This is a genomic window from Bradyrhizobium sp. CCGUVB4N, assembly GCF_024199945.1.
Classification (GTDB): Bacteria; Pseudomonadota; Alphaproteobacteria; order Rhizobiales; family Xanthobacteraceae; genus Bradyrhizobium.
The window spans coordinates 8,632,015-8,687,127 of sequence record NZ_JANADP010000001.1; the positions used below are offsets into that span (position 1 = coordinate 8,632,015).

Genomic DNA, 55,113 nt, shown 5'->3' on the forward strand with positions numbered 1-55,113 from the left:
CGCCTGGAAAGTGGCGACGATCGAACGATCCGGATTGAAATCATGCGCCCAGGCGGCGCGGCCGCGCAGCGTCAGAACACCGTTCTGGACTGCGAAGGATTTGTCGCTGCGCAGGCCAAGCTCGCTGCGCGTGTCAGTCACGCTCCTCGCGGCATAGCTCAGCGCAAAGGCAGACGAACCGGAGACGACCTGCTCGGCATAGGCCGGCAGATCGAACGTCGTGAACTGCGCGGCAGCATAGGGCGTGAGGCCGATGCCCCCGATCCAGGGCGCAACGAAGCGATAGCCACCTTCGAGGCGACCGGAATACGCGTTGGCGTCGAACGCGGCCCGCAGGCGATCGGCGCCGGCGATGGTCACTGTGCGATCGGTGGTGATGTTCTGCCAGCCATAAGCGAGCGCAGCAGAGATGTAGGCCGGACCATTGGTGTGACGCAGATAGGCGCCGACCTGAAACAGGTCGGAGCGGCCCGAGCCGAGACCGTTTGCGACGCTGAAATTGGTCCCGCCGCCGGCCAGCGCAAAGCCGGCGAGCGTATCTGCCGAGAACCGGTAATCGGCCCCGGCGGCGGTCCCAAACACGTGGCTGGTCGAGTCGTTCGAACCGGTCGCCGCATTGCCCATCGTGGATTGCGAGCCGCCAAAGCCCGCGGCCCATACACTCCAGCGCGGTGCGAATGCCTGCGGCGGCGCCTTCGTGACCATGGCAAATGCATCGGTGCGCCTGCGTGCTGCATAGGCGCTGGCCCGATCCTCCTCGGCAAAACCGGCCGCACCGCTCGCCGCCCCCGGTCCGCCATCCCGTTGCGAAATCGGATCGGTCAGCAAGCCCACGAACTGGCTCATGGCGTTGAAGCTGGTCTGCTGTGAGCCGGTTCCGGGTTCGCCGGAAACTTGCGTCAGGCCGGCCGGCGTCAGCGTACCGTAGACCGCGGCGATCCCGCCATTGGCGTTGAAGAAATTCGTCAGCGCGTTGCCGACGCGCTGCTGGTTGCCGTTGAGGTCGGACGGAATGGCAAAGTTCAGGGCCAGATCGAGATAGACGTCGTTGGTATCATAGCTCAGACCCACGCTTCTGATGTTGCCCGGCAGGCCGGCTGTAACCAGCGAGCCAAACGTGCCGTTGACCCCGCCACTCGCGGTCAGGATTGTGTAGCGCCTGGAGATGTAACTGCCGCTTGCGAAAACGGCATCTACGGTCGCACCGCCGAGCGTCGCCGTGCCGGTGACAGCCGCGAACGAGGCCGCCGAAGGAGTGACCTGAACCAGATAGACCGCGCCGGAGTGGAAGGCGAGATTGCCGCTCACAGTCATCGCCGTCCCCGCGTTGCCGTTGCCCGGTGCGAAGATGGCTCCGTTCTCGATAACGGCAGATCCGACCGTGCCGCTGCCGCTGAGTGCCGCTCCCGATTGGACGGTGGTCAGGCTGGATGATGCAATCGATCCGTCGACCTGCAACGTTCCGCCGCTGACGATGGTCGCGCCACTGTAAGTATTGCTGCCGGAGAGCAGCAAGAGGCCGGTGCCGGCCTTGGTCAATGCAATCGATCCCGCGCCGTCCTGGATCGTTCCGGAAAAGACCGTTGAGGTGGTATCGCCGCCCGCCGTCAGCGTGGCCGCGCCGCCGCTGTTGGTGACGGTGCCGGCACCGGCGAGCGAGCCGATCGCGTTGGAGAAACCGGCGAGATCGAGCAGCGCACCGCTTGCGACCGTGACCGAGGAGTTATTGCCAAAAGCGCTGGTCGAGCCGGCTTGCAGAGTGCCGGCGTCCACGGTGGTTGGACCAGTATAGGTGTTGACGCCGGAGAGGATCAGCGTTCCGGCGTAGCCGCCCGCCTCGTTGACGACGACGTCGCCCGAGCCGGAGAGCACGCCCGTCAGGTTGACAGTGCTGCCAGTGATGACGTTGTAGATGGGATCGCCAGTCGCGGCGATGTTGTTGGCAATCGTGTAGCTGCCATTGAAAGTAACTGTGACACCGGTCGCGCCGCCATTGAGCGTCAAGGTGCCGGTACCGAGCGCCTGGGCGTTGCCAACAACCAATGTCGAGCCCTCGTTGATGGTAGTGCCGCCGCTATAGGTGTTGGCACTCGACAGAGTTAGCGTGCCGCCATTGCTCTTGGTGATCGCGACGCTGCCGCCCTGGTCGGCCACATTCGTACCGCCGCCCGGATTAGTGCCGCCGGAGCCGGTGTAATCGGCGATGCCATTGGCAATGGACTGGGTGCCGGAACCGAAGTCGAGAATGCTGGCGGTGCCGCTCGTGCCCTGGAAGAAGATGCCGGAGCCGAAGGCCGAACCGTTGGTCCCGCCATTGTAGCCTGCCCCGCCCGAGGCGCTGCCTGCCGTCTGCGACAGGTCGCCCTGAACGGTGACCGATCCGCCGCTCTGCACGAAGATCGCCCCACCGGCGCCGAGGCCGCCGCCGCCGGCGTTGTATCCGCTGACGCCATTGCCGGCGCCGAAGCCGCCGACGCCGGCCGCAGTCATGCCGCTACCACCGCCTCCTCCGAAGCCGCCGACACCACCGACCGAAGTCGACGTGCCGTTAGCGGAGCCGCCGCCGCCACCATAACCGCCTGAGCCGCCCGTTGTTGCTCCGCCGGCATTGGCACCGCCCCCGCCACCGCCAAATCCGCCCGCGCCCCCGACGACGGGTCCTCCGTTCGACGAGGCCCCGCCACCGCCGCTGGCAAAACCTCCGGCACCGCCGGTCGCCGGCCCATTGGCGACATTGTTACCAACACCGCCATTGGGTCCGCCGCCGTTACCCGTGCCCGGAGCGTCCGAGCCGACGAACAGTCCGCCGCCGCCAGTCGGAGTAAGAGGGTAGGACTTGCCGCCCATGCCGCCGCCGCCGCTCATTTCTCCGATATTGTCCACAACGCTGCCACCCTTGGCCTGCGTGTTCGAGACGGCGACATTCGACAGCGTCAGCGCGCCGTTGCTGGAGACGAACGCCGCGCCGCCGAGACCGGCGCCAGCACCGGAGCCTAAACCGGCTCCGCCCTGCGCCACTGCGTTGGCGATGGTCAGGTTCTTCAAGGTGACCGAATAGGTCGAGCCGGTGGTGCCAGCATCGCCGATGAAGAACGGGCGATAGGTGCCGGCGCCGCTGATGGTCGGGTTGTTGCCGTTGCCGTCGATGGCGATGTTCTTGGTGATGACCGGCAGTTCGCTCTGGAGCGTGATCGTGCCACCGACCTGGAATTGGATCGTGTCGCCACTCGCGGCGCTGATGATGGCGGCGCGCAAGCTGCCGGCGCCGCTGTCGGCTGTGGAAGTCACCATCAGCGTCGCCGCACGCCCCGCCTGGGGCAAGCCAAGCGCCATCGCCCAAACTGCAAGGCCGACAAGCGCCACGGGCCGGCCAACGGCATACGGCGAGATCGTCCGCCCAATCAATAGGCAAAGCGGGAGACGGAATCTCGTTGTCATGAAGGGCCTCGGACGCGAACTGGCCGCAAGCGACCGCGCGGCAAGGTTGGGATTTCATCGGCTCGTAGCAGACCGGCGATTTCCGCGATGTGCCCAGTGTCTCAGCCGCTGATTTCGGCATGCACTGATGCATAGATGGCACAGCGATGCTGATTCCACGTGGCGTCCGCCGACACCGATCGGCGACTGTGCTTGTCGTTGCTTGCGCGCCGAATTCAGGGTGTTTACATGATGAAATGATGTTGCTGTGCTGCCGATCCGCGAAATTCGGGTCCCATGCGGTTCTGCCTCATCGCGCGATGATGGGGACGGCACGGCCTTGAACGAGAACATGCTGGCGGACACCCCGGGGCGCGGGGCATTTGCGCTTGCACAATTGCGCGCGATGACGGCCGACATCTGCGACGTGATTCCGCTCACGGCGGATGACGATTTCCATGTCACCAGCTTGACGATGATGACCCGCAATGCGTTGCTGGTCGATACGCGTTCGACCGATCTGGAATACGACCGGACGCCCGCACACGTCGCCCGCGGCGCGATGGACCATTTCCAGATTACGCTCTGCGTCAAAGGCGAGATGCGGTTTAGCTCGGGTCCGCGCGGGGTGACGTTGGGGCCGGGCGACATCTGCCTGCTCGACATGGCGCAGCCGAACCGAACGGTGTTTCGCGGCGGCGCCGACCGCACCCATGTGATTGCGATCATCCTGCAGCGTGCCATGCTCGCGCCGCGGCTCGCACATCCGGATTCCGCGACGGCCATCTTGCTGCCGTCAGATCACCCGCATGCGCGCCTGCTCGCCAACCATTTTGCGGCGCTTGAACTGCCCCCCGAACCCGAGGCCGGCAATGCCGAGACCACGGTCGAGGCAATCGCCGATCTCATGGCCGCGGCCGCCGGCGGTACGGCCGACATCGTCGCCGGCGTCGAACGGGCCGAGCGGCATCTGTATCTCGCGATGATCAAACGCCACATCGCGCATGGTCTCGATACCGACGCACTCTCCACCGCGGAGCTTTGCCGCCATTTCCAGATCTCGCGGGCAACCCTCTACCGGCTGTTCGAGGCCGATGGCGGGCTGGCACATTACATCAGGGAGCAGCGGCTCAATCTGGCCTTCCGGCAACTGATCTCGCCGTCCGCACAGGACGGGCGGCTGATCGACCTCGCCATCGGGATGCGTTTCAGCAGCGACTCGACGTTCATACGGGCGTTCCGCCGAAAATTCGGACTGACGCCGGGCGAGCTCAGGGAGCAGGCGGACCAATGGCTGCGCGAAACCGGAGCCGTTCCGGCCATCGACACGGTGCTTCACCAACTGGCCCGGCGTCGGACATCGCGGCCGTGAGCGACGCCAACGTCCGGGTTTGTCGCCTGCGCTTCGACCGGATATGACTCCGGTCACGGCCGAAGTTCGGCCATCCGAGAGTGCGGCCGTGCCTGGTGACATCAAGCTCGTCCTGTTCGATATGGACAACGTCCTCTGCGACTACGACAGGGGAAAGCGCGTCGCGCGCCTGGCGAAGCTTGCCGGATCGACCGACGAATTCGTTCACCAGGCGATCTGGGACAGCGGCTTCGAACTGCTCGGAGACTCCGGCGCGCTCGATGCCGTCGATTATCTGCGGGGCTTCGGCGAACGGATCGGCTATCCGCTGTCGCTCGACGAATGGGTGGAGGCGCGACGCTGTTCGATGCGGGCCGATCGCGCGATGCTGGAGATTGTCGGGCAGCTCCGCCGAACCGTCGATATTGCGATCCTGACCAACAATACCACGCTGGTCGCCGATCACATCGATACGTTGCTGCCGGAATTGCGGCCGCTGTTCGGCTCCAAAATCTACACATCGGCCGAGTTCAAGACGGCGAAGCCCGACCCGCAGTGCTACCGTCTGTGTCTGTCGGAGCTCAAGGTGAGGCCGGAAACCGTCCTGTTCGTCGACGATCTGGCGGCGAATGTTGCCGGCGCGCGCGAGGCTGGCCTCCTGGCCCATCATCACACATCGCCGGAGACGTTCAGGCAGGCCCTTTCAGGCTATGGCCTGCTTCGCGAACGGTGAACGCATGCGACGTCAGGCGAGATCGACACCGCGCCGCTCCGGGATCAGCGTAAGCAGCGCCACGATGTCGATGAGATAGAGCAGCGCAAGACCCGCGATTGCGGTCGGGAAGCCGTACGCGGCACTGACGATGCCGACGACCAGCGGTCCGAAGCCGGCCACCGCCCGACCGATGTTGAAGAACACGTTTTGTGCCGTCGCGCGCGCCGCGGTCGGATAAAGCTCGCTCATCAGCGCGCCGTAGCCGCCGAGCATGCCGTTGACGAAGAAGCCCATCACGGCGCCGCCGACCAGCAGCGCACCGGCGGTCGTCAGCTGCGAATAGACCACCACCATGACGGCTGCGCCCAGCATGTAGGTCAGAAACGCCACACGGCGGCCGAAACGATCGGCCGCATGACCGAACAGGAAGATGCCGAGCGCCATGCCGGCGATGGTAACGGCCGTCCAGAGCGCCGATTGGGTCAGGCCATAGCCGAACCGCGTCGAGAGATAGTTCGGCAGCCAGATCATGATGCCGTAATAGCCAAAATTCTGCACCGAGCAGAGAATGATCATTCCGATGCCGATCCGGGTCGTCCCCGCATCAGCCACGAGCGCGCGAAGTGACGAACCGGTCTTCATTGCCTTCGCCTTGTGCGCGATGAAGACGTCCGGCTCGTGCAGCTTGCGCCGGATCACGTAAGCGACCACTGCCGGAAACACGCCGAGCGCAAACATCCCGCGCCAGCCAATGATCGGCAACAGCACCGGCGTCACCAGCGCCGCCGTAAGCACGCCGAACTGCCAGCCGAGCCCGACATAGGACGTGGCCCGGGCGCGCTTGCTCGCGGGCCAGGTCTCGGCCACCAGCGCCATGCCGATGCCGAATTCGCCACCGAGGCCGATGCCGGCAATGGCCCGGTAGGCCAGCAGGTCCCAATAGCCCTGCGCCAGCGCACACAGGCCGGTGAAGACCGCGAACAGGACGATGCTCCAGGTCAGAACCCGCACGCGGCCAAGCCGGTCCGACAGCATGCCGAAGACCATGCCGCCGACGACCGCGCCGACCAGGGTCCCCGTGACCAGCGAGGCCGCCTGCGGCTGGGTAAGATGAAGGTCTTTCGAAATCGCCGTCAGCATGAAGCCGAGGATTAGGAGGTCGAACCCGTCCATGGCGTAGCCGAGCGCTGATCCCCACAGCGCCCGGCGCGCTGCCGCATCGCGGTCCGTCGCACGGTCCGTATCGACCGCGCCGAGAGTCACATCCTGTAGCTGGCTCATGTGTCCCCCCCCTACGCCAGCCAGTCCGTTGGGATCAAGGCCTCCGAGGACCTATGCACCGCGCAACTCAGGCCAGATGACACGCCACGAAGTGTCCGCCCGCGCCTTCCTTCAGTTCCGGCGCACTTTCCGCACAGCGCGGCTGGGCGATCGGGCAACGGGTGTGAAAGTGACAGCCCGACGGCGGCTTCATCGGGCTCGGCACGTCGCCCTTGAGGCGGATGCGGTTGCGCTTGAGCTTGGGATCCGGCACCGGTACGGCGGAAAGCAGCGCCTTGGTGTAAGGATGCTGCGGATTGCGATAGAGGTCGCTCGCCTTCGCCAGCTCGACGATGCGGCCGAGATACATCACGGCGACGCGGTCGGAAATGTGCTCGACCACCGAGAGGTCGTGCGCGACAAAGAGATAGGTGAGGTTCAACTCGGCCTGGAGATCTTCCAGCAGGTTGATGACCTGCGCCTGGATCGAGACGTCGAGCGCTGACACCGGCTCATCGCAGACGATCAGCTTGGGTTCGACCGCGAGCGCCCGCGCGATCACGATGCGCTGGCGTTGACCGCCGGAGAACTCATGCGGATAGCGCCGCATGTGCTCGGCCTTGAGGCCGACCTTGACCAGCAGGCCCGCGACGCGCTCTTCGCGCTCCCTGGCGTTCGATGCGAGATTGTGGATGGTGAAAGCTTCGCCGAGAATGGAGCCGACCGTCATGCGCGGGTTGAGCGAGGCGAACGGATCCTGGAAGACCAGCTGCATGTTCCGCCGCATCGCGCGCAGATCGTTGCCGCCGAGCTTGCCGATGTCCTGGCCGTCGAACATGACTTCGCCGTCGGTCGGCTCGATCAGGCGCAGCACGCAGCGCCCGGTCGTCGACTTGCCGCAACCGGATTCGCCGACGAGACCGAGCGTCTCGCCCCGATTGACCGAGAACGACACGCCGTCGACCGCATAGACGGTACCGACCTGGCGAGACAACAGGCCGCCGAGCACGGGGAAATATTTCTTCAGGCCGCTGACGCGGAGCAGAGGCTCGCTCATGCCGCGCCTCCCAACCGCGTATCTCCGAGATGGCAGGCCATGCGGTGGCCGGGCGCGATCTCGCGCAGCAGCGGCTCCTTCTCGGTGCAGACGTCCATGGCAAACTTGCAGCGCGGCGCAAAACGGCAACCGACCGGCGGGTTGATCAGGATCGGCACCGAGCCACCGATCGCCTCGAGTCGCGTCTTGTGCTCGCTGTCGAGATCGATGCGCGGGATCGAGCGGATTAGGCCCTGCGTATAGGGATGGCGCGGATCGGCGAAGAGCGCGTCGACATCGGCCTCCTCCACCACCTTGCCGGCATACATCACGACGACGCGCTGTGCCGTCTCGGCGACGACGCCCATGGCATGGGTGATCAGCATCACCGCCATGCCGAAGCGCTCCTTCATGTCCTGGAGCAGGTCGAGGATCTGCGCCTGGATGGTGACGTCGAGCGCAGTGGTCGGCTCGTCGGCGATGATCAGCTTGGGCTTGCAGGCCAGCGCCATCGCGATCATCACGCGCTGGCGCATGCCGCCGGAGAACTGGTGCGGATAATTGTGCACGCGGCCTTCGGCATTGGGGATCTGCACGAGCTTCAGCATCTCGATGGTGCGATCGAGCGCCTGTTTCCTGGTGACGTTCTCGTGGCGACGCAGGCTCTCGGCGATCTGCTCGCCGACCGTCAGCACCGGATTGAGCGAGGTCATCGGCTCCTGGAAGATGAAGCCGATCTCCTTGGCGCGGATCTCGTCGAGCTGGTTGCTCGTCAGCGGCACCAGATCGCGGCCCTCGAAGATGATTTCGCCCGCCGCAATGCGGCCCGGCGGCATCGCGATCAGCTTCAGAATCGACATTGCGGTGACGGTCTTGCCGCAGCCGGACTCGCCGACGACGCAGAGCGTCTCGCCCTTGTTGATGGTGATGTCGACGCCGTCGACGGCCTGCAGGATGCCGTCGTCGGTGGAGAAGTGGGTCTTGAGACCCTTGATCTCGAGCAGCGGCGCCATCAGATCACCCGTCGCGCATCGAGCGCGTCACGCAGACCGTCGCCGATGAAATTGATCGCGACCACCGCGATGAAGATCGCGCCGCCCGGGAACAAGGCCCAGTGCGGGCCGATGTCGAGGAAGTCCTTGGCATCATACAGCAGCCGGCCCCAGGTCGGGGTATCCGGCGGAAAGCCGAGACCCAGGAAGGACAGCGTCGATTCCGCGATGATCGCGGCGGCAACGTCGATGGTGCCGGCGATGATCACCGGACCGAGCGCATTGGGCAGGATGTGCTTCACCACCTGCCGCACCGGGCTCGCACCGAGCGCGCGCGCGGCCTCGACGAACTCCTTCTCGCGGATCGACAGGAACTGCGCGCGCACGAGGCGCGCCACCGGCATCCAGCGCAAGCCGCCGATGACGAGGACGATCAGGATGAAGATGCCGCCTTCGGGACCGAACATCTGCTTCAACCCGTCGCGGAAGAGATAGATCAGCAGCAGGAGCAGCGGCAGTTGGGGCAGCGACAGAAAGAGGTCGGTGAGCCACATCAGACCATGCCCGAGCGCGCCGCGGGACATGCCGGCGAGCGCACCGATCAGCGTGCCGATGAACACCGAGACCAGCATCGCGGCCAATCCGACCGCAAGCGAGATACGCCCGCCATAGATCATCCGCGCCAGAATGTCCTGGCCGAGGTCGTCGGTGCCGAAGGGATGCGCGAGCGACGGCCCTTGCATGCCCGCCACGATATCGATGTCGTTGATCTTGATCCGCCAGATGAAGGGGCCGACCACAACAGCAAGAATCAGGACGAGCAGCAGGATCGCGCTGACGACGGCGAGCTTGTGGCGGCTGTAGCGCCGCCACGTCTCGCGCCAGGGCGAGTAGACGCCCCGCTCAGCGGAGGGAGATGCGAGGGTCAAGCCAGCCATACAGCACATCCGCGATGAGATTGAAGAGCACCACCAGACAGGCGAACACAAAGGTCACGGCCATCACGACCGGGGTGTCATTGGAGAGAATGGAGGAGATCAGCAGCGAGCCGATGCCGGGAATGCGAAAGATCTGCTCGGTGACGATGGCGCCACCGAACACCGCGGGCATCTGCAGTGCGATCAGCGTGACGACCGGAATCATGGCGTTGCGCATCACATGCTTGACGATGACCTTGGCCTGCCCGAGCCCCTTGGCCCGCGCCGTGGTGACGTAATCGAGCCGGATCACGTCGAGCATCGCCGAGCGCACGAAGCGCGTCATCGACGCCGCCTGGAACAGGCCGAGCACGGCGACCGGCATGATCGCCTGCCGGATCATCTCGAGCACGTAGTGGATGCCCGTGGCCTTGATGTCGGTGGTGTAGACGAAGGGCAGCCAGTCCAGCGTGACCGAGAAGATCAGGATGAACAGGATGCCCGTGAAGAAGGTCGGCAGCGAAAAACCGACGAAGGCGAGCGTGTTCGCGATCTGGTCGAACAGCGAATAGGGCTTTGTCGCCGCATAGACGCCGACGGGAATCGCGATCAGCAACGCCAGGATCTGTGCCGAACCGATCACGTAGAGCGTGGCCGGCAGGCGCTGCAGGATGAGCGTGTCGACGTTCATCCGGCTGACGAAGGAGAAGCCCCAGTCGCCGTGCACCATGGCGGATAGCCAGTGCAGGTAGCGCAGATAGATCGGATCATCGAGCCCGAACCTGGCCCGAAGTGCAGCCTGCACTTCGGGTGGCACGTTCGGATTGGTCGCCAGTTCCGAGAAGGGATCCCCGGGCGCGAGCGCCAGGACGAAGAACAGCACCGCCGAGATGCCGAGCAAGCTCGGAATGGCGATCAGGAGGCGACGCAGGACATACTGGCTCATGGGGAAGAATCCCGTCTATGCCCTCGCGATCATGCCTCCCGGTACCAATCCTGGATGTTGTCGGTCCGATTGGCCCAGCCCGAGATGACCGGCTTCAGCGTGTTGGCGCAGGCGTCCACCGTAAGACGGTGCATCACCGGAATGAACACGGTGTCCTGCCACAACAGGTCGTTGCACTTGATATAGAGCGCCGCCCGTTTGACCAGGTCGATCTCGGTCTCGGCCGCGGCAATCGCCGCATCATAGTCCTTGTTGACATAGCGGGGATAATTCGGGCCCTGCCACTTGTTCTCTTTGGTTGCCACATTGGCCGAGATGTAGCGGCGCATATGCAAAGCCGGATCCGGCTGTGTCATCGGGATCTGGAACATCTCGATGTCGGCGTAAAACTTTGGATAGGTGTCGTTGTTGGCAACGTCCGACGAGAAGAACACCGAAGCAACGACCGACTTCAGCTCGACGTCGATGCCAGCCTTCTGGCAGGCCTGCTTGACGATGGCCTGAGTCTTCTGGCGCGGACCGTTGGTCGAGGTCTGGTACAGGAGCTTGAATTTCTTTCCATCCTTCTCACGGATGCCGTCTGCGCCGACCTTCCAGCCGGCGTCGTCCAGCATCTTCGACGCCTTCTCGATGTTGAACTCCCAGGAGGTGTTCTTGGAGACGAACTTCTCGGGACCGTTGAGGTAGTTGGCCGTGGTGCGTCCAGCGCGACCGTAGATCGCCTTCTTGACGGACTCGCGGTCCACCAGGAGAGCCAGCGCCTTGCGAACGTTCGGATCGGAAAAGATCGGATGCTTGGTCTTCATCGAGGACCGCTCGCCATCGACCTCCGTGTTCGGGTCGGTGAAATTGATAGCGATGAACTCGATGTCGCCACCTACGGCATAAACGGTCTTACCCTTGCCGCCCTTCTCCAGGCGCAGCAGCACGTCGTCCTCGACTTGCATGTTCCAGGCAAAATCGAACTCGCCGGTCTGGATCACCGCGCGTGCCGCAGAGACGGCATCGCCGCCGCCCTTCATGTCGATGGTGTCGAAATACGGACGGTTGGGCATGTGGTAGTCGGGGTTCAACGCACCACGGACGAGGTCGCCCGGCTTGAACTCGACGAATTTGTAGGGGCCGGTGCCCACCGGGGCCAGATTGGTCGGCGCCTCACGGGATTTCGATCCGATGTAGTCGCCAAACAGATGCTTCGGGATGACGCATCCGTACGCGCCGACGAAAGCATTGGCCCAGAACGGCGTCGGGTTCTTGAACAGGATACGAATGGTAAGGTCGTCCACCTTCTCGACCGTCATGTCGGCGTAGGTGCTGATAGAGACAGCCGCCGTGGCAGGATCGCTGGCATAGGTGAAGGTGAACACGAAATCGTCGGCTGTCAGCGGCTTGCCGTCATGCCATTTGACGCCGGGCTTGATCTTCCAGATGACCGACTTGCCGTCGGCGGCGAGGCCGCCATTTGCAGTTGACGGAATTTCGGCGGCGAGAATCGGGTTGAGATTGCCGTCCACGTCCCAGCTTGCAAGCGGCTCGTAGAACACGCGCGAGCCGTCCTGGTCCTTGGTGCCGGTCGCGAAATGCGGATTGAGCAAGGTCGGTCCCTGCCACCACAACAGCTTGAGCGGGCCGCCGCCGCCGCGCTTGGTCGGCGGATAGGGTGACGGGCTCTGCGCCATGGCGACGCCGCCGATGGCGAGGATCTGGTTGGCCATGGGAGCGGTGAGGCCGACGGCGGCCAGGCGCTGGATGAAGGCGCGGCGATCCATGCGCCCGTCCTTCACGTCACCGATCATCGAACGCAGTTCTTTATCCAGCATGGTTGTCCCCCGTCTGGTTCCCGTATGGATGCAGGCGGCCGCAGCCCGGCCGCCGAGTTTGGCTGGCGGTAGATGGCACACTGAATAGGCCGCGCGTCAACTGCGGCCGTGTGTGTGCAAACGGTGTTCTGGCTGTCTGTTGAGCAAAACTTCCTTCCGCAGCCCAACGGTTCGGCATTCCCGCGCCAAAATCCGCGGGAAACCAAGTTGCACTGCGGAAAATTTGTTCTTCAGATCAGACGAAGTATCGAGATGGAATTCTACGCCACGGACATATTGAGTGGCGGCGCGACGTGGTCCGGCAGCGGGCAGATATAAGGCGTTTTGGTCGTCCGCTTCGTGAGATCGGCCTTCGCGGCCTTGATCAGTTCCGGTTCGGTCATCGCCTTGATGCCAAGGCCGGCCATGGCCTTGGCCGCCTGCACCATCGCCTTGTGGGCATGCGGGCTCTTGCCCTGCGCGACCACCTGCCAGGTGTGGAACGGGGTGCCGATTGCAACCGTTGGTGCGTGTACCTGCACGGTCGGCACCACCCAGCTTACATCGCCGACGTCCGTCGAGCCAACCAAGGGGTTGCGCTTGGCGTCGAGCGGCACCAGGAAGTCGGCCAGCGGCCGATCGGTCGGCTCCATGCCGATCGCGTAATAGACCGACGCGATGTCCTTGTCGGTCAGCGTCGCGCGGATCTGGCTGGCAAAGCCATTGTCGGCATCGTCGAAATGCGGCGGTCCGAGCTCTTCCATGACCCGGTGCAGCGCCTGTTCCAGCGGCGTGTTGGGCAGGATGTTGGAGACAGCGGAGATGATCTTCATCTCGACCTTGGTCTCGGTCATCAAGGCCGCCCCCTCCGCGATCTTGCTGACGCGCCCGACCAGCTCGTTCATGCCGGGCAGATCACGGGCGCGAATGGAATAGCGCACGCGGGCATGGGCCTGCACCACGTTGGGCGCAATGCCGCCGGTGTCGAGCAGCGCGTAGTGCACGCGCGCATCGCTCGGCATGTGCTCGCGCATGTAGTTCACGCCGACATTCATCAGCTCCACCGCGTCGAGCGCGGAGCGGCCGAGATGGGGCGACGCCGCAGCATGCGAGGTGCGGCCGGTGAAGATGAAGTCCGCGCGGGTGTTGGCCAGCGACGGCGTCACCGCGACTTCCCAGAAACTATGCGGATGCCAGGTGATGGCGATATCGGCGTCCTCGAACGCGCCGGAGCGCACCATGAAGGCCTTGGCCGCGCCGCCCTCTTCCGCCGGGCAACCGTAATAGCGCACACGGCCGGGCACCTTGTTCTCGGCGAGCCAGTCCTTGACGGCGGTGGCGGCGAGGAGCGCTGCGGAACCGAGCAGATTGTGACCGCAGCCATGGCCGTGGCCGCCGGTCTCGACCGGACGATGCTCGGCGACACCAGCCTCCTGGCTCAGACCCGGCAGGGCGTCATATTCACCCATGAAGGCGATGACCGGACCGCCCTCGCCCCATTCGCCCATCACCGCGGTCGGAATGCCCGCCACTTTCTCGGTGATGCGGAAACCCTGGTGGCGCAACTCGGCGAGATGCTCGGCGGCGGAACGCGCCTCGGTGTAGCAGACCTCGGGCATACCCCAGACCTTGTCGCTCAGGTCGATGAAACGTCCCTTGATCGTGTCGATGCCACGCCAGATGTCGCTGCGATTGTCCATGGTTTGGTCCGTGATCTCTTGGTCAAACGAAGCGGCAATGGTTAGCAGCTTCATTGAACTCCGCCTAGCATCTCGCGGGACACCAGCCATGCGACCGATGCCGGATTGGGCAGTTGCCGCCCGGCTTTAGGTGAACAATGCCTGTCATCTTCGGAAATCGGCGGCGACATTTGGAATAGTTGCGGTCAAGCCTTTCAAGACGGCCTCCTCCGGCCTAAATTATGCTTGCTTCGCGCGTCGTTCCGCAGCCATGGCGGAGCGATGCTCTCAGCCAGGAGAACTCCATGCCCGCCCTGACCGAATGGAGAGTGCCGCCAGCCAATCAGCCGCGTGCGAGCGATTACGGCTTCGATCTCGATCGTGCGCTCGCCTCCGTCGTCGGCCTGCACGCCATCATTCCGCCGGACGCTTTCAGCGCCGAAACACTCGGCACCGAGCGCGCCGGCAACGGCGTCGTGATCGACGACGGGCTGGTGCTGACCATCGGCTATCTCATTACCGAGGCGGAATCCGTCTGGCTTCACCTCGGCGACGGGCGCGTGGTGGAGGGACATGTGCTCGGCTTCGATTCCGTCACCGGCTTCGGCCTGGTGCAGGCGCTCGGCCGGCTCGACATCGAGCCGCTGCCGCTCGGCTCCTCGGCGGACACCCGGCTCGGCGACCGCGTCGTGGTCGGCGGCGCCGGCGGGCGAACGCGATCGGTCGCGAGCCAGATCGTCGCCAAGCAGGAATTCGCGGGCTACTGGGAGTATCTGCTCGACGAGGCCTTGTTCACCTATCCGGCTCATCCGAACTGGGGCGGCACGGGACTGATCAACGAGCGCGGCGAGCTGATCGGCATCGGCTCGCTCCAGCTCGAGCGTGAACGCGACGGCAAGGCCGAGCATGTCAACATGATCGTGCCGATCGACCTGCTAAAGCCGATCCTCGACGACCTCCGCAAGTTCGGCCGTGTCAACAAGCCGGCACGTCCGTGGCTCGGACTCTTTTCGACCGAGATCGACAACCGCGTGGTGGTGATCGGAATCTCCGCCAACGGTCCCGCCGCGCGCGCCGAACTCAAGACCGGCGACGTCATTCTTGCCGTGGATGGCGAGAAGGTCACGAGCCAGACCGACTTCTACAAGAAGATGTGGGGCCTCGGTGCCGCCGGCGTCGACGTGCCTCTCACCGTGCATCATCAAGGCACCGCGCATCATGAGGGCGTCACCTTCGACGTCACGGTGACCTCGACCGATCGCTTCAAGCTCCTGAAAGCGCCGAAGCTGCACTGATCCAGACAGAGGAAGCAGCGATGACCGAGGCCGTCGTTGACGACATCGTGGCCGTGCTGCCGCCGTTGCTCAATGCACTGGAGGCGCTCGGCTACTTCGCCCGGCATTTGCATCCGCCGGCCTTCGGCTCGGTGATGAACGCCATCGGCGCACCGGACGATGCGCTTCGGTCGGCACGCGCAGCGATCGGAGCGTGGCCGGAGCAGTTCGCCGGACTGCGCGAGCGGCTCGATCGCGCCTGCGACGAGACGCTGTCCGCGTTTGCCGGCATCCGCGACGTCGAGCGCGGCAATGGTGATCTCGTCGCGGTGTTCCGCGCGCTACGCCATCTGCCGCGGGCACAAGAGGCGCTTTATCCGCTGTCTGCGCAGTTTCCACCGGTGAGCAATTTCTTCCTCAACACCGGCAATCGCGAGAATGGTGAGTTGCTGGCGCGGCTGGAGGTCGCCGCCGGCGAGGACACCGGCGTCTTCCATGATCACAACGAGCCCGGCAGCCGCGGCGGCTTCTCGGTCTACGTTCCCGAGTATTACACGCCCGATCGCAACTGGCCTCTGGTGATGGCGCTGCATGGCGGCAGCGGCAATGGCCGCGGCTTTCTGTGGAGCTGGCTGCGCGATGCCCGCAGCCTTGGCGCGATCCTGGTGGCACCGACCGCGACCGGACAGACCTGGGCGCTGATGGGAGACGACACCGACACGCCCAATCTGATGCGGATACTCGAAACCGTGCGCAGCCGCTGGCGGGTCGATGCCTCGCGGATGCTGCTGACCGGCATGAGCGACGGCGGCACATTCTGCTATGTCAGCGGGCTGGATGGCGCCTCGCCCTTCACTCATCTCGCACCGGTGTCGGCGACCTTCCATCCGCTGATGGCGGAGATGGCCGATGCCACGCGCCTGCAAGGCCTGCCGATCTTCATCACTCACGGCAAGCTCGACTGGATGTTTCCGGTGCAGACCGCACGGCAGACGCAAGCGGCACTCGCGGCCACCGGCGCCGATGTCACCTACCGCGAGATCGACGATCTCAGTCACACCTATCCGCGCGAGATCAACGCGGATCTGCTGCAATGGCTGAATGGCGGATGAATGGGTCGTCCTTACCCGCGCCGTAGTGCCGCGGAACCATCACTCCGGGCCGACGTTATCCGCCCACACCGGAGGTTCGCCATGCAGACTTTTTTCGGAATGATTTTGGGTGCGCTGCTGCTCGGCTGCGGCGTGTATGTCTATGATTCCATGCAGACGTCGTCCGTCGCCAATGGCGAGGTCGCGACTGCCAATCGCACCATCGTGAACTGGGATGTCGCGAAGGCCGACTGGAATGCGCTGCAGGACCGCGCGCACAAGGACTGGGTCCGGATTTCGTCGAAGTAATCTCGCCCGCAATGAACAAGGCGCCGTCGCGATCCGCGGCGGCGCCTTTGTGTTGGCTGCGATGAACGCTGCTGCGCGTCAGTTCATCTTGGCCTTGCGGGCGTCGGCGATGACCTGCTCGAACTCGGCCATGCTGAGCGCACCGGGTACGCGATATTTGCCGACAATGAAGGACGGCGTGCCGCGGAAGCCGAAGGCCTCGGCCTGCTCGTTGTTGCGCTTGAGGATCGCGTCGATGTCCTTGGCGCGCGCGGTGAGGTCGCCCTTGAGGCGGTCCATGTCGACGCCGGCGGCCGCGAGCAGCTCGTTGATGCGCGACTCGGTCAGGCGCGAGCTGACACCCATCATGGCGTCATGGGCCTTGTGGTACTTGTCCTGGTATTTCGCGGCGAGTGCGATCCGGGCGGCCGTCACGGAGACGGGCCCGAGGATCGGCCAGTCCTTCAGAACCAGCCTGACCTTGCCGTCGTCCTGGATGACCTGGCGCAGCTCGGGCTCGAGCTTGCGGCAATAGGGACAATTGTAGTCGGACCACTCGATGATGCTGATGTTGCCATCGGGATTGCCGGCGACGGGGACGTCGGGATCGCGCAACACCCTGGCTTCGGTCAGCACTTCGTCTTCGCTGCCAGCAGCCGCGCGCGCCAACGTCACCCCGCCAGCCGCGAAGACGCCCGCCCCGATCAACGTCAACGCGGCGCGTCGTGTCGGCCCAAAGCCCTTAGTCCTGAATCCAGTCATATCTCGTCCCGTTTCGGTCCTATCGCCGCAAATACGGCCAGGACCGGGAATTGTTACGGCTCATATAGGACGTTGTGGGTGGGATGTCATTGCCGCGTTATGACACGACAATGGCCGGCGCGCCCCGAGTGTCGGCGCGGGGCAGCATCGCCATCAGCGTTCCGGTCATGGTGGCAATCAGCGTGGTCTTGCCGTCGTGCTCGGCGAACGCCTTTGCCTCGCAGAAGGTCAACGTGCGGCCGGGCTTGATCACCTCGGCCTTGAACACGAAACGCTCGCCGCGGGCAGGGGCGAGCAGCGTGGTCTTGAACTCGACGGTGAGGATATCGGCCTCCGACGGCATCAGTGTGAAGGCGGCGACACCGCAGGAATTGTCGAGCCCGGCGGTGATGATCCCGGCATGGATGAAACCGTTCTGCTGCGTGAATTCAGGGGAATGCAGCATCGCCAGCTCGACCTCGCCCGGCGCGAGGCGGACGATCACGATGCCGAGCGTGCGCATCGCCGGCTGGCCCTCAAACATCGCAATGGCCGCCGCACGATAGCCGGGATTTTTCGGCTCGAACGCAGCCATGGCTCAGACCTCGGCCGGTTCGACGAGATATCTCAGTGTGATCTCGCGGATGGCATCCGCGAACGCCGCGGATTTGCGCTGGCTGCGATCCATGTGCACGGCGGTGATTTCGCAGAACGCAGCCATCTCGCCGGTCTCGGCATTCGTCATCTCGTGCCGGAAGCGGATTGACTTGTCGCGAACCTCCAGCAGATGGCTGCGTATCTCGACGATGTCGCCGGCGAGCAGCTCGCGCTTGTAGGTGATGTTCTGCTGCACCGCCGCCATGCCGCGGCCGGAGGAGCGGAGATAGCTCGGCGTCAGCCCGAGCCGGGCGAACCAATTCCAATTGGCCTCGTCGAATTTGCCGACGTACCACATGATGTTCATGTGACCGACGTGATCGCACTGCCATGGATAGACCGTGCCGCGATAGGTCGCCTCTTGCTCCATCGCCATTCCCTGCCCTGTCTGTCTTTTGATCTTGATACGGTAGCGTATCAGGCGTGGGACGCGTTAGCAATACGGCACCGTATCAAGAACCGGTGAGGCTTCCTTCATGAACGACGGCAAGGGCGATGTCTGGGTCGAGGCGGGGTTTACCGAGCTCGCCCGCGCTGGGGTCGAAGGGGTACGGGTCGAGGTGCTCGCCAAGAATTTGGGCGTCACCAAGGGCGGCTTCTACCGCCGCTTCGCCGACCGCGCCGCGCTGCTCGACGCCATGCTGGTGCACTGGCGCGAGGGACGCTCGGCATCAATCGCACAGCAGACCAGCCTGGACGGGCAAGCGCCCCGCGAGCGGTTGAGGGCGGTGATCCAGCTCTATTCCGAGCGGCTCAATCCGGAGGGCATGGCGATCGAACTCGCGATCCGGCAGTGGGCGCGCTCCGACGAGAGCGCCGCTGCGGCGGTGGCGAGTGTGGATGCAGCCCGGCTGAAGCACGTTGCCGAGCTCTATCGCGCGACCGGTCTCGAGCCCGAGGAGGCCGAGGCGCAGGCGTTCCTGTTCTATTGCTTCATCTTCGGCCAAAGCCTGTTGTTCGTCGAGCGCGGCCCGCGCAAGCGGTCGCAGCTCGTGGCGAAATCGGCCGAGAAATTGCTGGACTAGAGCATGATCCGGAAAAGTGTGAAGCGGCTTTCCGAAAAGATCATGCTCTAACAATAACCTAAGCAAGAGGCCGGAGCTTGGCTCCGGCCTCGGCGTCAGATTGAAGCTCAGGCGGCGCCCTTCAGCTTCTTGTTGCATTCGCTGTAATAGCCGCCGCCTTTCTCGATCCACTTCATGCCGCCATTGCCGTTGGTGGCCTTGTTGGCGTTGTACTGGTCGACGCAGGTATGGAGGCGAGCCTTGCCGGCGCTCTCCTTGGCGTATTTGGCATCGACCGCGTTCGGGAAGACGGCGTTGCCCACCGGCATGGTCGGCATGGTCGGCGCCGGGGCGGCGGCGGGAGCCGCCTCCTTCTTCGCGGCCGCCTTGGGCTCGGCAGCAGGCGCGGGCGCTGCCGGGGCCGCCGCTGTCGGTGCGGCAGCCGGCGTTGCATCGGCGCCGCACTGGGCCTTGCGGAAGTCATTCCACTTCATGGTGCCGAGCGAGCCGTCCTTCTTGGCGGCCTGGTATTTCGCACTGCACTCCTGCGAGGTCAGCGCCTGCGCCGGCGCACTCGCCATCAGCGCGGCAACGCTCGACGCCGCAATCGCACACAACAATTTGGCTTGAATGGTCATCCTTGGTCTCCCTCAGGGAAGCAAACGAGGATTGCTATCCTAGCGTGCCCCGGACTTCCGACAAGGAAGCGATGGGGCTCGGAGCCAAAATATAGTGATCGCACCGTTCAGGATTATTCATGTGGCGTTCAGCAAGGCAGGCCGACGTTCGCGCTCCTCCGCAACTCTCGCAAGAAGAGCCACACCATGACCCTCGCCACCCGCCTCGCCGTCGTCGCGATCGCCTCGCTGTTCGCCACCGGCACTGCCTTCGCGCAGACCGCTGCGCCGGCCGCAAAGACCGATGCCGCTGCCACCACCGACAAGAAGGCGCCGAAGGAGCACTCGGCCGAGTCGCTCGAATGCTCCAAGCAGGCGGACGCCAAGGGCCTGCATGGCAAGGAGCGCAAGAAATTCCGCTCCGAGTGCATCAAGACCGCGAAGGCCGGTGGCGCTGCTGCTCCTGCGCCTGCCGCCGACAAGAAGTAAATCCGTCACAATCCTCCCCTCGCCTTTGGCGGGAGGCGCACGCATTGCGGCATGACGAGCCTGCAATTGTGCGCCTCTCGCCGATTTGCGATAAGGCGGCGTGAAGCAAATCACCGCCTCCCTCCCGTTCGAATGGCCGAGCCGTGCCAAGGTTTTGAGCACCGCGGAGACGCTCGTCATCGGCGCCGCCGGGGGCCTGGCCTTTCTGGCCGCGGGCCTTCCGGGCGGATTGATCTCGGGATCGATGATTGCGGTCGGGATTGCCGCGATTGCCGGACGCCAGCTTTCGGTGCCGCCGCTCCTGACCCAGACTGTGCTGGTGCTGCTCGGCATTTCGCTGGGCTCCGTCGTTTCGCGCCATCTGATCCAGCAGGTCAGCGCCTACCCGCTCACCATCGGGCTGCTGGCGCTCGCGACATTCTGCTCGACCTTCGGCTCGAGCTATTACTTGCAGCGCGTCCACGGCTGGGACCGTACGTCGGCTTTCCTCGCCGGCAGCCCCGGTGCGCTGTCACAGATCACGATTTTGGCGGTTGAGCGCGGCGCCGACCTGCCAGGCATCGCGGTGGTGCAGACCATGCGCGTGATCATCCTCACCGCGGCGCTGCCGATGGTGCTGGCGATCGCGGGCGTCGCCCCCTCCGTCGCGCCATCGCTGACGACGGCCATTGCTTCGCCGCTCGATCTTCTGGAGCTGGTGGCCGCATCGCTGGCGGCGTCGCTCGTGCTGCGTCTGATCAAGTTTCCGGCAAGCTGGATGTTCGGCGCGATGATCGCCTCCAGCGTGCTGCATGGCGCGGGGTGGGTCGAGGGCGGCCTGCCGAACTGGGTGCGCGGTGTCGCGCTGGTCGGCATCGGCGCGCTGATCGGCAGCCGCTTTGCCCGGATGCGGATCAAGACGCTGGCCGGCCACATCAACGCCGCGCTCGGCTCGTTCGCCGTGGCGATCGCCGTCTCCTCGATCTTCGTCGGTATCGTGGCAATCACGACGCAGGTGAAGTTCTCCGACGTCGTCGTTGCCTTTGCGCCCGGCGCGATGGACGCCATGCTGGCGCTGGCACTGACGCTACACATCGATCCGATCTTCGTCGGCGCCCATCACCTTTCGCGCTTCGTGTTCGTCACCATCGCGACGCCGGGCATCGTGCATCTGTTCGGCCGCACGCAGGACGACGTCGACGATTAGCGTTCCGCTGGCGTCGCCTGCCCCGTCAGCGCCGCGACCTGCGCCTCGAGCTCCGCAATCCGCTGGTCCCTCGCCGCCAGCGCCGCCGCCACATCCGCGGCGTCGAACTTCTGCGGAATGTGCTGCGGGCAATTGGTGTCCCAGGCCGCGATCTTGAACACGATCACCTGCTCGGGCCGGGCGCGATAGCCTTTCGGCATCAGCGCGTCCGTCAGCGCATCGTCGTCCTCGACCACGCGCGCCTCGCCCCAGATCTTGACCCGGCGGCGATGGGCATAGTCCATCACGAAGATGTAGGCCTTGGGGTTCTCCGAGAGATTGCCCTGGGTCAGATATTGCTGATTGCCGGCATAGTCGGCGAAGGCGAGCGTCTGCTTGTCCAGCACCTTCAGAAACCCCTTCGGGCCGCCGCGATGCTGGATATAGGGCTGGCCGTCCGCCGAGGCCGTGGAGAAATAGAAGCTGTTGGCGTCGGCGAGAAATGCCTCGAGGTTTTCATCGACCTCGGTGCGCCAGCCGCGCTGCTCGACGCGGCCATAGGCTTCGCGCGAGCCCTTGCGCGCCTGGATCGCCTTCACCGCGGGGGTAAAGGCGACGTCGCTGGCATAGGTGTGGACTGCGGTCATCGGAATATCTCCTGAAAATTCCGGCGCATCTCTGCGTCTTTCGGGGATTAAAATGGACCTTCCGGCGATCAAAACAATCGGACCTATTGACACTTCATCGTTGCAATATATGCAATAATGCCCATGGATCGCCTGGAAGCCATGCACGTGTTCGTCACCGTCGCCGATCTGCGCGGCTTTGCGCCCGCGGCGCGCAAGCTACGGCTGTCGCCCTCGGCGGTGACACGACTGATTGCTGCGCTGGAAGAGCATCTCGGCGCGCGGCTGCTGCAGCGGACCACCCGGCAGGTGAGATTGACCGACGTCGGCACCCGCTATCTGGAACGCGCCCGTCGAATCCTCGCCGACGTCGAGGAGGCCGACGGCTCGGCGCGGGAGGAGCGCAACCGGCCGAGCGGAAAGCTGGTGGTGTCGGCCCCGGTCGGCTTCGGGCGGCTGCATGTCGGCCCCGTCATGACCACCTATCTCAAACGCTATCCCGAGGTCGCCTGCGAGCTCAGGCTCTCGGACAACCTCGTCAACCTCGTGGAGGACGCCGTCGATGCCGCCGTCCGTATCGGCCACCTCGCCGATTCCTCACTGGTTGCGCGCCAGGTCGGCGAGATGCGGCGGATCACGGTGGCCACGCCCGGTTATTTGAAGCGCCATGGCGAGCCGAAGACGCCGGAGGCGCTGACCGAGCATCAGACCATCCTGTTCGGTCCCGCGATAGCGTGGCGCTTCGCGCAGGACGGCCGCGATATCGAGGTGGCGCCGTCCCCGCGCTTCACCAGCAACAGCGCCGACGCCGCCCTGCAATATGCCGAGGCCGGCGGCGGCATCACGCGCGTGCTGGCCTATCAGGCCGCCGACGGCTTGAAGAGCGGGCGGCTGAAGATCCTGCTGGCGAAATACGAGCAGCCGGCCCTGCCGATCCACATCGTCTATCCGACCTCGCGCCTGCTCTCGGCCAAGGTGCGCGCGTTCATCGATCTCGTCGTGGAGACGGCGGATTGGCGATTTGGGTAGGTCTTACGCCTTCCTCGGCACCACGCGAAACGTCCCGCTGGCGCGCGCGATCACGACATCATCGGCCTTCGCCAGGCACTGCGCGAAGCAGATGGTCTTGCCGGTCTTGATCACGTCGCTCTCGATGGCAAGCCACTGGCCGATCCCCGCTTGGCCGACGAAATCAACCGTGAGCGAGACCGTCACGAACGAGGTGGTCCAGCCCGTCGCCTGCGCGCAGCTGTAGCCCATCGCATTGTCTGCAAGTGCTGCGATGAGGCCCCCGTGAATCATGCCACGGCCGTTGGTATGCGGCCGGTCCAGCCGAAGACCGAGGATGAAGGCCTTCTCGGTTTTCTTTGCGTAGATCGGTTTCCAGGGCTCCGTGAGCGGACCGCTGCGGAGATGCGGCTCGAAACCTGCGGGGATGGCGGTGTCGGTCATGCGTGTCTCGTATCCGTTGCAATGATTGTTGCCATTGAACGCGATGGACGTGACGGACGCATCAATTACAAAGTTTTAAACGAGATTTGCGCGGGTGTTTGAAATGGACGGGCCGCAAGGACGGTGCCGTAGGGTGGGCAAAGCGAAGCGTGCCCACGAGCTTTCGCAATTATAGGAAGACGTGGGCACGGCGCTTCGCGCCTTTGCCCACCCTACGGCACCTTCCTAAAACGGCAACCCCACGTAATTCTCCGACAGCGACGTCATCGCGGCCTGCGACTGCGTGACGTAGTCGAGCTCGGCAACCTGGATGCGTGCGCCGATGCTGCCGTTATCAGGGAATTTGTGCAGCATCGATGTCATCCACCAGGAGAAGCGCACGGCCTTCCAGACCCGCGCCAGCGCCCTGGCGGAATAGGCATCGATCCCCGCGCTCGATTTCTCGTCGTAGAATTCCCGGAGCGCGCCCGACAGGTAATGCGCATCGCTTGCCGCCAGGTTCAGCCCCTTGGCGCCGGTCGGCGGCACGATGTGGGCAGCATCGCCGCACAAAAACATCTTGCCGAAGCGCATCGGCTCGGCGACGAAGCTGCGCAGCGGCGCGATGCTCTTCTCGATCGAGGGGCCTGTCACAAGACTGTCGGCGGCCTCCTGGTCGAGCCGGCGCTTCAATTCGTCCCAGAAGCGATCGTCGGGCCACTCGTCGACATGGTCGTTGAGCGAGCACTGCAAATAATGTCGGCTGCGCTTCAGCGAGCGCATGGTGCAGAGTGCAAAGCCGCGGGCATGGTTGGAATAGATCAGCTCGTGGCTGACCGGCGGCGTCTCTGAAAGAATGCCGAGCCAGCCGAACGGATAGACCCGCTCGAACTCGGCGATCGCCGAGGCCGGGACGCTGGCGCGGCTGACGCCGTGAAAGCCGTCGCAGCCGGCGATGAAGTCGCAATCGAGCGTGTGGGTGATGCCGTCCTTGACCCAGGTTACGCGCGGGTGACTGCCGTCGAAATCGTGCGGCTGCACATCCTTGGCTTCGTAGACGGTGATGAGGCCTGCCGCTTTCCGCGCATTCATCAGGTCGAGCGTGACCTCGGTCTGGCCATAGATCATGACCGTCTTGCCGGTCGCGGCCTTCATGTCGATGCGATGACGGCGGCCATCGAAGGCGAGCTCGATACCCTCATGCACCAGGCCTTCGGCATGCGCCCGCGCGCCGGCGCCGATCTGGTCGAGCAGCCCGACCGTTCCCTCCTCCAGGAGACCGGCGCGGATGCGGCCCAGCACGTAATCCGGGCTCTGCCGCTCAAGAATGACATTGTCGATGCCGTATTGGTGCAGAAGTTGCCCAAGCAACAATCCTGCCGGCCCGGCCCCGATGATTGCGACTTTTGTCCGCAATACTTGCTCCTCCCGATCCTGTAGGCTTTCGTCGCGGCTCGCTTGTGGCGGTCGTCCGCGCGCGATAATTATATCATATAACGGTTGGGCAAAAGGGGAGTGCTCGTCGCCGCATCGCGACAAATCCATGCAACATGGCTGACATAGATGACGCGGCGGCACGCCGCGGCAGTTCCGGCTTGAACGCGCCAGCCAATTAGATAACATGTTAATTAATGAGGCCGGGCCAGCGAAGCCCGCCGTCGAAAAGAGGGAGACACGACCGATGAGGAAAGCCTGTCTGGCTTTGCTGCTGGCAGCAAGCGTGACGCCTGCGTTCGCGCAGGACAAGACTTTTGACCTGAAGGTCTCGCATTGGGTGCCGGCGTCGCATCCGCTGCAAAAATCTCTGGAAGACTGGGTGGCCGCGGTGAACAAGGATTCCGGCGGCACCATCACGGGCAAGGTGTTTCCGGCCCAGCAGCTCGGCAAGGCTTTTGACCATTACGACATGGCGCGCGACGGCATCGCTGACGTCACTTATGTCAATCCCGGCTACCAGCCCGGCCGCTTCCCGATCATCGGCGCCGGCGAATTGCCGTTCCTGATCTCGGATGCCAAGGGCGGCTCGGAGGGCCTGGACGCCTGGTATCGCAAATATGCCGCGAAGGAGATGAAGGACGTCAAATACTGCCTCGCCTTCGTCCACTCGCCCTCCTCCTTCCACTCCCGCACCAAGAAGATCGTGATGCCGGAGGACGTGAAGGGCATGAAGATCCGCCCGGCTCACGCCACCATGGCGAATTTCGTCACCGCGCTCGGCGGCACCAATGTGCAGTCCTCCGCGCCTGAAGTGCGCGACATCATCGAGCGCGGCGTCGCCGACGGCGTCACCTTCCCCTGGGGCTCGCTGGTGCTGTTCGGCATCGACAAGGTCACGAAGTACCATATGGAGGCGCCGCTCTACACCACGACCTTCGTGTTCGTGATGAACAAGGACAAGTACGACGCAATGTCCGACAAGCAGAAGGCCGCGATCGACAAGAACTGCTCGACCGAAATGGCCGGCGTGGTCGGCGAGCACTGGGGCAAGTTCGAGGATGCCGGCATCGACAAGGTGAAGGCGGAGGAAGGCCACGAGGTCTACAAGCTGACGCCGGACCAGACCGCCGCCTGGAAGAAGGCGTCCGAGCCGCTGGTCAAGACCTGGGGTGATGGCGCCAAGAAGGCCGGCATCGATCCCGACGCAGCGCTGGCGGATTTGAAGGCGTCGTTGAAGAAGTACAACGCGCTGGCGGAGTAGTTTTCACCGAAACAGAAGCGGCGGCGGGAATCGTTCCGCCGCCGCTTTCCTGCAAATTTGAGGACCCTCCACCCATGAAGCGCTGGATGGATCGCGTCATCGACTCGATCGAATGGATCGCCGCTGCCTTCGTCGGCATCGTCGCGCTCGACATCTTTCTGTCGGTGCTGCTGCGCAACACGCTGAACTATTCGATTCCCGACAGCTTCGACATCGGCCGCATGCTGCTCGGCATCCTCATTTTCTGGGGCATCGCCGCGACCTCCTATCGCGGGACCCACATCACGGTCGACCTGGTCTGGGGCAATGTCGGGCCGCGCTATCAGCGCTGGATCGACGTGTTCGCGACGCTGGTGCTGCTGTTCGTCGTCACCGTGCAGACCTGGACGCTGTTCGACAAGGTTCGCGGCACCTACAACGACAACGTCCAGACGTTCGACATGCACATGCCGACCTGGCCGTTCTTCGCGATCGCCTGGATCGGTGACGTTTCGGCTGTTCTGCTGATCGCGATCCGCACCTACCGGCTGATCTTCCATCCCGAAGAGATGCACGACCCCAAGCTCAAGGCGACGGAGTAATCATGAGCACCGATGCCGTCGCCGTTATCGGCTTCGTTTCCCTGTTCGCTCTGATGCTGCTGCGCGTGCCCGTCGGCATGGCGATGGGCCTCGTCGGCGTCTCCGGCTTCTCCTATCTGGTCGGCGCAACGCCGGCGTTGAAGCTGGTCGGCCAGACCTCGATGCGCACGGTGACCGACTACACCTTCGGCGTCATCCCGATGTTTCTGCTGATGGGCTCCTTCGTCAGCAATTCCGGCATGAGCCGCGAGTTGTTCCGCGCCGCCAACGGCTTTGTCGGGCACTTGCGCGGCGGCCTCGGCATTGCCACCGTCGGCGCCTGCGGCGGCTTTGCCGCGATCTGCGGCTCGTCGGTCGCGACCGCGGCGACGTTCTCGGCGGTCGCCTACCCGGAGATGCGCCGCTTCGGCTATCCGCAATCCTTTGCCACCGGCGTGATTGCGGCCGGCGGCACGCTGGGTGCGATGCTGCCGCCCTCCACCGTGCTTGCCGTCTACGGCATCATCACCGAGCAGGACATCGGAAAACTCTTCATCGCCGGCATCATTCCGGGCCTGCTGGCGATGACCATGTACATGATCACGATCTTTCTGATCGGCTATTTACGCCCCGACTTCCTGCCCAAGGGCAAGGTGCTGCCCTGGCGCGAGCGCTTCGCCGGCCTGAAGGACATCTGGGCGCCGGTGCTGCTGTTCGTGTTCGTGATCGGCGGCCTCTACGGCCTGCCGTTCCTGCCGCGCTTCACGCCGACGGAAGCCGGCGGCGTCGGCGCCACCGGTGCTTTCATCATCGGCGTCGTCACGGGCCGGCTCGATCGCGAGAAGATCCTGGCTTCGCTGCTCCAGGCAACGCGCACGGCGGCGGCCGTGTTCACCGTACTGATCGGTGCGCTGATCTTCGGCTATTTCCTCACGGTGACGCAGACGCCGCAGAAAGTGACGGAATTCCTCACCGGCCTGGGCTTGGGCCCCTACGGCGTGCTGGCGCTGATCATGGTGATGTATCTCGTGCTCGGCTGCCTGATGGATGCCATGGCGATGATCATCCTGACCGTACCGATCATCTTCCCGGTCATCACGCATCTCGGCTTCGATCCGATCTGGTTCGGCGTCATCATCGTCATGACCGTCGAACTCGGCCTGATCCATCCGCCGGTCGGCATGAACGTCTTTGTCATCAAGAGCGTGGTGAAGGACGTCTCCTTCTCCACCATCTTCAAGGGCGTGATTCCGTTCGTGGCGACCGACCTGGTGCGTCTGGTGATTTTGATCGCGTTCCCGCTGCTGGCGACCTGGCTGCCGACGCGCATGATGGCGCATTGAAGGGTGAAGCGATGACCACACCGACACTCGAGACAAGATACGCCTTCACCATCACCGCAAAAATCGGCGACGTCATCACCGCCGGCGAAACCGGCATCGGCGTCCGTCGCATCATCCCGATCATCGGTGGCGAGGTGACAGGTGCGATCACCGGCAAGGTGCTGCCCTTCGGCGCCGACTTCCAGACCATCCGCCCGAACGAGCTGATCGATCTCGAAGCCAAATACGCCTTCGAGACCGACGACGGCGCCATCGTCTATGTCGAGAACAAGGGCATGCGCTTCGGCCCGGTCGACCTCTTGCAAAAGCTCAAGCGCGGCGAGCCGGTCGATCCGAAACTGATCTACTTCCGGACCGTGCCGAAATTCGAGACGGGGCACGAGACGTACCGCTGGCTGATGGAGCACATCTTTGTGGGCTCAGCGGCGCGGCATGCGGACCGGGTGGTGATCGACGTCCACCAGGTGGTGTGAGCTACACACTCGGCCGTCGTCCCGGCGAACGCCGGGACCCATACCGCGTGATCTATCGATCGCGGACGGTAGGAGCGTCGGACGACGAATCTTCGCCAAATTTCTCCCTGGGACTATGGATTCCGGCTTTCGCCGGGACGACATCGAATGTGAAGGCCACGGCGCCGGCCCCATATTGACTCCCGCAGAATTCGTTATACAACATAACTATTCTGATAAGGACGCAAATGACACAGGGAAACGCCGAAACCGCTGCCGCGGGCGCCTCCGGGCTGCTTCAAATCGAGAGGGTGGACCGGGTTCTGACCGTGGGTCTGAACCGGCCGGCCAAGCGCAATGCGCTCAACGACGGCATCATCCTTGAAATCGGCGAATGTTTTGCGTCCCTGCCCGAGGACATCGGCGCGGTCGTCATTCACGGCATCGGCGATCATTTCTCCAGCGGCCTCGACCTCTCCGAACTTCAGGATCACGACGCCACGGGCGGGCTCCTCCACTCTCAAATGTGGCACCGGGTGTTCGACCGCATCCAGTACAGCCGCGTGCCCGTGATCGCGGCGCTCAAGGGTGCGGTGATCGGCGGCGGGCTCGAGCTTGCCTGCTCCGCCCACATTCGCGTCGCCGAGCCCACAGCCTATTTCGCGCTGCCTGAGGGCCAGCGCGGCATCTTCGTCGGCGGCGGCGGCTCGGTGCGCCTGCCACGGCTGATCGGCGTCGCGCGCATGATGGACATGATGCTGACGGGCCGCGTCTATAGCGCGACCGAGGGGGCGTCTTACGGCTTTGCGCAATATGTCACCGAGGCCGGCAGCGGCCTCACCAAGGCGCTGGAGCTCGCGACCAAGATCGCGTCGAACGCACCGCTGACGAATTTCGCCGTGCTCCAGGCATTGCCGATGATCGCGGAGGCCAATCCGCAGACCGGCCTGCTGATGGAATCACTGATGGCCACCGTCGCGCAGAGCGACAAGGAGGCCAAGCGCAGGATTCGCGAATTCCTCGAGCACAAGACCGCCAAGGTAAAGCCGAAATCATGAGTGCGAAGCCGTCCTCTTCCAGCACAGAGCGCGGCGAGAGCAATTCTCCGCTGCGGCCGATCTCGTTCGGCGATCCCGTCATCGACATCGATCGTCGCGCCGATGGCACGATCTATTTGCGGCCGAAGCAGCCGCTCGGCGACTATCCCATCCGCATCACCGACCGCCTGCATCACTGGGCGACGACGACGCCGAACCGCGTGTTCATGGCGGAGCGCGAAGGCGGCCACGGCTGGCGCAAGATCACCTATGCCGAGCTGCTCACGGCGAGCCGTCACATCGCCTCGGGCCTGATCCAGCGCGGCTTGTCGGCCGAGCGGCCGGTCGTCATCCTCTCCGGCAATTCGATCGATCATGCGCTGCTGGCGTTCGGCGCGTTCTATGCGGGCATTCCGTTCTGTCCGGTATCGCCAGCCTATTCGCTGGTGTCGAAGGATTACGGCAAGCTCTCTTACCTGATGAAGCTGCTGACGCCCGGCCTCGTCTTCGCCGAGGACGCCGACAAGTTCGCGGACGCCCTTGCCGCCAACGTGTCGCTCGGCACCGAGATCGCCGCATCCTATGGCAGCGTGCCCGGCCGCGACGTCACCTTGCTCGCCGACCTCATGGCAACGCCTGTTCGCAGCGACCTCGACGCGGTGCATCGCAAAATCGGCCCCGATACGATCGCAAAATTCCTGCTGACGTCGGGCTCGACCGGCAATCCCAAGGCCGTCATCAACACCCAGCGCATGATCTGCGCCAACCAGGTCATGCTGCGCGAGACGCTCGCCTTCCTCAAGGACGAGCCGCCCGTCATCATCGACTGGCTGCCCTGGAATCACACCTTTGGCGGCAACCACAATATCGGGCTGACGCTCTACAACGGCGGCTCTATGTATCTCGATGCCGGCAAGCCCATGCCCGGCGGCATCGAGGAGACCGTGCGCAACCTCCAGGAGATTTCGCCGACGGTCTATTTCAACGTGCCCAAGGGCTACGAGTCGCTGCTGCCTTATTTGCGCGACGACCAGGGCCTTCGTGCCAAGTTCTTCGACCGGCTGCATGCGATGTTCTTCTCGGGTGCGGCGCTGTCGCCCTTCGTCTGGAACAGTCTCGACGAACTCGCGGTGAAGGAAAAAGGCTATCGCGTGCCGATGCTGACCGGCCTCGGCGCAACCGAGACCGCGCCATTCTTCATGTCGGTTAATCCGCGCACCAGCCGCTCCGGCCATGTCGGCCTTCCCGTCTCGGGTAACGACGCCAAGCTGGTTCCGAACAACGGCAAGATGGAGGTTCGCGCCAAGGGCCCGAACGTGATGCCCGGCTACTGGCGCCAGCCCGACATCACCGCAAAATCCTTCGACGAGGAGGGATTTTACAAGATGGGCGACGCGCTCAAGCCCGCCGATCCCGATGATCTCAACGCCGGCTTCGATTTCGACGGCCGTGTCAGCGAGGATTTCAAGCTCGCGAGCGGCACCTGGGTCAGCGTCGGCCCGCTGCGTGCGCGCTTCGTCGCGGCCTGCGCGCCGCTGGTGCGCGACGTCGTTATCGCCGGCATCAACCGCGACGAGGTCTCCGCGCTGGTGCTGCTCGATCTCGACGGTTGCCGCCTGATCAACCCGACGCTGCCGGCCGATAGTCTCGCCGTCACCGCCCGGGATAGATTGGTGCGCGAAGCTTTTCGCGAGCGGCTCACGCGTTTCCTCTCTTCGGCCACCGGCTCCTCGACGCGGATCACGCGCGCGATCCTGCTGGACGCGCCGCTGTCGATCGACAAGGGCGAGGTCACCGACAAGGGCTCGATCAACCAGCGCGCGGTGCTCGAGCATCGCGGCGCGCTGATCGAGGAGCTCTACGCTGCCAATCCATCTGATCGTGTGATATCGGTCGGCTAAGAATTCATCGAAGGAGAACGCCATGTTGTTGAAGGATCAGGCAGCCGTCGTCACCGGCGGCGCATCGGGACTGGGCGCCGCCACCGCTCGCAAGCTGGCGGCACAGGGCGCCAAGGTCGCAGTGTGCGATCTCAACACCAAGCTCGCGGAGACCGTTGCCGCCGAGATCAAGGGCGTCGCCGTGACCTGCGACGTCTCCGACGCCGCCTCCGCTGAAGCCGCGATTGCACAGGCCGCCAAGGCCCACGGCCCGGCCCGCGTGCTGGTCAATTGCGCCGGCATCGGCGTGGCAAAGCGCGTCGTCGGCCGTGACGGCCCGATGGCGCTCGCCGATTTCGACAAGGTGATCAAGGTCAATCTGATCGGCACCTTCAACATGCTGCGCCTCGCCGCGACCGAGATGTCCAAGCTCGAGCCGCAGGCGAGCGGCGAACGCGGCGTCATCATCAACACGGCCTCGGTTGCCGCCTATGACGGCCAGATCGGCCAATCAGCCTATTCGGCCTCGAAAGGCGGTATCGTCGGCATGACGCTGCCGATCGCGCGCGAGCTGGCCCAGTTCGGTGTTCGCGTGCTGACGATCGCGCCCGGCCTGTTCCTGACGCCGCTGCTGGCCAACCTGCCGCAGGAAGCCCAGGACTCGCTCGCCGCCGCGATCCCCTTCCCGCGCCGGCTCGGCCATGCCGACGAGTTCGCCGCGCTCGCGCTGCACATGGTCGAGAACTCCTACCTCAACGGCGAAGTGGTGCGCCTCGACGGCTCGCTACGCATGGCGCCCAAGTGACTTCGTAGAGTAAGAGCCCCGCATGTTCGTGAACCGGCGCGACGTCCAGATCCAGTGGGGCGACTGCGACCCTGCCAACATCGTCTACTATCCGCGCTATTTCGCGATGTTCGACGATTCGACCTCGACCCTGTTCGAGGTCGCCGGGTTCTCAAAACAGGACCTGGTCCGCAAATACGGCCTGGTGGGCATCCCCATGGTCGACACGCGGTCCAAGTTCTACATCCCCTCGACCTATGGCGACTGGATCACCATCGAAACGAAGATCGAGAGCATCAAGCGCTCGAGCTTCGAGGTGAAGCACAATGTCTACAAGGGCGATGCGCTCGCCATCGAAGGTTTTGAGACCCGCGTCCTGGTCGGCCGCGATCCCGTTAACCCCGACAAGCTGAAATCGGCACCGTTTCCGCCGGAAATGGTAGCGAAATTCATAGGGAGTTAGATCCGGAGCTAAATCGCCGCATCACCAAAAGACGGGGCTGAAATAGCCCCGAATTTCTGCTTTCAAAGAAATACGAAAAGGGAGGAATCGATGAAACGCTTTTACCTGACCGCCGCCATCGCCGCGGCCGCGCTGGCGCTGCCGGCCCTGCCGGTGCTGGCCCAGACCAACGAAATCACCATCGGCATCAGCGTGACCACCACAGGTCCCGGTGCCGCCCTCGGCATCCCCGAACGCAACGCGCTGGAATTCGTGCCGAAGGAGATCGGCGGCGTGCCGCTGAAGGTGATCGTGCTCGACGACGGCGGCGACCCGACCACCGCGACCACCAATGCGCGCCGCTTCGTCACCGAATCCAAAGCCGACGTCATCATGGGCTCCTCGATCACGCCGTCGTCGATCGCGATCTCCAACGTGGCGAACGAAGCCGGCATCCCGCATTTCGGCCTTGCGCCGTTCCCGATCACGCCCGAGCGCGCCAAGTGGTCGGTGTCGATGCCGCAGCCGATTCCGATCATGGGCAAGGTGATCTACGAGCACATGAAGGCCCACAACGTGAAGACGGTCGGCTATATCGGCTACTCCGATTCCTACGGCGATCTCTGGTTCAACGATTTCAAGACCCAGGGCGTGCCGATGGGCATGACCATGGTCGACGAGGAGCGCTTTGCGCGTCCCGACACGTCGGTGACCGGACAGGTGCTCAAGCTCGTCGCGGCCAATCCGGACGCGATCCTGGTCGGCGCTTCCGGCACGGCCGCGGCGCTGCCGCAAACCGAGCTGCGTGAGCGCGGCTATCAGGGCCTGATCTACCAGACCCACGGCGCGGCCAGCATGGACTTCATCCGCATCGCCGGTAAGGCCGCCGAGGGCGTGCTGATGACGTCGGGCCCGGTGATGGATCCCGAAGACCAGCCCGACAGCGCCCTCACCAAGAAGCCGGGCCTGGCGCTCAACTCCGCCTATGAGGGCAAATACGGCCCGAACAGCCGCAGCCAGTTCGCCGGCCATTCCTACGACGCCTTCGAGGTCCTGAAGCGCGTCATCCCGACCGCGCTGAAGACGGCGAAGCCCGGTACGCCTGAGTTCCGCGAGGCCATTCGCCAGGCCTGGCTGACCGAGCGGGAAATCCCGGCAAGCCAGGGCGTCTACAACTTCACCGAAAAGGATCGCTACGGCCTCGACGACCGCTCGCGCATCCTGCTTACGGTCAAGGACGGCAAATACACGCTCGCGAAATAAGCAGCGACGAGTTTCCAATACGACGAGAGCCGGCCCGATGGGCCGGCTCTTTTGTTTTGCGTTACCGGCGCGACTGCATCAGGCCGCCTGCCGCAGCGGCGTCCAGGCGAACTCCGGATAGTAGGTGTCCATCATCCGGTCGACATAGGCGGTGAGGTTTTGAAATCCTTCCGCGCGCTCGCGCAGACGGGATTCGAAGAACGGCGTGAGAATTCCGGCGAGCGCGCCGAACGCCGTCGCGTCGACCCCGCTGGGCCTGTTGCCCATCAGATAGGATTTGTCGCCGAGCTGCACCGAGAGCGCAAACAACGAGCGCACCGCGAGCTCGACATCGTCATCGGGCCCATGACGGCCGAGGCCGGAGAGCAGGTAGTTCTCGGCGACGCGGAATTGCGCGTCCTCGCGCAGTTTCTCGCGGCTGTGCTCGGGCGCCCCGTCGAAGAAATGCGCAGGGCCCTTGGCGAAATTGGCAGCATCGACCCAGCGCGCGCCGACCAGCGACCAATAGACGTGGTGCTCGATCATGCGCTCGAACGCCCAGGCCTGGGCGCGTTCGTGCAGGGAAAGGCCGGCGTCGAAGTCGAAGCCGTAGCGGCGCTCGATATGGGCGCGGATGAAGGTGGAATCGGCCACCGCCTCGCCGCCGTCGTCGATGAAGGGCAGCTGCCCCTTCGGCGAAGCCGGGGGCATTGCGCGCTCCTTCCGGTAGGGCAGTCCCGCCATCTTGAGCTGCACCTCGGTCTTGGTGACGAAGGGGCTGATTTCCGGCAGGCCGAAGCCGGTGCCAAAGCCGTAAAGCGTTATCATTGGAGCTCTCCTGAACCTGCCGAAAGAGTTGACGGAACCTAGTGACGGGCTGCTGCCACCATGGTGGCAGCAGCCGTGATATCTTCTGCGAAACGGGCCCCCCGCCAGGCGCGGCTCATGACATGGCGGACCAGCGCGTCCGCAGCCTGGATCAGCGCACGTACCAACAGGGTCGCAAGCGCAACGCGGAGATCGACGACGGTGAGATCGAAAAGCGCAAGGCGGCCAGGGACTCTGGCATGCAACGAGGTCTGCGCCCGCCACAACGGACCGACCAGGCCGAGATGGATTGGAATGATCATGGACAAACCCTCTTCAGTCGATGTGTTGTCCCGGTATAGAACTCCCCTGCTGCCAACATCCTGTCAGCAGCCACGCGCCGTTTTCTGATCCGCCCCCGATGAGAGAATTGTCATGAGACGCGCCGACCGGCTGTTTCAGATCATCCAGGTGCTGAGACGCACCCGTAAGCCGCTGACGGCGGACGCAATTGCGGCCGAACTCGAGACGTCGAAGCGAACGATCTATCGCGACATCGCAACGCTGATGGGCCAGCGCGTGCCGATCCGCGGCGAGGCCGGCATGGGCTACATCCTGGAGAAAGGTTTCGACCTGCCCCCCTTGATGCTGACACCCGACGAGATCGAGGCGGCGGTGCTCGGTGCGCAATGGGTCGCGGGCCACGCCGATTCCACGCTGGCGCGCGCGGCCGAAGATTTGATGGCCAAGATCGCCGACACCGTGCCCGAGCGCCTGCGCCCCTTCGTGCTGGAGCCTGCGAGCCGCGCGCGCCCGAGCTGGAACAGGGAGCCTGACCGCCTGGACATGGCGCGCACGCGCACCCAGATTCACGAGGGCAAGAAGATCATGCTGCGCTATCGCGACGAGCAGGGCCGGCCCAGCGAGCGCATGATCTGGCCGATCTCGGTCGGCTATCTCGAAGCCGTGCGCCTGCTCGCGGCCTGGTGCGAGCTGCGCAGCGATTTCCGCAGCTTCCGCACCGACCGCGTGGTGGATGCGACCTATCTCGACGAAAGATATCCGGAGCGGCGCGACGTGCTGCGCGCGAAATGGCGGCAGAGCCTGGTCTGGGGCCCGCCCAAGGACACCTGACAAGGGACACGTGACGAGGATGGAAGAAATCGATCTGTCGAGCTGTTGCCAGAGCTGCGGCGCCTGCTGCGGCTATTCGCAGAACTGGCCGCGCTTCTCGATCGAGAGCGACGAGGAGCTTGCAGCGATTCCGGAGACGCTCATCAACGAGCGACAATCCGGCATGCGCTGCGAAGGCGATCGCTGTTCAGCGTTGCAGGGCGAGATCGGCAAGGCAACCGCGTGCGGCATCTACGCGATGCGGCCGGAGGTGTGTCGCACCTGCATGCCGGGCGACGCCGAATGCGCGATGGCGCGGCGGAAGTTCGGACTGCCTGTGATCGTGACCGCTTAAGCGGGGACGGCTTCGCTGATCTCGTCGTCGATCTCGTCGTCCAGCGGTGCGAGCACCGAGAGCGGCTTGGTCGACAGGCTGATCGGCTTGCGGCCGCCCGACAGCGACGGCGGCGATTTGGACGAGCCCTCGCGCGACAGCGCATAGAGCGTCGAGCCGACACGGCCGCCGTTCTCGATCAAGTCGCGCTCGCTGCAGCTGGCTGCGATCGCGACGGCCAGCGAATGAAGATGGCTGCGGCGATAGCAAAACAGCGCCAACCTGGCGCGCGCGTCAGGGGAAACACTCTCAACCAGCCTCGGCAGGCCACTCTCGCTGGCGCGGTACATCTCGCCAAGGAGCTCGTCGCGAACCGGGCAGAAATCGCTTTCATAAGCGTCGCGGCTTGAAAACATTGCAGTTCTCCCTCGTGTCCGGAAGATGCAGCGCAATTCTCTAATGAAAGGTTAACCACCCTGGGCGGTAGTCACCCGGGGTGCTTGCCGTTATGGCGCGAATCGGAGCGGCCCCCTGCCGGGCTGAATACGGGGTCGGCGGTGCCGTTGCGGCCATCCTTCGAGACGCCCGCCTCTGGCGGCTCCTCGGGATGAGGTTTGTTTCCACCGAAAAATTCCAACGCCTGATGGTGAGGCGGCGCGAGGCGCCGTCTCGAACCACGAGGCCGGGCAGCCGACCGCAGGCAGCCTCAGTTGGCCGCCATGAAGATGGAGAGGCCGAAGCCGGTCAGATGGTGCAGCGCCTGGTCGACGCCGATCAGGGTCCAGAACCAGGGGTGCTCCTGGTTGACGCCGAAATTGGCCGAGACCAGTCCCTTGGCGCGGTCGATCGTGATGTGAATGACGAAGTCGATGAGCGCCACGAACCAGAATTTCGGTGCGACGATCAGGATCAGCGGCAGCGCAACTGCAAGGTGAATCAGGCAGTGCACCAGAAGCGGCAAAGCCCAGCCGTGCTTCTGGTCCTTGCCGTGCGCCATCCATGCGGTCTGCAGCACGAAATCGGCGATGATGTGCTTGAAGGTGAGCAGCAACATCCAGCCAATGAGCGCTTCAACCGGAACCGCCGATGACAGAGGTGGAAACGACAAAGCTGACGCCCTCGTTGAATCGAAAAGAAAGAATGGAGCGTTCAGCGCAACTTCTTCTTGGACCCGTCAGATCATCGGGACCGCTGATTTATGACATCTCCCGCGACGGAATGCAGCCGGGGGGAACTGGAAAATCGCCAACTGTGGCTAAACGGTGATAGCATGACCAAACGACGCGGATCGGTCGGGTAAGGTTACCTTCGGCGCGGAATTTGCATTCTCTCGCTGGAGCGCTATCATCCTCAGGTAGAGGATTATCGTTCTTTTTTCAGATGCTTACGAATTTTCCGCGCGTGCCGCCGGCGATGCCCGTGCCGCCCGCCGTCCCAGAAATAAGGCCAGAGTGCTGCCATGAGTGCTGAAGGTCCGACCTCGTCGACCGAGCTCCCGCCGCCCCGGCGTCCCAAGGTGATCAAGACCAATCAGCAGCAGGTCGTGCTGTATGTCGTGCTGACCCTGCTGCTGTCGCTTGCCACCGTCTGGGCCGGACGCGCCTGGTTGCACAATTCGGAGACGCTGACCTTTGCCGTCGGCGCTCCCAACAGCGACGAAGCACTGTTCGCGACCAAGCTCGCCACACTGCTGAAGAACAACGCCTCCCGTTTCCGGATCAAGGTCGTCAACAACGCCGACGGCGCCAAGGCACTCGCGCAGTTCGATCGCAGGCAGGCCGATCTTGCCGTGCTGCGCACCGACGCCAAGGTGCCGCTGCGGGCGCGGACGCTCGCGATCCTCGAGCACGATCTCGTGCTGCTGCTCGGCCCCGGCAGCAAGAAGATCAAGTCGCTCGCCGAGCTCAAGAAGAAGAAGGTCGCCATTCTCGCCGAGAATGATTCGTCCCTCGCCTTCGTTCGCAGCATCCTCGACATTCCCGCCGACAGCCCCGACGCCGCGAAGATCCAGATGGCGCCGCAGGGTGCGACACTGGACAAGCTGTTCGCGCCGGCCAACGGCTTCAGTGCGGTGATTGCCGTCGTCCACGCCTCCAAAGCCGTGCGCGACAAGGCCTATGAGCAGGTCGCCAAGCGTGGCGGCTTCACGCTCAATGCAATCGACGAGGCCAAGGCCCTGGCACGCAAATTCCCCGGCATATCAGACGAGACGCTGACGGCAGGCACGCTGTCCGCCTCGCCCGAGATTCCCGACGACGATCTCGACACGATCGGCCTCGAATGGCTGCTGGTCGCTCAGTCCAAGATGTCGGCGACCACCGCCGGCGACATCGCGCGCATCGTCTACGAGAACAAGTCCGCGCTCGGGCTCGACAACGGCTTTGCGACCCATATCGAACCGGCTTCCGTCGAGAAAGATGCGTACGTGATGGCGCATCAGGGCGCCGCCGACTACATCAACGATGACACCAAGTCGTTCATGGATAAGTACAGCGACATGATGTATCTGGGCGCCGCCGCGCTCAGCGTCATCGGTTCGATCTTCGCTGCGATCTACGCCAAGATCACCCGCATCGCGCCTGAGAAGGCTGGCGAACTTTCTACCGCCGTCCTCGACGTCGGCGAACGCATCGAGCACGCCCATTCGCTGGATCAGCTCGAATGCCTGCAGGACGAGCTCGAGGGCATCTTGCGCGGCGCGGTGATCGGCTTGCGCGACGGCACGATCAGTACCGACGGCCTCGATACCTTCAAGCTCGGCTATGAATTCGTCCGCGACGAGATCGGCATGCGCCGCGACTACCTGAAGCGCCACGCCAGCGAGCTCGAGAAGATCGGCGCCCCCGCCGCGCTCCCGCCGCCCGAAGACAGCAATGTCGTCGTGGTGAAGACGGCTCAGAGTGCCTGACCTATCGAGGCCGTGCCTCGAGATCGGGCTCGCTCGCTTTTTGGGCGAATCGCGAGCCATGCCCCGGGAACCGTTTCCCTCGTACAACCGTTGGCGTTCTCAGCACAACCGGAGAACGCACCATGCGTCTGCTCCTTCTCATCATCTTGCTGGGAATGCTGGTTGCGGTTGGTTACTTCGGCTATTCGGCCATGGCGGTCGAAGGCGACCCGCTCCCGACGGAAGGTTATGTGGCACTGGCGCTCGGAGCGGGGTTCTCCGTGATCGTCGGCGTCGGCCTGATGATGCTGCTGTTCCTGAGCAGCCGCCGCGGCTATGACGAACCTCCACATTTCAAATAGCAACCAGACCCCGCCCCCTTGCGATTGGACGAAGTAGCCGCGCCCTGATCCGGGCGGATGGTTCGGCTGCCCGCCCCGTCGTTGACGGCCCCGGTCCGGGCGGGCACTTTGGCGCCCAAGTCCCTGGCCGGGACCGCCAAGCACCAAGATCGAGCCGCCATTCCGCATGTTCAAGCCGATGTTTCCCCCTCTGGCCCAGTTCGTGGCCGCGACCGCCGGCCGCAACATGACCAAGGCGGCCTATGTGGCCGTGACCGTCGGCGTGGTCAGCATGGTGCTGCTAACGCTCGATCCAGCCTATGAAGCGGCCCACCGTTGGGTCGATTTCCTGCTCTGGGCCTGTCTCGCCTATTTCGTGTTCGAATGGCTGGTCCGGCTGCGCCACATGGCGCGGCAGGGGCGGCTCGCCCTCTACATGTCCTCCTCGGCCGGGTGGGTCGACGCATTGGGGGCATTGGCGGTGCCGGTCGCCCTGATCCTCGGCGCCGAACCCAAGACCGCCTGGCTCCTGAGCGTGCTCTGGGTCTTGAAGGTGGTGCCGGGCATTCCCGGCCTGCGCCAGCTCCGCCGCGTGCTGGTGCTGGAATCCGGACCGCTGCTCAGCGTGCTTGTGATTTTCCTGATGGTGGTCTTCCTGGCCTCCGTCGCCGAATATTTCCTGGAGCGGGACGTGCAGCCGCAGACGTTTGGCAGCGTCCCTGCCGCGCTGTGGTGGGCGGTCGTCACCCTGACCACGACAGGCTATGGCGACGTCGTACCGGTCACGCCGCTCGGCCGCATGGTCGCGGCGCTGGTGATGATCTCCGGCCTCGGCGTGTTCGGCCTCTGGACCGGTATTCTGGCGACCGGGTTCGCGGCGGAAACCCGGCGTGACAACTTCCTCAAGACCTGGGAATCCGTCAGCAAGGTGCCGTTCTTCGCGGCGCTGGGGCCGGCAGCGATCGCTGACGTCACCCACATGCTGCGTACCATGGAGCTGCCGGCACGCACCATGATCATCCGCAAGGGCGCGCAGGGCGACTGCATGTACTTCATCGCGGCCGGCGCGGTCGAGGTCGACCTCCCCGGCAAGAAAGTCCAGCTCGGCGAGGGCGCCTTCTTCGGTGAGATGGCGCTGCTCGGCAACAACATGCGCGGCGCCAATGTCTCGACCACGAAAGTGTCGCGGCTGCTGGTGCTCGACCTCGTCGACTTCCGCGTGCTGATGGCGCGGCACCCGGACCTCGCCGAGACCATCGACGCCGAGGCGAAGCGCCGGGCGCTCGAAAACAAGTAATGGAGACAAGAATGTCGGACACAGCCGACGCGGCCAGCGGCCCCGTGCTCGAAATCAATGGTGCGCGCGCCACCATCCGCCTGAACCGGCCCAAGCATCTCAACCGGCTGCAGGCGGAGGATCTCGGCGACCTGGTCAGGCTGTTCGACCGGGTCGAGGCCGATCCAGCCATCCGCGTGCTGGTGTTGACCGGCACCGGACGCGCGTTCTCCGCGGGATACGATCTCAATTCGGTCGCCGAACGAGCCGTGAGCGCCAACGAGCAGCAGAGCGCGGGCTCGGCCTTCGAGGTCGTCGTCAATCGGCTGGAAGACCTCGGCGTGCCAACGATCTGCCGTCTCAATGGCGGCGTCTATGGCGGCTCGACCGACCTTGCGCTGGCCTGCGATTTCCGCATCGGCGTCGATACCGCCGAGATGTTCATGCCTGCGGCGCGGCTCGGGCTGCACTATTACAGGAGCGGCATCAAACGCTATGTGACGCGGCTCGGCGCCGACAACGCCAAGAAGCTGTTCTTGACGGCGCAGAAAATCACCGCGCCGGAGATGCTGCGCATCGGCTATCTCACCGCCATGGTGCCGGTCGAGACACTCGACGAGGAGGTCGACAGGCTCGCCAGCATCCTCGCCGGCAATGCCCCGAACGCGATGCGCGGCATGAAACGCGCAATCAACGAATTCGCCCGCGGCGAGCTGGATGAGCAAGCCGCCGACCAGCGCCACCGCGACAGCATGCGCGGCGACGAGATCAAGGAAGGCATCAAGGCCTTTGCGGAAAAGCGGCCGCCGCGGTTTTGAGGATCACCCCCGCTTCGACCGCATCGCGCGTGTCTGCGTGAGCTCTGAATCGTGCGACAGCGCCTGATAGCGTTTGCTGTCGACAGCGTAGATCGCGATTCGGCCCTCACTGTCGGCGTGCACACCCCAGCCGTAGCGCTTGCCGAGACCCGAGGCACGCATGCAGGCCTGGCCCCGCGAGAAGAACGTCGCGCGGGCAGCGTTCTTCTCGGACCTGGTCGCCTTGGCTCCAAGCTCACGCCCAGGCGCTGAGGTTGCGAAAATCACATCGTCCGACGTGTACGTGTAAGGTGCATTCGCGATCATCTCATATTGCAGGCCGGCCACTGTCGGTCGCCCGGCCCGCGGCGGCGGCTCCTCACCGAAGCGCGCCGGACAGTCCTCGGCAACCCGAATGAACGTGTCGAAACAGTTGGTCGTATGGAGCGGCTTGGCCATATGAGGTCCGGCCTCTTTAGCTTCCCGCGGCCGCAGCATGCTGCGCAGCCATCTCGTCATCCGCCGCACTGATGCGCTGGTACGCCGGCCTTGACGTGATGCGCTCACTGTAGCGGACAAATACGTCCTTCTTCGGCACGATGCCAAACATCATCGTCCAGCTGAACGCGACACCCCAAAGAATATCTGCTGCCGTCATCCGCTCGCCAAGCAGATAAGGCCCTTTCGACAACTGTGTTTCGAGCGCGCCCAGCATGGTGTCGTAGTCAGCGTAGGGCGACTGCGTGATCGGCATAGGATCGCGCTTCATGAACTTGTCGATCAGGGCAGGCTCGAAGGAGGCGCCGTAATAGGCGGTCCAGCGCAAATACGGACCGCGCAGCGGATCGCCAAGCGCAGGCGTGAGGCCGGCCTGCGGAAAGAGATCGGCGAGATAGATCAAGATGGCGACCTGCTCGGTCACGAGCGCATCACCATGGCGGATCGCAGGCACCTTGCCGAGCGGATTGATGGCGAGATAGGGAGGCCTCCGCTGCTCGCCGGCCTTCATGTTAAGGACATGAAGATCATAGGGCGCGCCGAGTTCCTCCAGCAGCACACGCGTGCCCATGGCCCGGCTTTGCGGCGAATAATACAGCGTGATGCGGTTCGGATCGGTCATGGCGCGTCTCCTCGGGTCGGCTTGCGATGGATGACCTTGTAGCGAACCATACCTGACATCCTGTGTCAGGTATGGTTTAAGGAGATCATGCGCGCGAGCCGGATGCTGTCGATCCTCACCACCCTCCAGGCCAAGGGACAGGTCACTGCGCCCGAACTCGCCGAGTCCTGCGAGGTGTCGGTGCGCACGATCTATCGCGACATCGACGCGCTCGCGGCGTCCGGCGTCCCCGTCTATGCCGACCGCGGCGCGGAAGGTGGCTACCGTCTGCTCGACGGCTATCGCGTACGCCTGAACGGCCTGTCGCAGAGCGAGGCAGGCGCGCTGTTCCTCGCGGGACTGCCAGGCCCGGCGGCCGCGCTTGGGCTCGATGCAGCGATGATCGCCGCACAGAACAAGCTGATGGCGGCGCTGCCCGCAAACTTGCGCGAAGACGCCGGGCGGATGCAGGAGCGTTTTCATCTGGACGCGCCGGGCTGGTTCGGCGAGGCAGAAGAGCCAAAGCATCTGCGCGCGATTGCCGGCGCGGCTCTGCGCGGGACATTGATAAAGATCCGCTATCAGAGCTGGCGCGCTGAGAAGCTGCGCCGTGTCGCCCCGCTCGGCCTCGTGCTGAAGGGTGGCAGCTGGTATCTCGCAGGCCAGGTCGACGGCAGCGTGCGCACCTACCGCATCGCGCGCGTGCTCGACTGCAGCGCGCTCGACGACCGCTTCGATCGTCCCGCCGATTTCGATCTCGCCGCCTACTGGCAGGATGCCACACTGCGGCTCGAGGCCGAGATGCACCCGAACGTCGCGGTCGTGCGGCTCTCACCATTGGGCGTAAAGCTGCTCGACGCGCTGAGCCAGCCTTACGTCAGGGCGCGCACGCAGATCGACGAAACCACTGATGCCGATGGCTGGCGCATCGCGAAGGTGCCAACCGGGAAAACCTCGTGGCATGCCGCCGCCGAATTGCTGCGGCTCAGCTCCGAGGCCGAGGTGCTGGAGCCCGCCGATCTCCGCGAGAAGATGGCCGAGATGACGCAGGCGATGGCCGCGCGCTATCGCGCGGCGCGGAAAGCCTGACAGCGGCGCACCTCGCCGCGGCCGATGAAACAATCCTGAAACACGATTCTCCCTCCTCCATGTGAACGCAATCACGCTTCGGCCCGACCGAGAAGCAGGGACACAACAACGGCCTCGCGCCACACTGGAGAATGAAGATGTTTCGTAAGCTTGCTCTTGGTCTGATCGCCGCCGGTTCGCTCGGCGCTGCCGCTCTCGCACCCACCGCGGCGTCGGCTCACGGCTTCCACCACTGGGGTCCCGGCTGGGGCTTCGGTTATGGCGGCCTCTACGTCAACACCGGCGTCAGCAACTGCTACCAGGAGCGCGTCGTCCCGACCCGCCACGGCATGCGCGTCCGCGTCGTGAATGTCTGCGCCTACGGGATCTACTGATATCGTGCCTTCACGACAAAGCTCCGGTCGCGCTGCGGCCGGAGTTTTGCGTTGAGATCAAGCGCTCTTCCGATGCCGGCGAAACCAGGCCCATGTCTCGCGCGTCGTTCTGATATAGCCACGGCCACGATAGACGATCTCACCATCGACGATGCCGTTCAGCCTTGGCAGGGCATGAAACGGAATCGAAGGATAGGCGTGATGCTCGACATGGTAGGGCATGTTCCAAGCAATCCATTTGACGACCGCACCGGTGTAGGTGGTGCGGGTGTTCTCGAACGCGCTGCGGGTCCGCTCGCAGCCGGTGTGCTCGGCGTAGAGATAGGGCCGCAAGAAAAATTGCCCGATGATCAGCGGCACGATCCAGACCCACAGCAGCAGCGCCGACGAGAACCACAGCGACAATGCGAGCAGCAACGCGTAGGACGCGACATAGGCGCGCGCCTCGGTCACGATGGTGGCGCGCTTGTTCTCGGGGATCCAGGGCACGACGACCTTGCCGGTGATGGCATGGCCGAGCATCAGCCGGAGGCGGCCGGCGACCTGGAGCAATCCGCTATAGGCGATCGCAAGCTGCGTGTCGGATGCCGGCTTCACGCCGACGATCAGCTCGGGGTCCTTGTCCGGATCCTGGGTATAGCGATGATGGTCCCAATGGAACAGGCAGTAATATTCGTAGGGAAGGCCGATGATGAACGCGGAGAGATAGCCGACCGCGAGATTCAGGCCACGACCCCTGAACGCGGTCTTGTGGGCAGTTTCGTGCACGGCCATGAACAGGAAGGCGACGAGATAGCCCTGCGCCACCACCAGCGGCAGCGCCCAGAGCACGCCATAGCGCGAAGACACCATCCAGATCAGCGCCCCGACCAGTACGATCGTTCCGTAGTGACCGAGGCTCTGCGCCGCGCCCCTGAGATTCGAGCGCACCGACAATTCGCGCAGCATGGCCGGGCTTAGCGGCTTCAGGCGATGGCCGGGCTCTGAAACTGTCGCATCGCTCATGATCGAGGACCTGTCTTACTTGCTGAGAAGCGCTGCGACCTCGGCCTTGAGGAAGGCCTGATCGCGCGGATTGTTGATGGGATTGCCAGCGCGATGGCCGTGCAGCGACGGGATCGGATGCAGCACCGCCGATTTCGCGTTGACGAGCTTGCCGAGCTCGTCCTCGTTGTCGCGAACATCGAAATAACGATCGGTCGCGCCCGGCATCAGCAGCATATGCGCCCTGACCGCCGCCAGCGCGCGATCGAGATCGCCGCCGAAGGCATCGCAGCGGCTGATATCGCCGCGCTGCCAGATACCGACCTGCGCCAGCAGATCGTTGGCGTCGCGGCGCGCAAATATCGTGTCCCAGGCGCGGACGAGATAGTCTTCCAGCGAGGTGAAGCCTGCCTCGCGCCACAGCTCGTCGCGATAAAATCCGTGCGACATCGCCCAACCGGCATAGACGCGGCCCATGGCGCGATAGCCGATCGTAGGCCTTTCGACGAAGCGGCCATCGCGAAAGGCCGGATCGCCGGTCAGTGCGGCCTTCACACTTTCAAGAAACACCTGATTGTATGGCGCACAGCGCGCGCTACCGCAGACGACCGCGGCACGCGCCACCATATCAGGGTGCAGCGCCGCCCAGTGATAGGCCTGCATGCCACCCATCGACCAGCCATAGACCAGCGCGAGCTTCGTGATGCCGAAGCGCTCGGTCAGCAGCCGGTGCTGGACCGCGATGGCGTCGTGGTAGGAAATTTGCGGGAACGGCCCGTTGCCGGAGTTCGATGGCGAGGACGACAGGCCATTGCCGAACAGATTCGGGATGATGATGAAATAGCGGGTGGGATCGAGAACGCCGTCGGGCCCGATCAGCCACTCCGTGTCGAAATGCTGCGCATTGAACGAGGTCGGATAGAGGATGACGTTGTCTTTGGCCGGATTGAGTGTGCCATAGGTCTTGTAGGCAAGCTTCAGCGAAGGGAAGACCGCACCGGATTGAAGCGTGACATCGCCAGCCTCGAAGATCTCGTAGTCGCTCTGCCCGGTCATGCGTCCAAATCCCGCTCGCGCGGCCGCGGAATGCGCCCGCCACGACCACGATGCATCGATCGTGCCGGACCGGCAAACGCATCGTTGCGTCGCATCTAATAACTGTACCAATAGTACAGTTATTAGGCCAATGCAATGAAATTCTGGCTGTCAGGCGATCGCCGCGATGTATCGCTCCACCGATGCCGCGAAGGCGTCCTTCGCACCCGAGGCAATGTTGCGCCCCCACCAGGCGCCATAGATGCGGTCGAAGGCGAGCGGCTCGACGGCCGCAGCGATCCGCCGTACCGCGGCCGCGTTGAGCGGCACGTAGTTCGGATAGGAGTACATGAAGCTGAGGAAGCGGCGGTCCATCGTCACCTGCGCGATGTCGCCTGTAAGCAATGCGCCCCTGCCCTCGGCGCCGCGCGAATGGTGCAGCATGGTCGCACCCGCGAAATGACCGCCCGTGCGCAGCAACAGCAAGTCATCCGAGATGCGATGGTGATCGCCGGTCCAGTGCACGATCGACAGATGTGGACGCGTCACCCAGTCGCGATCATCGGCATGAAGATAGACCGGCACGCCACCAAATGCCTCGCTCCAGTCGGCGAGCGCGCCATAGAAATGCGGATGCGAGATCGCGATCGCTGTCAGGCCGCCGAGCGATTTAACATGCGCGATCGCCTCCGAAGTCGCGAGCGGGATGCAGTCCCACATCACGCACCCCTTGCCATCCGGGATCAGTAACGCACGCTGGCCGATCGCGAAGCTCGGATCTGAGCCGATGCCGATCAGGCCGAGATCATCGCGCCAGACGAGGCGATGGTATTCCGCCAACGTCTCGCGCGTCAGGAAGGTTTGCCCCTTCCAGTTCACGAACTGCCGTTCGTCCTCGCAGATCTGGCAGGAGGCAGGCGGCTTTTCGTTGTCCGGGAATTGTGCGCCGCAGGTTTCGCAGGTCCAGAGAGGCATGGTGGGAGCTCCATTGCGGGATGCAGCACCCTATTGCCTCAAGCCGATCATTGCGAGCGCAGCGACGCAATCCAGAGATGCACCCGCGGAAAGACTCGGGATTGCTCGCTACGCTCTCATCGACGATGTCGAGGCCCGATCGTTTCAAACCGACCCCGGACTCGCAGAGAGTCAGACCCTCACGTCCCAAAGCTCTTCTGAACCGCCTTGTCGAGGGTGTCAGCCCCGACGAAGCGCTGGCGCAGCTCGCGCTTGAGCAGCTTGCCGCTCGGGTTCTTCGGCAGGCTGTCCACGAAGATCACGCGCTTCGGCACCTTGAAATGCGCCATCTGGCCGGCGCAGTGCTGGATGACAGCGTCTTCATCCAGCTTCTCGCCGGTCTTGACCACGACGATGGCCGTGACCGCCTCGATCCAACGCGGATCGGGCAGGCCGACCACGGCGACTTCGGAGACCGCGGGGATGCGATAGACCATCTCCTCGACCTCACGGCTGGCGACGTTCTCGCCGCCGGTCTTGATCATGTCCTTGACGCGGTCGACCACGGTGATGTGGCCTTCGTCATCGACCGTGGCAAGATCGCCGGAGTGAAACCAGCCGCCGGTAAACGCCGCCGCGGTCTTCACGGGATCATTGTAATAGCCGGAGAGAAGATGCGGCGAGCGGTGCACGATCTCGCCGACCTCGCCGACCTCGACGTCCTTCATCGACGTATTCACCACACGCGTCTCGACATTGAGCACCGGCTTGCCGGCCGAGCCGGCCTTGCGCAGCTGATCCTCCGGACGCAACACTGTCGCGAGCGGTGCGATCTCCGTCTGGCCGTAGAAGTTCCAGAATTTTACCGCGGGTAGGCGGCGCTGGAGCTCGAGCAGCACCTCCACCGGCATGATGGAGGCACCGTAATAGCCCTTCTGGAGCGTCGAGAGATCGGTCTTGTCGAAATTCGGCGAACGCAGCATCGCGATCCAGATCGTCGGCGGCGCGAAAAACGAGGTGATCTTGTGCGCCTGGATCAGCGCCAGGATGTTGTCGGCGGTCGGCTTGCCCGTGATCACGCCGGAGGCGCCGAGATAGACCTGCGGCCCGAGGAAGACGTCGAGCTGGGCGCAATGATAGAGCGGCAGCGCGTGCAGGAACTTGTCGTCCACGCTCATGCCGCCGTCGATGATGCAGCTGACATACTGCCACATCACGGCTTCGTGGGTCAGCATCGCGCCCTTGGGCAGCGACTCCGTGCCGCTGGTGTAGACGATCTGCGCGAGATCGCGGCTGTCGACGGACGCCTCGAGGAACGAGCCGTCGGGATCAAGCAGATCGTCGAAAGTGGTGAGGCCCGCGGGCGCCGTGGCGGGATCCTCGCCCGGCAGCCAGATCATCTTTTCGACAGCGCAATCCTTCGCGCTCGCGGCGCGCGCCGGCTCAACGAAATCCGGACCGGTCGCGAGCAACTTTGCGCCGGAGCTCTTGAGGATGAAATTGATCTCGTCCGGATTGAGCATGAAGTTAATCGGCACCAGCACCGCGCCGATCCGCGCAACCGCGAAGCGTAGCGCGGCGAAAGCATGGGAATTGCGCGAGAGAACGGCAAGACGATCGCCCTTCTTCACGCCGAGACCGAGCAGGCCGCGGCCGAGCCGGTTGCAGATCGTATCCATCTCGGCAAAGGTCCAGCTCACGCTGCCGCAGCTCACGGCGAGCTTGGCCGGCTCGCGACCCGCGGAACGGCGCAGAAGATCGCCGATGGAATGCTCGCGCGCCTTCGAGATGGTGGCTGCGATGTCGCCGGTCATGTGTCCCTCCATGTGATGGCTTTGCTTGTTCGATTTCTTGCTTGAAATCTTGCGTCTTGTGCTTCTTGCGGATGATCTTGCCGGAAAACCGCTTCACACGTTTCCGGATCATGCGACGCTATCTGCGCCGGACCGCCTGCGCGTGCTCCATGTACATGTGCTCGACCGACCGATCGAGCGAGGCGATCTTCTCGAACCCGCGGCGCCAGTCCTGCAGGTGCCGGCGCGTCCAGAGTACGCCGGCCTCGCGGTCGCGTCGACGGATCGCGTCGATGAGATGGCGGTGCGCGGCAACGAGGCGCGGGCCGCCTTCGGCGACACCCGTCACGATCATCTCGGTGGTCGGATAGAACAATTGCGCCGCCGGCTCGCGCGCGAGCTGGAGCACGCGGTTCTGCGAGGCCTTTGCGACCAGCACATGGAATTCTGCGTCGCATTCCGCAAGCGCCGCGGGATCGCCGACCACCGCCTCGCTGCGCGCAAGGTTCTCGCCGAGTTCGGCCAGATTCCCCTCCGTCGCCCGCTCCACCGCACCTTCGATGCTGGCGACCTCCAACGTCATCGAGGCCTCGAAGAGCTCGCGAAACGTGACCTCATGCAGCACCAGCGCGCGGCTGAGGCGGCTCGCGAGCTTGCTGTAGCGCGGCAGGCAGGCATGCAGGCGGCGCGAGGAATCGCGGCGGATCAGGCCCCCCTCCTCCAGCACGCGGATGCCTTCGCGAATGGTCGAGCGGTTGACGCCGAACTGCCGCACGAGGTCGTGCTCGGTGCCGATGGGATCGCCTGGCTTGATACGGCCATTGACGATCTCGCGTTCGATCGCGTCGGCGACCTTCTGATAGGCCGGCGCGACATCGATCGGACGGAAGAGCGGCGAGACTGGCAAGATAGCCCCTAATGGCGATTGTCCGACAAAGTATAGGAGCGACCGAAAAGCGCGTCAAACCCGGTTATAAATGTTGCATCTGCAGCAAATTGACTCCTGCGAAACCCCGCTCTAGCTTTGTCGGACAAAGGGACGGAACAGTCCCGCAAGAGGAAACGTGTCCATGAGACCTATCGCAGCACTCATGTCTGCGGCCGGCCTGCTGTCGGCTGCCCTGATCGCTCCCGCCTCCGCCCAGCAGACCCCGCTCAAGATCGGCGTGCTCTCCGACTTCTCCTCGGTCTATTCCGACATCGGCGGCCAGGGGAATGTCGAGGCCACCAAGATGGCCATTGAGGACTTTGGCGGACAGATGTTCGGCAAGCCGATCGACATGGTCGCGGCCGACGTGCTCAACAAGCCGGACGTCGCCTCCACCATCGCGCGCAAATGGTGGGAGACCGAAGGCGTCGACATGATCATCGACCTGCCGACCTCGGCCACTGCGCTTGCGGTGATGGAGCTGTCGAAGCAGTACGAGAAGATCATGATCGTCACCGATGCGGCGAGCTCCGACATCACCGGCAAGTCCTGCTCGCCCTACACCGCGCACTGGACCTACGACACCTATTCCAATGCCCATACCGTCGGCAGCGCCATCGTCAAGAATGGCGGCGACAGCTGGTTCTTCCTCACCGCCGATTACGTGTTCGGCCATTCCATCGAGCGCGACACCGGCGATGTCGTGCGGGCGGCGGGTGGCAAGGTGCTCGGCAGCGTCAAGCATCCGCTCAACACCGCTGATTTCTCGTCATTCCTGCTCCAGGCCCAGGCTTCGAAGGCAAAAATCATCGGGCTCGCGAACGGCGGCGGCGACACCATCAACGCGATCAAGCAGGCCGGCGAGTTCGGCATTGTCGCCGGCGGGCAGAACCTGGCGGCGATCGTGATGTTCATCTCCGACGTGCACAGCCTGGGGCTGAAGCTCGCGCAGGGGCTGATCATCACCGAGGCCTATTACTGGGATCTCAACGACAAGACCCGTGCCTTCGGCAAACGCTTCATGGAACGCGTCAAGCGCATGCCGACGATGAACCAGGCCGCGACCTACAGCGCGACGCTGCATTACCTCAAGGCCGTGCAGGCCGCCGGCACCAAGGACACCAAGACCGTGATGGCGAAGATGCGCGAGTTGCCGGTGAAGGACGCCTTCACCGACAACGGCATCCTTCGCGAAGACGGCCGCATGGTGCACAGCATGTTCCTGTTCCAGGTGAAGAAGCCCGAGGAATCCAAAGCTCCCTGGGACTATTACAAGCTGCTCGCCGAGGTGCCGGCCGACCAGGCCTTCCGTCCACTCAAGGACGGCGGCTGTCCGCTGGTGAAGTAACGCTCACGACGACGGACCTGCATCGCCTTGCGCGGCGCAGGTCCTCTAGCGGCGACGCAATTCCGACGGGCTGTGTCCGAACTTCCTGCGAAACACCGTGCTGAAATATGACGAGGAGCTGAATCCCAGCTGATAGGCAACCTCGGTAATCGACAGGGACCGCAACTCCGACCGTGTCAAGACGTCGTAGCAACGCTGCAACCGCCGATCCAGGATCCATTCGGACACCGAGACATCCGTGAGCCGGAAGAGATAGTGCAGATGCCTGAGCGAGACGCCATTGCTCTTCGCGATCCTCTCCAGCGACAGATCCGCGTCGGTGAGGTGCGCTTCGATCCAGGCCTTGACCGAGCGCAGCCGGGCCTGCTGCGCGGCCGCGTCCTCGGAGAATTCCTCCCGGTCGCCCATGTCGAGCGCAAGTGCCAGCACGTCCATCAGTTCGCCGCCAAGCCGCGCCCTTGCGATCTCGTCCAGCTGCCCGCCTTCCTGAGCAAGTGTCGTGCAGAACTCGGCAGCGATCCGACCCAGACCGCGACTCGTCGTCATCGTGGTGATGACAGGCAGGCGTCCATCGCTGAAGCGCTCCGCGAACTCCGTGCGGGGTATCTCGAGGTAGAGCGATCGTACCTTGCCGATGCATTCGAGGTCATAGGCCTCGGAAGCCGAGAAGACCGTGCTCATTCCAGCGTTCGAACGCATGGTCTGGCCGGCCTGAAGGACGTTGATCCTGCCTTGTTGAACGAATTCAAGGTAGTAGCAATCCTTGTCGAGCTTTGCGATGTGCCGCTCGCGCCGGGAGATGCGCTGCTCCGACAGCAACACGTCGGTCATCGTGATCGCGCCGAATTTCGCCTCACGTATGAAGCCCTGATAATCGGATCGCGCTTCCGCATTGACGTCGACATGAACGTAGACGTCGCAAATGGCACCTTGCCACGCGGCGAAACGTTTGGACGGCTCGAGGTCGTCCGTCGAGAATATCAGGTCCATCGTGCGCCCATCCGTTGCAAGGCCATGATGAACGTCGTTTGTGCGTCGCACAAGCCGGCCCGACTGCGAAATTCTAGATGGCCGCCGCCTACGCGCAAGACCGGTTTGCGCGGACAAGCAAAAGCTTTGCGCTCCGGAGCAAGCCGAGTCCGGGCATGTGGCCTATGAAGAACAAAAATCGCCCAACGGGATAGGCAGGAAACGTTCGCTTGCATCAGGACAGATCAGCTGCCGCACATTCCTCCGTGCCGCTTGATTGGCGGTGTCCGTGAGCGCGCCCTCGCTGATCACGACGCGGTTCACGCAGCCGATCCAAACCATCGCCGACATCGAGGCGCTGGAAGGTCGGCCTTACGATTCCCTCATCCCCTCCCGCAATCTGCATGATCTCTTCGAAGCCACGGCGCGCCTGCATCCCGACCGGCCCGCGCTGACGGTGCTGACCAAAGGCTCGCGCGAGCCCGGCGATGTCACGCTGACGCATCGGCAATTGCTCGCGGAGATCACGCGCGCGGCCAATCTCTTTCGAGTGCACGGAATCAATGAAAGCGGCGGCACCGTCGCATTCCTCTGCCCAATCCTGCCACAGCTCTTCCCGGCACTGCTCGGGGCCCAGATCGCGGGCGTCGCCAGTTCGATCAACTATCTCCTGACCGAAGATGCGATTGCCGATCTGCTCGAAGCACAGGACGCAACTGTCCTGGTGGTCGCGTCCGAGGCCGCCGATCGCACGATCTGGACCAAGGCGGTCAATGTCGCGAGCCGCGTCCCATCGCTCAAGACGATCTTCGTGGTCGGTGCGAACGGCCGCCTCTCCGGCGGCGCCACGAGCTTCGATGAGGCGGTCGCAACCATGCGCGACAGCCTGGACTTCGTGCCATCGCAGGATCGCGACACCATCTGCGCGCTATTTCACACCGGCGGCACCACTGGGCGACCGAAACTTGTCCGCCTGACGCATGGAAACCAGATTCATGCCGCCTGGAGCTTTGCGCAGGTCCACGGCCTGGATGAGCTCGATGCCGCCATCAACGGCTTCCCGCTGTTTCATGTCGGCGGCACCATGACGCTCGGCCTGTCCATCCTGGCGGCCGGTGGCCACGTGATCATTCCCTCGCCCTACAGCCTCAGAAGTCCGGATGCGATCCGCGACTATTGGCACACCGTCGAGCGGTTTCGTGCGACCATCGTGAGCGGCGTGCCGACCTCGATTGCCGCGCTGGCCGAGGTGCCGATCGGGTCTTCCGATGTCAGTTCGGTTCGCATGGCCCTCACCGGCGGGGCGGTGGCGCCGAAAGCCGTCAGCGAGAGGTTTCAGGCGCGGACCGGGATCACGCTGTTCGAGACCTACGGCATGACGGAGACCGCGGCGGCGATCGCGTTCAATCCCGGCCGCGGCGCGCCGGTGCAGGGCAGCGTCGGCTTCAGGGCGCCGTTTGCGCAGACGAAAATCGTCGCGCTCGATGATACCGACCTCGATACGGAATGCCCGCCGCTCACCAGCGGCCTCGTGCTTGCGAGGGGACCGCAAGTGTTTCCCGGATATCTCGATCCCCAGCACAACAGGGGCGTGCTCACCGCCGACCACTGGATCGTCACCGGCGATGTCGGCTACCTCACCCCGGACCAGCGACTGGTGCTGACCGGACGCGAGAAGGACCTGATCGTCCGCAGTGGTCACAACATCGACCCCGCCGCGATCGAGGACGTCGCCAATGCCTTCCCCGGCGTTCAGATGAGCTCAGCCGTCGGCATGCCCGACGCCTATGCCGGAGAGGTTCCCATTCTCTTCGTGGTGCCGTCGCCCGGACAAACCATCGACCTGCCGCGGCTGAGCGAGCATCTCGAACGCAACGTGAATGAGCCTCCCGCCCGGCCGAAGCGCGTCGTGCTGCTCGAGACTCTCCCCGTCACCGCGGTCGGCAAGATCTTCAAGCCCACGCTTCGTGACCTCGCTGTCCGGGAAAAAGTCCGAACCGAGATTGACCGAATCTTCGGGCCCGACACAGCGGCAGACATTCTCGTCGACAAAGACGCCAGACTGAATACGCTGGTCCACATCTCGATCAGCTCCAACGACCAGGACCTGGTGAAGGCCCTCACGGAAAGTCTGACACCGCTTCCGCAGACCTATCGCATACGGACCCGATCGTCATAACGGACCCACAGAGGCCGACGTCGAAGAAAGGCAATAAGGGGATGAAGCGTTTCCGGTTCAATCAGCAGGAGATCGTTTTCGCCGTCTTCGCGCTGCTGTTCCTCGTGTTCTCGATCTTCCTCAACGGTTTTCTGACGGCAGAGAACATGCTGACGCTGCTCCAGAACGTGGCAGTGCTCGGCATTCTCGGCCTCGCCATGGCGATCGTCGTGATCGGCCGCGGCATCGACATTTCGCTGATCGCGGCGCTCGCCGTGCCCCCGGGCCTCGTGCTCCAGATGGTGCAGAACGGCCATTCGCTACCCTTCTCGCTGCTGACCGCGGTGCTGCTCACGATCGCCTTCGGCCTCGTCAATGGCTGGCTGATCGCCTATGCCGAGGTGCCCTCGCTGTTTGCGACGCTGGCGACGGGGCTATTGCTCGCCGGACTCGGACAAGCCGCGCTGTTCCAGCTCGACGTCGTGCAATGGAGCCCGGGCATGAACGGCTTCGAGCGGCTCGGGCAGGGCACCGTTCTCGGCATTCCGACGTCGATCTGGATGTTCGCGATCGCCTGCATCGTGGTCGCGTTCCTGCTGCGTCAGACCCGCTGGGGCGCCTATATTTATGCGATCGGCGACAATCCCTACGCCGCGCGTGTCACCGGCATTCCCTCACGCCCGATCATCGTCCTGCAATATGTGATCACCGCACTGATCGGCTGCTTTGCCGGCCTCGTGCTGGCGGCCTCGGTCAATTCGATGCCGACCCGCATCTTCAACTCGACGCTGATCTACGACGTGATCCTGGTTGTCGTGCTGGGCGGCATCGGACTGTCAGGCGGCCGTGGCGGCGTGCTGAACGTCATCATCGGCACGCTGCTGATCGGCACCA

The 55,113-nt window shown here is 64.0% G+C and carries 56 protein-coding genes (2 of these 56 cut by a window edge); 29 read left to right on the forward strand and 27 right to left on the reverse strand.

The genetic code is table 11. The annotated features are described in order from the left end of the window. Positions 1-3,291: the 5' portion of an autotransporter domain-containing protein gene (locus NLM31_RS40250; RefSeq protein ID WP_254134688.1), read on the reverse strand. Its footprint begins 180 nt before the window's first position; 3,291 of the gene's 3,471 nt are visible here — the first part of the coding sequence; its start codon is at positions 3,289-3,291; the stop codon falls past the left edge of the window. 394 nt (positions 3,292-3,685) lie between these two features. Between NLM31_RS40250 and NLM31_RS40255 the strand changes: the two genes are divergently transcribed. Both NLM31_RS40255 and NLM31_RS40260 read left to right on the forward strand, forming a co-directional pair. Continuing rightward, positions 3,686-4,789, forward strand: coding sequence for a helix-turn-helix domain-containing protein (locus NLM31_RS40255; protein WP_254195822.1), 1,104 nt, complete (start codon positions 3,686-3,688; stop codon positions 4,787-4,789). 43 nt (positions 4,790-4,832) lie between these two features. Then, positions 4,833-5,501 carry an HAD family phosphatase gene (locus NLM31_RS40260; RefSeq protein WP_309143719.1) on the forward strand — a complete coding sequence of 223 codons (669 nt, stop codon included), beginning with the start codon at positions 4,833-4,835 and terminating at the stop codon, positions 5,499-5,501. Between the two features lie 12 nt (positions 5,502-5,513). Here the strand turns inward: NLM31_RS40260 and NLM31_RS40265 are convergent, their stop codons facing one another. The 7 genes from NLM31_RS40265 to NLM31_RS40295 form a co-directional block, all read right to left on the reverse strand. After that, positions 5,514-6,764 carry an MFS transporter gene (locus NLM31_RS40265; protein ID WP_254195823.1) on the reverse strand — a complete coding sequence of 417 codons (1,251 nt, stop codon included), beginning with the start codon at positions 6,762-6,764 and terminating at the stop codon, positions 5,514-5,516. Between the two features lie 67 nt (positions 6,765-6,831). Next, positions 6,832-7,800: an ABC transporter ATP-binding protein gene (locus NLM31_RS40270; protein ID WP_254195824.1), complete on the reverse strand. Its 969-nt coding sequence runs from the start codon at positions 7,798-7,800 to the stop codon at positions 6,832-6,834. After that, complete coding sequence (locus NLM31_RS40275) at positions 7,797-8,792, reverse strand: ABC transporter ATP-binding protein (protein ID WP_254195825.1); 996 nt, start codon at positions 8,790-8,792, stop codon at positions 7,797-7,799. Before NLM31_RS40275 ends, NLM31_RS40270 begins: the two co-directional genes overlap by 4 nt. Then, positions 8,792-9,709 carry an ABC transporter permease gene (locus NLM31_RS40280; protein WP_254134694.1) on the reverse strand — a complete coding sequence of 306 codons (918 nt, stop codon included), beginning with the start codon at positions 9,707-9,709 and terminating at the stop codon, positions 8,792-8,794. The genes NLM31_RS40275 and NLM31_RS40280 overlap by 1 nt, the downstream gene beginning before the upstream one ends. Next, positions 9,675-10,634, reverse strand: a complete 960-nt coding sequence (locus NLM31_RS40285; protein ID WP_254195826.1) for an ABC transporter permease — start codon at positions 10,632-10,634, stop codon at positions 9,675-9,677. Before NLM31_RS40285 ends, NLM31_RS40280 begins: the two co-directional genes overlap by 35 nt. 29 nt (positions 10,635-10,663) lie before the next feature. Further along, positions 10,664-12,454: a peptide ABC transporter substrate-binding protein gene (locus tag NLM31_RS40290; protein ID WP_254134696.1), complete on the reverse strand. Its 1,791-nt coding sequence runs from the start codon at positions 12,452-12,454 to the stop codon at positions 10,664-10,666. A 260-nt stretch (positions 12,455-12,714) separates the two neighbouring features. Continuing rightward, entirely contained in the window at positions 12,715-14,133 is a 1,419-nt protein-coding gene (locus NLM31_RS40295) for a M20 family metallopeptidase (protein ID WP_254134697.1), read from the reverse strand. Positions 14,134-14,417: 284 nt separating this feature from the next. On the opposite strand from NLM31_RS40295, the gene NLM31_RS40300 reads away from it, so the two are divergent. From NLM31_RS40300 to NLM31_RS40310, 3 genes are all read left to right on the forward strand, one after another. Then, positions 14,418-15,407: a S1C family serine protease gene (locus tag NLM31_RS40300; RefSeq protein ID WP_254195827.1), complete on the forward strand. Its 990-nt coding sequence runs from the start codon at positions 14,418-14,420 to the stop codon at positions 15,405-15,407. Between the two features lie 20 nt (positions 15,408-15,427). Then, a complete protein-coding gene (locus NLM31_RS40305; protein WP_254195828.1) occupies positions 15,428-16,498 on the forward strand; it encodes a phospholipase in 1,071 nt (356 codons plus the stop codon). Between the two features lie 81 nt (positions 16,499-16,579). Beyond that, positions 16,580-16,786 carry a hypothetical protein gene (locus tag NLM31_RS40310; RefSeq protein WP_045005422.1) on the forward strand — a complete coding sequence of 69 codons (207 nt, stop codon included), beginning with the start codon at positions 16,580-16,582 and terminating at the stop codon, positions 16,784-16,786. Positions 16,787-16,864: 78 nt separating this feature from the next. On the opposite strand, the gene NLM31_RS40315 is transcribed toward NLM31_RS40310, so the two are convergent. The 3 genes from NLM31_RS40315 to NLM31_RS40325 all read right to left on the reverse strand — a co-directional run bounded on the left by NLM31_RS40315 (position 16,865) and on the right by NLM31_RS40325 (position 18,533). Next, positions 16,865-17,527 (reverse strand): DsbA family protein, encoded by a 663-nt coding sequence (locus tag NLM31_RS40315; protein ID WP_254195829.1) that lies wholly within the window; start codon positions 17,525-17,527, stop codon positions 16,865-16,867. Positions 17,528-17,624: 97 nt separating this feature from the next. Continuing rightward, positions 17,625-18,101: a PaaI family thioesterase gene (locus tag NLM31_RS40320; RefSeq protein WP_254195830.1), complete on the reverse strand. Its 477-nt coding sequence runs from the start codon at positions 18,099-18,101 to the stop codon at positions 17,625-17,627. A 3-nt stretch (positions 18,102-18,104) separates the two neighbouring features. Then, positions 18,105-18,533, reverse strand: coding sequence for a thioesterase family protein (locus NLM31_RS40325; RefSeq protein WP_254196343.1), 429 nt, complete (start codon positions 18,531-18,533; stop codon positions 18,105-18,107). A 106-nt stretch (positions 18,534-18,639) separates the two neighbouring features. Between NLM31_RS40325 and NLM31_RS40330 the strand changes: the two genes are divergently transcribed. Beyond that, entirely contained in the window at positions 18,640-19,188 is a 549-nt protein-coding gene (locus tag NLM31_RS40330; protein ID WP_254134703.1) for a TetR/AcrR family transcriptional regulator, read from the forward strand. 107 nt (positions 19,189-19,295) lie between these two features. Here NLM31_RS40330 and NLM31_RS40335 read toward each other — a convergent pair whose 3' ends face one another. Further along, on the reverse strand, positions 19,296-19,805 hold the full coding sequence (locus tag NLM31_RS40335; RefSeq protein WP_254195831.1) for a hypothetical protein: 510 nt from the start codon (positions 19,803-19,805) through the stop codon (positions 19,296-19,298). Positions 19,806-19,991: 186 nt separating this feature from the next. Here NLM31_RS40335 and NLM31_RS40340 point away from each other — a divergent pair, with 186 nt between their 5' ends. Further along, positions 19,992-20,273 carry a PsiF family protein gene (locus NLM31_RS40340; RefSeq protein WP_254134705.1) on the forward strand — a complete coding sequence of 94 codons (282 nt, stop codon included), beginning with the start codon at positions 19,992-19,994 and terminating at the stop codon, positions 20,271-20,273. Positions 20,274-20,373: 100 nt separating this feature from the next. After that, positions 20,374-21,459, forward strand: a complete 1,086-nt coding sequence (locus NLM31_RS40345; RefSeq protein ID WP_254134706.1) for an AbrB family transcriptional regulator — start codon at positions 20,374-20,376, stop codon at positions 21,457-21,459. Here the strand turns inward: NLM31_RS40345 and NLM31_RS40350 are convergent. Continuing rightward, a complete protein-coding gene (locus NLM31_RS40350; protein ID WP_254195832.1) occupies positions 21,456-22,085 on the reverse strand; it encodes a pyridoxamine 5'-phosphate oxidase family protein in 630 nt (209 codons plus the stop codon). The two genes, NLM31_RS40345 and NLM31_RS40350, sit on opposite strands and share 4 nt — an antisense overlap. Positions 22,086-22,208: 123 nt before the next feature. Here NLM31_RS40350 and NLM31_RS40355 point away from each other — a divergent pair, with 123 nt between their 5' ends. Continuing rightward, positions 22,209-23,093, forward strand: coding sequence for a LysR family transcriptional regulator (locus NLM31_RS40355; RefSeq protein WP_254134708.1), 885 nt, complete (start codon positions 22,209-22,211; stop codon positions 23,091-23,093). A gap of 3 nt (positions 23,094-23,096) precedes the next feature. Here the strand turns inward: NLM31_RS40355 and NLM31_RS40360 are convergent, their stop codons facing one another. Together NLM31_RS40360 and pobA are read right to left on the reverse strand one after the other, a co-directional pair. Next, positions 23,097-23,516: a PaaI family thioesterase gene (locus NLM31_RS40360; protein WP_254134709.1), complete on the reverse strand. Its 420-nt coding sequence runs from the start codon at positions 23,514-23,516 to the stop codon at positions 23,097-23,099. A 225-nt stretch (positions 23,517-23,741) separates the two neighbouring features. After that, the gene (gene pobA / locus NLM31_RS40365; RefSeq protein WP_254134710.1) at positions 23,742-24,911 is read right to left on the reverse strand and encodes a 4-hydroxybenzoate 3-monooxygenase; all 1,170 of its coding nucleotides are present in this window, start codon (positions 24,909-24,911) and stop codon (positions 23,742-23,744) included. 265 nt (positions 24,912-25,176) lie between these two features. On the opposite strand from pobA, the gene NLM31_RS40370 reads away from it, so the two are divergent. From NLM31_RS40370 to NLM31_RS40410, 9 genes are all read left to right on the forward strand, one after another. Beyond that, positions 25,177-26,193 carry a TRAP transporter substrate-binding protein gene (locus NLM31_RS40370; RefSeq protein WP_254134711.1) on the forward strand — a complete coding sequence of 339 codons (1,017 nt, stop codon included), beginning with the start codon at positions 25,177-25,179 and terminating at the stop codon, positions 26,191-26,193. Between the two features lie 74 nt (positions 26,194-26,267). Next, positions 26,268-26,774, forward strand: a complete 507-nt coding sequence (locus NLM31_RS40375) for a TRAP transporter small permease (protein ID WP_234684575.1) — start codon at positions 26,268-26,270, stop codon at positions 26,772-26,774. A 2-nt stretch (positions 26,775-26,776) separates the two neighbouring features. Continuing rightward, entirely contained in the window at positions 26,777-28,096 is a 1,320-nt protein-coding gene (locus NLM31_RS40380) for a TRAP transporter large permease (RefSeq protein WP_254134712.1), read from the forward strand. Between the two features lie 11 nt (positions 28,097-28,107). Continuing rightward, positions 28,108-28,569, forward strand: coding sequence for a DUF3237 domain-containing protein (locus NLM31_RS40385; protein WP_254134713.1), 462 nt, complete (start codon positions 28,108-28,110; stop codon positions 28,567-28,569). 227 nt (positions 28,570-28,796) lie between these two features. After that, positions 28,797-29,606: a crotonase/enoyl-CoA hydratase family protein gene (locus NLM31_RS40390; protein WP_254134714.1), complete on the forward strand. Its 810-nt coding sequence runs from the start codon at positions 28,797-28,799 to the stop codon at positions 29,604-29,606. After that, positions 29,603-31,486, forward strand: coding sequence for a feruloyl-CoA synthase (locus NLM31_RS40395; RefSeq protein ID WP_254195833.1), 1,884 nt, complete (start codon positions 29,603-29,605; stop codon positions 31,484-31,486). Before NLM31_RS40390 ends, NLM31_RS40395 begins: the two co-directional genes overlap by 4 nt. 22 nt (positions 31,487-31,508) lie before the next feature. Continuing rightward, the gene (locus NLM31_RS40400) at positions 31,509-32,270 is read left to right on the forward strand and encodes an SDR family NAD(P)-dependent oxidoreductase (protein ID WP_254134716.1); all 762 of its coding nucleotides are present in this window, start codon (positions 31,509-31,511) and stop codon (positions 32,268-32,270) included. 22 nt (positions 32,271-32,292) lie between these two features. Beyond that, positions 32,293-32,712, forward strand: a complete 420-nt coding sequence (locus NLM31_RS40405) for a thioesterase family protein (RefSeq protein WP_254134717.1) — start codon at positions 32,293-32,295, stop codon at positions 32,710-32,712. Positions 32,713-32,802: 90 nt separating this feature from the next. After that, positions 32,803-33,954, forward strand: a complete 1,152-nt coding sequence (locus NLM31_RS40410) for an ABC transporter substrate-binding protein (RefSeq protein WP_254134718.1) — start codon at positions 32,803-32,805, stop codon at positions 33,952-33,954. A gap of 78 nt (positions 33,955-34,032) precedes the next feature. Here NLM31_RS40410 and NLM31_RS40415 read toward each other — a convergent pair whose 3' ends face one another. Further along, positions 34,033-34,761 carry a glutathione S-transferase family protein gene (locus tag NLM31_RS40415; RefSeq protein ID WP_254134719.1) on the reverse strand — a complete coding sequence of 243 codons (729 nt, stop codon included), beginning with the start codon at positions 34,759-34,761 and terminating at the stop codon, positions 34,033-34,035. A 38-nt stretch (positions 34,762-34,799) separates the two neighbouring features. Beyond that, positions 34,800-35,063 (reverse strand): hypothetical protein, encoded by a 264-nt coding sequence (locus NLM31_RS40420; protein ID WP_254134720.1) that lies wholly within the window; start codon positions 35,061-35,063, stop codon positions 34,800-34,802. A gap of 112 nt (positions 35,064-35,175) precedes the next feature. On the opposite strand from NLM31_RS40420, the gene NLM31_RS40425 reads away from it, so the two are divergent. Continuing rightward, on the forward strand, positions 35,176-35,874 hold the full coding sequence (locus NLM31_RS40425; protein ID WP_027530661.1) for a YafY family protein: 699 nt from the start codon (positions 35,176-35,178) through the stop codon (positions 35,872-35,874). 19 nt (positions 35,875-35,893) lie between these two features. Next, complete coding sequence (locus NLM31_RS40430; RefSeq protein WP_254134721.1) at positions 35,894-36,208, forward strand: YkgJ family cysteine cluster protein; 315 nt, start codon at positions 35,894-35,896, stop codon at positions 36,206-36,208. Here the strand turns inward: NLM31_RS40430 and NLM31_RS40435 are convergent. After that, complete coding sequence (locus tag NLM31_RS40435) at positions 36,205-36,603, reverse strand: hypothetical protein (protein ID WP_254134722.1); 399 nt, start codon at positions 36,601-36,603, stop codon at positions 36,205-36,207. The genes NLM31_RS40430 and NLM31_RS40435 overlap by 4 nt on opposite strands. Before the next feature lie 290 nt (positions 36,604-36,893). Continuing rightward, complete coding sequence (locus NLM31_RS40440; protein WP_177248139.1) at positions 36,894-37,241, reverse strand: DUF3307 domain-containing protein; 348 nt, start codon at positions 37,239-37,241, stop codon at positions 36,894-36,896. A 405-nt stretch (positions 37,242-37,646) separates the two neighbouring features. Between NLM31_RS40440 and NLM31_RS40445 the strand changes: the two genes are divergently transcribed. From NLM31_RS40445 to NLM31_RS40460, 4 genes are all read left to right on the forward strand, one after another. Then, positions 37,647-39,095 carry a TAXI family TRAP transporter solute-binding subunit gene (locus NLM31_RS40445; protein ID WP_254134723.1) on the forward strand — a complete coding sequence of 483 codons (1,449 nt, stop codon included), beginning with the start codon at positions 37,647-37,649 and terminating at the stop codon, positions 39,093-39,095. Positions 39,096-39,217: 122 nt separating this feature from the next. Further along, positions 39,218-39,436, forward strand: a complete 219-nt coding sequence (locus tag NLM31_RS40450) for a hypothetical protein (RefSeq protein WP_254134724.1) — start codon at positions 39,218-39,220, stop codon at positions 39,434-39,436. Between the two features lie 166 nt (positions 39,437-39,602). Further along, a complete protein-coding gene (locus NLM31_RS40455; RefSeq protein WP_254134725.1) occupies positions 39,603-40,712 on the forward strand; it encodes a cyclic nucleotide-gated ion channel in 1,110 nt (369 codons plus the stop codon). 11 nt (positions 40,713-40,723) lie between these two features. After that, positions 40,724-41,509 (forward strand): enoyl-CoA hydratase/isomerase family protein, encoded by a 786-nt coding sequence (locus NLM31_RS40460; RefSeq protein ID WP_254134726.1) that lies wholly within the window; start codon positions 40,724-40,726, stop codon positions 41,507-41,509. Between the two features lie 3 nt (positions 41,510-41,512). Here the strand turns inward: NLM31_RS40460 and NLM31_RS40465 are convergent, their stop codons facing one another. Further along, positions 41,513-41,947, reverse strand: coding sequence for a DUF6157 family protein (locus NLM31_RS40465; protein WP_254134727.1), 435 nt, complete (start codon positions 41,945-41,947; stop codon positions 41,513-41,515). 16 nt (positions 41,948-41,963) lie between these two features. After that, positions 41,964-42,608 carry a glutathione S-transferase family protein gene (locus tag NLM31_RS40470; RefSeq protein WP_254134728.1) on the reverse strand — a complete coding sequence of 215 codons (645 nt, stop codon included), beginning with the start codon at positions 42,606-42,608 and terminating at the stop codon, positions 41,964-41,966. Between the two features lie 87 nt (positions 42,609-42,695). Here NLM31_RS40470 and NLM31_RS40475 point away from each other — a divergent pair, with 87 nt between their 5' ends. Beyond that, positions 42,696-43,676: a YafY family protein gene (locus NLM31_RS40475; protein ID WP_254195834.1), complete on the forward strand. Its 981-nt coding sequence runs from the start codon at positions 42,696-42,698 to the stop codon at positions 43,674-43,676. Between the two features lie 137 nt (positions 43,677-43,813). After that, complete coding sequence (locus tag NLM31_RS40480; RefSeq protein ID WP_148771245.1) at positions 43,814-44,050, forward strand: hypothetical protein; 237 nt, start codon at positions 43,814-43,816, stop codon at positions 44,048-44,050. A 57-nt stretch (positions 44,051-44,107) separates the two neighbouring features. Here the strand turns inward: NLM31_RS40480 and NLM31_RS40485 are convergent, their stop codons facing one another. The 5 genes from NLM31_RS40485 to NLM31_RS40505 all read right to left on the reverse strand — a co-directional run bounded on the left by NLM31_RS40485 (position 44,108) and on the right by NLM31_RS40505 (position 49,723). Then, positions 44,108-45,055, reverse strand: a complete 948-nt coding sequence (locus NLM31_RS40485) for a fatty acid desaturase (RefSeq protein ID WP_254195835.1) — start codon at positions 45,053-45,055, stop codon at positions 44,108-44,110. Between the two features lie 15 nt (positions 45,056-45,070). Beyond that, positions 45,071-46,090, reverse strand: a complete 1,020-nt coding sequence (locus NLM31_RS40490) for an alpha/beta fold hydrolase (RefSeq protein ID WP_254134731.1) — start codon at positions 46,088-46,090, stop codon at positions 45,071-45,073. A gap of 150 nt (positions 46,091-46,240) precedes the next feature. Then, entirely contained in the window at positions 46,241-47,044 is an 804-nt protein-coding gene (locus tag NLM31_RS40495) for an MBL fold metallo-hydrolase (protein WP_254134732.1), read from the reverse strand. 179 nt (positions 47,045-47,223) lie between these two features. Next, positions 47,224-48,837 (reverse strand): acyl-CoA synthetase, encoded by a 1,614-nt coding sequence (locus NLM31_RS40500; RefSeq protein ID WP_254134733.1) that lies wholly within the window; start codon positions 48,835-48,837, stop codon positions 47,224-47,226. A gap of 118 nt (positions 48,838-48,955) precedes the next feature. Beyond that, positions 48,956-49,723 (reverse strand): FadR/GntR family transcriptional regulator, encoded by a 768-nt coding sequence (locus tag NLM31_RS40505; RefSeq protein WP_254134734.1) that lies wholly within the window; start codon positions 49,721-49,723, stop codon positions 48,956-48,958. 163 nt (positions 49,724-49,886) lie between these two features. On the opposite strand from NLM31_RS40505, the gene NLM31_RS40510 reads away from it, so the two are divergent. Beyond that, positions 49,887-51,092 (forward strand): ABC transporter substrate-binding protein, encoded by a 1,206-nt coding sequence (locus NLM31_RS40510; RefSeq protein ID WP_254195836.1) that lies wholly within the window; start codon positions 49,887-49,889, stop codon positions 51,090-51,092. 45 nt (positions 51,093-51,137) lie between these two features. Here the strand turns inward: NLM31_RS40510 and NLM31_RS40515 are convergent, their stop codons facing one another. After that, positions 51,138-52,082: a helix-turn-helix domain-containing protein gene (locus NLM31_RS40515; RefSeq protein WP_254134736.1), complete on the reverse strand. Its 945-nt coding sequence runs from the start codon at positions 52,080-52,082 to the stop codon at positions 51,138-51,140. Positions 52,083-52,350: 268 nt separating this feature from the next. Between NLM31_RS40515 and NLM31_RS40520 the strand changes: the two genes are divergently transcribed. Both NLM31_RS40520 and NLM31_RS40525 read left to right on the forward strand, forming a co-directional pair. Beyond that, the gene (locus NLM31_RS40520) at positions 52,351-54,240 is read left to right on the forward strand and encodes an AMP-binding protein (protein ID WP_254134737.1); all 1,890 of its coding nucleotides are present in this window, start codon (positions 52,351-52,353) and stop codon (positions 54,238-54,240) included. A 41-nt stretch (positions 54,241-54,281) separates the two neighbouring features. Further along, positions 54,282-55,113: the 5' portion of an ABC transporter permease gene (locus tag NLM31_RS40525; RefSeq protein ID WP_254195837.1), read on the forward strand. It continues 140 nt past the right edge of the window; only the first 832 of its 972 coding nucleotides appear in the window; its start codon is at positions 54,282-54,284; its stop codon lies beyond the right edge, outside the window.

Bases quoted from the DNA above. Each gene is read 5' to 3' on its own strand.
- NLM31_RS40485 (WP_254195835.1), bottom strand. From the start codon at position 45,055: ATGAGCGATGCGACAGTTTCAGAGCCCGGCCATCGCCTGAAGCCGCTA.
- NLM31_RS40280 (WP_254134694.1), bottom strand. From the start codon at position 9,709: ATGGCTGGCTTGACCCTCGCATCTCCCTCCGCTGAGCGGGGCGTCTAC.
- NLM31_RS40395 (WP_254195833.1), top strand. From the start codon at position 29,603: ATGAGTGCGAAGCCGTCCTCTTCCAGCACAGAGCGCGGCGAGAGCAAT.
- NLM31_RS40430 (WP_254134721.1), top strand. From the start codon at position 35,894: ATGGAAGAAATCGATCTGTCGAGCTGTTGCCAGAGCTGCGGCGCCTGC.
- NLM31_RS40465 (WP_254134727.1), bottom strand. From the start codon at position 41,947: ATGGCCAAGCCGCTCCATACGACCAACTGTTTCGACACGTTCATTCGG.
- NLM31_RS40390 (WP_254134714.1), top strand. From the start codon at position 28,797: ATGACACAGGGAAACGCCGAAACCGCTGCCGCGGGCGCCTCCGGGCTG.
- NLM31_RS40460 (WP_254134726.1), top strand. From the start codon at position 40,724: ATGTCGGACACAGCCGACGCGGCCAGCGGCCCCGTGCTCGAAATCAAT.
- NLM31_RS40455 (WP_254134725.1), top strand. From the start codon at position 39,603: ATGTTCAAGCCGATGTTTCCCCCTCTGGCCCAGTTCGTGGCCGCGACC.
- NLM31_RS40450 (WP_254134724.1), top strand. From the start codon at position 39,218: ATGCGTCTGCTCCTTCTCATCATCTTGCTGGGAATGCTGGTTGCGGTT.
- NLM31_RS40515 (WP_254134736.1), bottom strand. From the start codon at position 52,082: ATGGACCTGATATTCTCGACGGACGACCTCGAGCCGTCCAAACGTTTC.
- NLM31_RS40510 (WP_254195836.1), top strand. From the start codon at position 49,887: ATGAGACCTATCGCAGCACTCATGTCTGCGGCCGGCCTGCTGTCGGCT.
- NLM31_RS40400 (WP_254134716.1), top strand. From the start codon at position 31,509: ATGTTGTTGAAGGATCAGGCAGCCGTCGTCACCGGCGGCGCATCGGGA.
- NLM31_RS40500 (WP_254134733.1), bottom strand. From the start codon at position 48,837: ATGACCGGCGACATCGCAGCCACCATCTCGAAGGCGCGCGAGCATTCC.
- NLM31_RS40490 (WP_254134731.1), bottom strand. From the start codon at position 46,090: ATGACCGGGCAGAGCGACTACGAGATCTTCGAGGCTGGCGATGTCACG.
- NLM31_RS40445 (WP_254134723.1), top strand. From the start codon at position 37,647: ATGAGTGCTGAAGGTCCGACCTCGTCGACCGAGCTCCCGCCGCCCCGG.
- NLM31_RS40290 (WP_254134696.1), bottom strand. From the start codon at position 12,454: ATGCTGGATAAAGAACTGCGTTCGATGATCGGTGACGTGAAGGACGGG.
- NLM31_RS40410 (WP_254134718.1), top strand. From the start codon at position 32,803: ATGAAACGCTTTTACCTGACCGCCGCCATCGCCGCGGCCGCGCTGGCG.
- NLM31_RS40355 (WP_254134708.1), top strand. From the start codon at position 22,209: ATGGATCGCCTGGAAGCCATGCACGTGTTCGTCACCGTCGCCGATCTG.
- NLM31_RS40380 (WP_254134712.1), top strand. From the start codon at position 26,777: ATGAGCACCGATGCCGTCGCCGTTATCGGCTTCGTTTCCCTGTTCGCT.
- NLM31_RS40475 (WP_254195834.1), top strand. From the start codon at position 42,696: ATGCGCGCGAGCCGGATGCTGTCGATCCTCACCACCCTCCAGGCCAAG.
- NLM31_RS40360 (WP_254134709.1), bottom strand. From the start codon at position 23,516: ATGACCGACACCGCCATCCCCGCAGGTTTCGAGCCGCATCTCCGCAGC.
- NLM31_RS40470 (WP_254134728.1), bottom strand. From the start codon at position 42,608: ATGACCGATCCGAACCGCATCACGCTGTATTATTCGCCGCAAAGCCGG.
- NLM31_RS40440 (WP_177248139.1), bottom strand. From the start codon at position 37,241: ATGTTGCTGCTCACCTTCAAGCACATCATCGCCGATTTCGTGCTGCAG.
- NLM31_RS40300 (WP_254195827.1), top strand. From the start codon at position 14,418: ATGCCCGCCCTGACCGAATGGAGAGTGCCGCCAGCCAATCAGCCGCGT.
- NLM31_RS40375 (WP_234684575.1), top strand. From the start codon at position 26,268: ATGAAGCGCTGGATGGATCGCGTCATCGACTCGATCGAATGGATCGCC.
- NLM31_RS40335 (WP_254195831.1), bottom strand. From the start codon at position 19,805: ATGACCATTCAAGCCAAATTGTTGTGTGCGATTGCGGCGTCGAGCGTT.
- NLM31_RS40435 (WP_254134722.1), bottom strand. From the start codon at position 36,603: ATGTTTTCAAGCCGCGACGCTTATGAAAGCGATTTCTGCCCGGTTCGC.
- NLM31_RS40370 (WP_254134711.1), top strand. From the start codon at position 25,177: ATGAGGAAAGCCTGTCTGGCTTTGCTGCTGGCAGCAAGCGTGACGCCT.
- NLM31_RS40385 (WP_254134713.1), top strand. From the start codon at position 28,108: ATGACCACACCGACACTCGAGACAAGATACGCCTTCACCATCACCGCA.
- NLM31_RS40405 (WP_254134717.1), top strand. From the start codon at position 32,293: ATGTTCGTGAACCGGCGCGACGTCCAGATCCAGTGGGGCGACTGCGAC.
- NLM31_RS40325 (WP_254196343.1), bottom strand. From the start codon at position 18,533: ATGGAGCAAGAGGCGACCTATCGCGGCACGGTCTATCCATGGCAGTGC.
- NLM31_RS40350 (WP_254195832.1), bottom strand. From the start codon at position 22,085: ATGACCGCAGTCCACACCTATGCCAGCGACGTCGCCTTTACCCCCGCG.
- NLM31_RS40260 (WP_309143719.1), top strand. From the start codon at position 4,833: ATGACTCCGGTCACGGCCGAAGTTCGGCCATCCGAGAGTGCGGCCGTG.
- NLM31_RS40265 (WP_254195823.1), bottom strand. From the start codon at position 6,764: ATGAGCCAGCTACAGGATGTGACTCTCGGCGCGGTCGATACGGACCGT.
- NLM31_RS40310 (WP_045005422.1), top strand. From the start codon at position 16,580: ATGCAGACTTTTTTCGGAATGATTTTGGGTGCGCTGCTGCTCGGCTGC.
- NLM31_RS40330 (WP_254134703.1), top strand. From the start codon at position 18,640: ATGAACGACGGCAAGGGCGATGTCTGGGTCGAGGCGGGGTTTACCGAG.
- NLM31_RS40425 (WP_027530661.1), top strand. From the start codon at position 35,176: ATGAGACGCGCCGACCGGCTGTTTCAGATCATCCAGGTGCTGAGACGC.
- NLM31_RS40415 (WP_254134719.1), bottom strand. From the start codon at position 34,761: ATGATAACGCTTTACGGCTTTGGCACCGGCTTCGGCCTGCCGGAAATC.
- NLM31_RS40320 (WP_254195830.1), bottom strand. From the start codon at position 18,101: ATGGCTGCGTTCGAGCCGAAAAATCCCGGCTATCGTGCGGCGGCCATT.
- NLM31_RS40480 (WP_148771245.1), top strand. From the start codon at position 43,814: ATGTTTCGTAAGCTTGCTCTTGGTCTGATCGCCGCCGGTTCGCTCGGC.
- NLM31_RS40305 (WP_254195828.1), top strand. From the start codon at position 15,428: ATGACCGAGGCCGTCGTTGACGACATCGTGGCCGTGCTGCCGCCGTTG.
- NLM31_RS40495 (WP_254134732.1), bottom strand. From the start codon at position 47,044: ATGCCTCTCTGGACCTGCGAAACCTGCGGCGCACAATTCCCGGACAAC.
- NLM31_RS40270 (WP_254195824.1), bottom strand. From the start codon at position 7,800: ATGAGCGAGCCTCTGCTCCGCGTCAGCGGCCTGAAGAAATATTTCCCC.
- NLM31_RS40420 (WP_254134720.1), bottom strand. From the start codon at position 35,063: ATGATCATTCCAATCCATCTCGGCCTGGTCGGTCCGTTGTGGCGGGCG.
- NLM31_RS40315 (WP_254195829.1), bottom strand. From the start codon at position 17,527: ATGACTGGATTCAGGACTAAGGGCTTTGGGCCGACACGACGCGCCGCG.
- NLM31_RS40275 (WP_254195825.1), bottom strand. From the start codon at position 8,792: ATGGCGCCGCTGCTCGAGATCAAGGGTCTCAAGACCCACTTCTCCACC.
- NLM31_RS40295 (WP_254134697.1), bottom strand. From the start codon at position 14,133: ATGGACAATCGCAGCGACATCTGGCGTGGCATCGACACGATCAAGGGA.
- NLM31_RS40285 (WP_254195826.1), bottom strand. From the start codon at position 10,634: ATGAGCCAGTATGTCCTGCGTCGCCTCCTGATCGCCATTCCGAGCTTG.
- NLM31_RS40340 (WP_254134705.1), top strand. From the start codon at position 19,992: ATGACCCTCGCCACCCGCCTCGCCGTCGTCGCGATCGCCTCGCTGTTC.